At 70.8% G+C, this 56,387-nt stretch carries 57 protein-coding genes (2 of these 57 only partly in view); 16 read left to right on the forward strand and 41 right to left on the reverse strand.

Annotation, left to right across the window (positions count from 1 at the left end; genetic code table 11):
- Window positions 1–872: the 3' portion of a long-chain-fatty-acid--CoA ligase gene (locus CSIV_RS11815; RefSeq protein ID WP_077051603.1), read on the forward strand. It extends 817 nt beyond the left edge of the window; only the last 872 of its 1,689 coding nucleotides appear in the window; its start codon lies off the left edge, out of view; the stop codon is at window positions 870–872.
- A gap of 61 nt (window positions 873–933) precedes the next feature.
- Here CSIV_RS11815 and ligA read toward each other — a convergent pair whose 3' ends face one another.
- From ligA to CSIV_RS11830, 3 genes are all read right to left on the reverse strand, one after another.
- Complete coding sequence (gene ligA, locus CSIV_RS11820) at window positions 934–3,342, reverse strand: NAD-dependent DNA ligase LigA (RefSeq protein ID WP_077051604.1); 2,409 nt, start codon at window positions 3,340–3,342, stop codon at window positions 934–936.
- A gap of 156 nt (window positions 3,343–3,498) precedes the next feature.
- Complete coding sequence (gene mnmA, locus CSIV_RS11825; protein WP_077051605.1) at window positions 3,499–4,596, reverse strand: tRNA 2-thiouridine(34) synthase MnmA; 1,098 nt, start codon at window positions 4,594–4,596, stop codon at window positions 3,499–3,501.
- 9 nt (window positions 4,597–4,605) lie between these two features.
- Entirely contained in the window at window positions 4,606–5,790 is a 1,185-nt protein-coding gene (locus CSIV_RS11830) for a cysteine desulfurase family protein (protein ID WP_077051606.1), read from the reverse strand.
- 47 nt (window positions 5,791–5,837) lie between these two features.
- Here CSIV_RS11830 and glgX point away from each other — a divergent pair, with 47 nt between their 5' ends.
- The 3 genes from glgX to glgB all read left to right on the forward strand — a co-directional run bounded on the left by glgX (window position 5,838) and on the right by glgB (window position 12,232).
- Window positions 5,838–7,928, forward strand: coding sequence for a glycogen debranching protein GlgX (gene glgX / locus CSIV_RS11835; RefSeq protein WP_077051607.1), 2,091 nt, complete (start codon window positions 5,838–5,840; stop codon window positions 7,926–7,928).
- A gap of 84 nt (window positions 7,929–8,012) precedes the next feature.
- Entirely contained in the window at window positions 8,013–10,097 is a 2,085-nt protein-coding gene (locus tag CSIV_RS11840) for a maltotransferase domain-containing protein (protein ID WP_442922929.1), read from the forward strand.
- Window positions 10,094–12,232, forward strand: a complete 2,139-nt coding sequence (gene glgB, locus CSIV_RS11845; protein ID WP_077051608.1) for a 1,4-alpha-glucan branching protein GlgB — start codon at window positions 10,094–10,096, stop codon at window positions 12,230–12,232. Before CSIV_RS11840 ends, glgB begins: the two co-directional genes overlap by 4 nt.
- Before the next feature lie 54 nt (window positions 12,233–12,286).
- Here glgB and CSIV_RS11850 read toward each other — a convergent pair whose 3' ends face one another.
- Together CSIV_RS11850 and CSIV_RS11855 are read right to left on the reverse strand one after the other, a co-directional pair.
- On the reverse strand, window positions 12,287–13,237 hold the full coding sequence (locus CSIV_RS11850; RefSeq protein ID WP_077051609.1) for a tetratricopeptide repeat protein: 951 nt from the start codon (window positions 13,235–13,237) through the stop codon (window positions 12,287–12,289).
- Complete coding sequence (locus CSIV_RS11855; protein WP_238592371.1) at window positions 13,234–15,039, reverse strand: glycosyl transferase; 1,806 nt, start codon at window positions 15,037–15,039, stop codon at window positions 13,234–13,236. Before CSIV_RS11855 ends, CSIV_RS11850 begins: the two co-directional genes overlap by 4 nt.
- A 172-nt stretch (window positions 15,040–15,211) precedes the next feature.
- On the opposite strand from CSIV_RS11855, the gene CSIV_RS11860 reads away from it, so the two are divergent.
- Complete coding sequence (locus CSIV_RS11860) at window positions 15,212–16,285, forward strand: AI-2E family transporter (protein WP_077051611.1); 1,074 nt, start codon at window positions 15,212–15,214, stop codon at window positions 16,283–16,285.
- A 3-nt stretch (window positions 16,286–16,288) separates the two neighbouring features.
- Here the strand turns inward: CSIV_RS11860 and CSIV_RS11865 are convergent, their stop codons facing one another.
- The 9 genes from CSIV_RS11865 to rpsB all read right to left on the reverse strand — a co-directional run bounded on the left by CSIV_RS11865 (window position 16,289) and on the right by rpsB (window position 23,014).
- Complete coding sequence (locus tag CSIV_RS11865; protein ID WP_077051612.1) at window positions 16,289–17,011, reverse strand: alpha/beta hydrolase; 723 nt, start codon at window positions 17,009–17,011, stop codon at window positions 16,289–16,291.
- Entirely contained in the window at window positions 17,011–17,298 is a 288-nt protein-coding gene (locus tag CSIV_RS11870) for a hypothetical protein (protein WP_077051613.1), read from the reverse strand. The genes CSIV_RS11865 and CSIV_RS11870 overlap by 1 nt, the downstream gene beginning before the upstream one ends.
- A gap of 7 nt (window positions 17,299–17,305) precedes the next feature.
- A complete protein-coding gene (locus CSIV_RS11875; protein WP_238592372.1) occupies window positions 17,306–17,959 on the reverse strand; it encodes a transglycosylase SLT domain-containing protein in 654 nt (217 codons plus the stop codon).
- Between the two features lie 110 nt (window positions 17,960–18,069).
- Complete coding sequence (locus CSIV_RS11880; protein WP_077051615.1) at window positions 18,070–18,636, reverse strand: DivIVA domain-containing protein; 567 nt, start codon at window positions 18,634–18,636, stop codon at window positions 18,070–18,072.
- Window positions 18,633–19,682: a phosphatidate cytidylyltransferase gene (locus CSIV_RS11885; protein WP_077051616.1), complete on the reverse strand. Its 1,050-nt coding sequence runs from the start codon at window positions 19,680–19,682 to the stop codon at window positions 18,633–18,635. The genes CSIV_RS11880 and CSIV_RS11885 overlap by 4 nt, the downstream gene beginning before the upstream one ends.
- 3 nt (window positions 19,683–19,685) lie before the next feature.
- Window positions 19,686–20,240, reverse strand: a complete 555-nt coding sequence (gene frr / locus CSIV_RS11890) for a ribosome recycling factor (RefSeq protein ID WP_076490281.1) — start codon at window positions 20,238–20,240, stop codon at window positions 19,686–19,688.
- Between the two features lie 74 nt (window positions 20,241–20,314).
- Window positions 20,315–21,034, reverse strand: coding sequence for a UMP kinase (gene pyrH / locus CSIV_RS11895; protein WP_077051617.1), 720 nt, complete (start codon window positions 21,032–21,034; stop codon window positions 20,315–20,317).
- A 115-nt stretch (window positions 21,035–21,149) separates the two neighbouring features.
- Window positions 21,150–21,977: a translation elongation factor Ts gene (gene tsf / locus CSIV_RS11900; protein ID WP_077051618.1), complete on the reverse strand. Its 828-nt coding sequence runs from the start codon at window positions 21,975–21,977 to the stop codon at window positions 21,150–21,152.
- 131 nt (window positions 21,978–22,108) lie between these two features.
- Window positions 22,109–23,014: a 30S ribosomal protein S2 gene (gene rpsB, locus CSIV_RS11905; protein WP_077051619.1), complete on the reverse strand. Its 906-nt coding sequence runs from the start codon at window positions 23,012–23,014 to the stop codon at window positions 22,109–22,111.
- Between the two features lie 315 nt (window positions 23,015–23,329).
- Between rpsB and CSIV_RS11910 the strand changes: the two genes are divergently transcribed.
- Window positions 23,330–23,842 carry a M23 family metallopeptidase gene (locus CSIV_RS11910; RefSeq protein ID WP_077051620.1) on the forward strand — a complete coding sequence of 171 codons (513 nt, stop codon included), beginning with the start codon at window positions 23,330–23,332 and terminating at the stop codon, window positions 23,840–23,842.
- A gap of 35 nt (window positions 23,843–23,877) precedes the next feature.
- Here CSIV_RS11910 and CSIV_RS11915 read toward each other — a convergent pair whose 3' ends face one another.
- The 10 genes from CSIV_RS11915 to CSIV_RS11960 all read right to left on the reverse strand — a co-directional run bounded on the left by CSIV_RS11915 (window position 23,878) and on the right by CSIV_RS11960 (window position 31,675).
- Window positions 23,878–24,498, reverse strand: coding sequence for a DUF3060 domain-containing protein (locus CSIV_RS11915; protein ID WP_077051621.1), 621 nt, complete (start codon window positions 24,496–24,498; stop codon window positions 23,878–23,880).
- Window positions 24,499–24,559: 61 nt separating this feature from the next.
- A complete protein-coding gene (locus tag CSIV_RS11920; protein WP_077051622.1) occupies window positions 24,560–25,462 on the reverse strand; it encodes a tyrosine recombinase XerC in 903 nt (300 codons plus the stop codon).
- A 101-nt stretch (window positions 25,463–25,563) separates the two neighbouring features.
- Window positions 25,564–26,721, reverse strand: coding sequence for a DNA-processing protein DprA (gene dprA, locus CSIV_RS11925; RefSeq protein WP_338012020.1), 1,158 nt, complete (start codon window positions 26,719–26,721; stop codon window positions 25,564–25,566).
- Window positions 26,718–28,241 carry a YifB family Mg chelatase-like AAA ATPase gene (locus CSIV_RS11930; RefSeq protein WP_077051623.1) on the reverse strand — a complete coding sequence of 508 codons (1,524 nt, stop codon included), beginning with the start codon at window positions 28,239–28,241 and terminating at the stop codon, window positions 26,718–26,720. The genes dprA and CSIV_RS11930 overlap by 4 nt, the downstream gene beginning before the upstream one ends.
- Complete coding sequence (locus CSIV_RS11935; RefSeq protein WP_077051624.1) at window positions 28,238–28,600, reverse strand: YraN family protein; 363 nt, start codon at window positions 28,598–28,600, stop codon at window positions 28,238–28,240. The genes CSIV_RS11930 and CSIV_RS11935 overlap by 4 nt, the downstream gene beginning before the upstream one ends.
- A 93-nt stretch (window positions 28,601–28,693) precedes the next feature.
- Window positions 28,694–29,017: a DUF2469 family protein gene (locus CSIV_RS11940; RefSeq protein ID WP_022878868.1), complete on the reverse strand. Its 324-nt coding sequence runs from the start codon at window positions 29,015–29,017 to the stop codon at window positions 28,694–28,696.
- 73 nt (window positions 29,018–29,090) lie between these two features.
- Window positions 29,091–29,744, reverse strand: coding sequence for a ribonuclease HII (locus tag CSIV_RS11945; protein ID WP_077051625.1), 654 nt, complete (start codon window positions 29,742–29,744; stop codon window positions 29,091–29,093).
- A complete protein-coding gene (gene lepB, locus CSIV_RS11950; RefSeq protein ID WP_077051626.1) occupies window positions 29,741–30,484 on the reverse strand; it encodes a signal peptidase I in 744 nt (247 codons plus the stop codon). Before lepB ends, CSIV_RS11945 begins: the two co-directional genes overlap by 4 nt.
- Before the next feature lie 193 nt (window positions 30,485–30,677).
- Window positions 30,678–31,025: a 50S ribosomal protein L19 gene (gene rplS / locus CSIV_RS11955; RefSeq protein ID WP_076491715.1), complete on the reverse strand. Its 348-nt coding sequence runs from the start codon at window positions 31,023–31,025 to the stop codon at window positions 30,678–30,680.
- 158 nt (window positions 31,026–31,183) lie between these two features.
- Entirely contained in the window at window positions 31,184–31,675 is a 492-nt protein-coding gene (locus tag CSIV_RS11960; RefSeq protein WP_077051627.1) for an MFS transporter permease, read from the reverse strand.
- A 172-nt stretch (window positions 31,676–31,847) separates the two neighbouring features.
- Here CSIV_RS11960 and map point away from each other — a divergent pair, with 172 nt between their 5' ends.
- Window positions 31,848–32,630, forward strand: a complete 783-nt coding sequence (gene map, locus CSIV_RS11965) for a type I methionyl aminopeptidase (RefSeq protein WP_077051628.1) — start codon at window positions 31,848–31,850, stop codon at window positions 32,628–32,630.
- An 86-nt stretch (window positions 32,631–32,716) separates the two neighbouring features.
- Here the strand turns inward: map and trmD are convergent, their stop codons facing one another.
- The 4 genes from trmD to rpsP are packed head-to-tail and all read right to left on the reverse strand — an operon-like array spanning window position 32,717 to window position 34,707.
- Window positions 32,717–33,406 (reverse strand): tRNA (guanosine(37)-N1)-methyltransferase TrmD, encoded by a 690-nt coding sequence (trmD, locus tag CSIV_RS11970; RefSeq protein WP_077051629.1) that lies wholly within the window; start codon window positions 33,404–33,406, stop codon window positions 32,717–32,719.
- Between the two features lies 1 nt (window position 33,407).
- Window positions 33,408–34,055, reverse strand: coding sequence for a ribosome maturation factor RimM (gene rimM / locus CSIV_RS11975; protein ID WP_077051630.1), 648 nt, complete (start codon window positions 34,053–34,055; stop codon window positions 33,408–33,410).
- Complete coding sequence (locus CSIV_RS11980; RefSeq protein WP_077051631.1) at window positions 34,055–34,285, reverse strand: RNA-binding protein; 231 nt, start codon at window positions 34,283–34,285, stop codon at window positions 34,055–34,057. The genes rimM and CSIV_RS11980 overlap by 1 nt, the downstream gene beginning before the upstream one ends.
- A 5-nt stretch (window positions 34,286–34,290) precedes the next feature.
- The gene (rpsP, locus tag CSIV_RS11985; RefSeq protein WP_077051632.1) at window positions 34,291–34,707 is read right to left on the reverse strand and encodes a 30S ribosomal protein S16; all 417 of its coding nucleotides are present in this window, start codon (window positions 34,705–34,707) and stop codon (window positions 34,291–34,293) included.
- Window positions 34,708–34,896: 189 nt separating this feature from the next.
- Between rpsP and CSIV_RS11990 the strand changes: the two genes are divergently transcribed.
- Both CSIV_RS11990 and CSIV_RS11995 read left to right on the forward strand, forming a co-directional pair.
- Complete coding sequence (locus tag CSIV_RS11990) at window positions 34,897–36,060, forward strand: glutamate--cysteine ligase (protein WP_077051633.1); 1,164 nt, start codon at window positions 34,897–34,899, stop codon at window positions 36,058–36,060.
- Between the two features lie 49 nt (window positions 36,061–36,109).
- Entirely contained in the window at window positions 36,110–36,832 is a 723-nt protein-coding gene (locus CSIV_RS11995) for an SGNH/GDSL hydrolase family protein (protein WP_077051634.1), read from the forward strand.
- A gap of 25 nt (window positions 36,833–36,857) precedes the next feature.
- Here CSIV_RS11995 and ffh read toward each other — a convergent pair whose 3' ends face one another.
- Window positions 36,858–38,402 (reverse strand): signal recognition particle protein, encoded by a 1,545-nt coding sequence (ffh, locus tag CSIV_RS12000; protein WP_077051635.1) that lies wholly within the window; start codon window positions 38,400–38,402, stop codon window positions 36,858–36,860.
- Window positions 38,403–38,547: 145 nt separating this feature from the next.
- Entirely contained in the window at window positions 38,548–39,093 is a 546-nt protein-coding gene (locus CSIV_RS12005) for a TetR/AcrR family transcriptional regulator (protein WP_077051636.1), read from the reverse strand.
- Between the two features lie 64 nt (window positions 39,094–39,157).
- On the opposite strand from CSIV_RS12005, the gene lipB reads away from it, so the two are divergent.
- From lipB to CSIV_RS12025, 4 genes are all read left to right on the forward strand, one after another.
- Window positions 39,158–39,796, forward strand: a complete 639-nt coding sequence (gene lipB / locus CSIV_RS12010) for a lipoyl(octanoyl) transferase LipB (RefSeq protein ID WP_077051637.1) — start codon at window positions 39,158–39,160, stop codon at window positions 39,794–39,796.
- Window positions 39,793–40,827 (forward strand): lipoyl synthase, encoded by a 1,035-nt coding sequence (lipA, locus tag CSIV_RS12015; RefSeq protein ID WP_077051638.1) that lies wholly within the window; start codon window positions 39,793–39,795, stop codon window positions 40,825–40,827. Before lipB ends, lipA begins: the two co-directional genes overlap by 4 nt.
- Window positions 40,828–40,996: 169 nt before the next feature.
- Entirely contained in the window at window positions 40,997–42,172 is a 1,176-nt protein-coding gene (locus tag CSIV_RS12020) for an inorganic phosphate transporter (protein WP_077051639.1), read from the forward strand.
- Window positions 42,169–42,498 carry a hypothetical protein gene (locus tag CSIV_RS12025; protein WP_077051640.1) on the forward strand — a complete coding sequence of 110 codons (330 nt, stop codon included), beginning with the start codon at window positions 42,169–42,171 and terminating at the stop codon, window positions 42,496–42,498. The genes CSIV_RS12020 and CSIV_RS12025 overlap by 4 nt, the downstream gene beginning before the upstream one ends.
- A gap of 21 nt (window positions 42,499–42,519) precedes the next feature.
- Here CSIV_RS12025 and CSIV_RS12030 read toward each other — a convergent pair whose 3' ends face one another.
- From CSIV_RS12030 to smc, 3 genes are all read right to left on the reverse strand, one after another.
- On the reverse strand, window positions 42,520–43,020 hold the full coding sequence (locus tag CSIV_RS12030) for a DUF2004 domain-containing protein (protein ID WP_077051641.1): 501 nt from the start codon (window positions 43,018–43,020) through the stop codon (window positions 42,520–42,522).
- Between the two features lie 70 nt (window positions 43,021–43,090).
- A complete protein-coding gene (ftsY, locus tag CSIV_RS12035) occupies window positions 43,091–43,963 on the reverse strand; it encodes a signal recognition particle-docking protein FtsY (RefSeq protein WP_077051642.1) in 873 nt (290 codons plus the stop codon).
- A gap of 4 nt (window positions 43,964–43,967) precedes the next feature.
- The gene (gene smc / locus CSIV_RS12040) at window positions 43,968–47,495 is read right to left on the reverse strand and encodes a chromosome segregation protein SMC (protein ID WP_077051643.1); all 3,528 of its coding nucleotides are present in this window, start codon (window positions 47,493–47,495) and stop codon (window positions 43,968–43,970) included.
- Window positions 47,496–47,961: 466 nt separating this feature from the next.
- Between smc and CSIV_RS12045 the strand changes: the two genes are divergently transcribed.
- Window positions 47,962–48,231 carry a hypothetical protein gene (locus CSIV_RS12045; protein WP_077051644.1) on the forward strand — a complete coding sequence of 90 codons (270 nt, stop codon included), beginning with the start codon at window positions 47,962–47,964 and terminating at the stop codon, window positions 48,229–48,231.
- 61 nt (window positions 48,232–48,292) lie between these two features.
- Complete coding sequence (locus CSIV_RS12050) at window positions 48,293–49,375, forward strand: GNAT family N-acetyltransferase (RefSeq protein ID WP_077051645.1); 1,083 nt, start codon at window positions 48,293–48,295, stop codon at window positions 49,373–49,375.
- Window positions 49,376–49,490: 115 nt separating this feature from the next.
- Here the strand turns inward: CSIV_RS12050 and CSIV_RS12055 are convergent, their stop codons facing one another.
- The 8 genes from CSIV_RS12055 to CSIV_RS12090 all read right to left on the reverse strand — a co-directional run bounded on the left by CSIV_RS12055 (window position 49,491) and on the right by CSIV_RS12090 (window position 56,108).
- Window positions 49,491–50,486: an NAD-dependent epimerase/dehydratase family protein gene (locus tag CSIV_RS12055; protein WP_077051646.1), complete on the reverse strand. Its 996-nt coding sequence runs from the start codon at window positions 50,484–50,486 to the stop codon at window positions 49,491–49,493.
- Window positions 50,487–50,519: 33 nt separating this feature from the next.
- On the reverse strand, window positions 50,520–50,963 hold the full coding sequence (locus CSIV_RS12060) for a MerR family transcriptional regulator (protein ID WP_077051647.1): 444 nt from the start codon (window positions 50,961–50,963) through the stop codon (window positions 50,520–50,522).
- A 44-nt stretch (window positions 50,964–51,007) separates the two neighbouring features.
- Window positions 51,008–51,898, reverse strand: a complete 891-nt coding sequence (mutM, locus tag CSIV_RS12065) for a bifunctional DNA-formamidopyrimidine glycosylase/DNA-(apurinic or apyrimidinic site) lyase (protein WP_077051648.1) — start codon at window positions 51,896–51,898, stop codon at window positions 51,008–51,010.
- Window positions 51,891–52,571, reverse strand: a complete 681-nt coding sequence (gene rnc, locus CSIV_RS12070) for a ribonuclease III (RefSeq protein WP_077051649.1) — start codon at window positions 52,569–52,571, stop codon at window positions 51,891–51,893. Before rnc ends, mutM begins: the two co-directional genes overlap by 8 nt.
- A gap of 10 nt (window positions 52,572–52,581) precedes the next feature.
- The gene (gene rpmF, locus CSIV_RS12075; RefSeq protein WP_019179169.1) at window positions 52,582–52,791 is read right to left on the reverse strand and encodes a 50S ribosomal protein L32; all 210 of its coding nucleotides are present in this window, start codon (window positions 52,789–52,791) and stop codon (window positions 52,582–52,584) included.
- A 2-nt stretch (window positions 52,792–52,793) separates the two neighbouring features.
- A complete protein-coding gene (locus tag CSIV_RS12080) occupies window positions 52,794–53,288 on the reverse strand; it encodes a YceD family protein (RefSeq protein ID WP_077052639.1) in 495 nt (164 codons plus the stop codon).
- A 143-nt stretch (window positions 53,289–53,431) separates the two neighbouring features.
- Window positions 53,432–53,929, reverse strand: coding sequence for a pantetheine-phosphate adenylyltransferase (gene coaD, locus CSIV_RS12085; RefSeq protein ID WP_077051650.1), 498 nt, complete (start codon window positions 53,927–53,929; stop codon window positions 53,432–53,434).
- Between the two features lie 16 nt (window positions 53,930–53,945).
- Window positions 53,946–56,108: an ATP-dependent DNA helicase RecG gene (locus CSIV_RS12090; protein WP_077051651.1), complete on the reverse strand. Its 2,163-nt coding sequence runs from the start codon at window positions 56,106–56,108 to the stop codon at window positions 53,946–53,948.
- A gap of 49 nt (window positions 56,109–56,157) precedes the next feature.
- Here CSIV_RS12090 and rsmD point away from each other — a divergent pair, with 49 nt between their 5' ends.
- Window positions 56,158–56,387 carry the 5' end (the start) of a 16S rRNA (guanine(966)-N(2))-methyltransferase RsmD gene (rsmD, locus tag CSIV_RS12095; protein WP_077051652.1) on the forward strand. 343 nt of this gene lie beyond the right edge of the window, so only the first 230 of its 573 coding nucleotides appear in the window; the start codon lies at window positions 56,158–56,160; the stop codon falls past the right edge of the window.

Raw genomic sequence — 56,387 nt, forward strand, 5'->3', positions numbered from 1 at the left:
TGACGTTCGCGATGTCGATGGGCGCGCGACTCGTGCTGTTCCCCAAGTTCGACCCCGACCTCGTCCTCGCCGTCACCAAGCGGCATCCCGCGACCTTCCTGCCCCTCGTGCCGCCGATCGCCGAGCGCCTGCTCGCCGCCGCCGAGGCGAAAGGCGTGTCGCTGGCCGGCACCGATATCGCGATCTCGGGCGCGATGGCCCTCCCGCACGAGCTGGTGGTCCCGTTCGAGAAGGCCACCGGCGGGTACCTCGTCGAGGGGTACGGCCTGAGCGAGTGCTCCCCCGTGCTCATGGCCAACCCCGTGGCCGAGAACCGCGTGCCGGGAACCGTCGGGCTCCCGCTGCCGGGCACAGAGTGCCGCGTCGTCGACCCCGACGACCCGCACACCGACGTCGAGCCGTGTGGCCGCGGAGAGCTCGTGGTCCGCGGGCCACAGGTGTTCTCGGGCTACTACGGCAAGCCCGAGGCGACGGAGGAGGTCTTCGTCGACGGGTGGTTCCGCACGGGCGACATCGTCACGATCGACGAGGGCGGATTCGTCCGGATCGTCGACCGCATCAAGGAGCTCATCATCACGGGCGGCTTCAACGTCGCGCCGACCGAGGTCGAGAACGTCCTGCGACAGCATCCCTCGATCGCCGACGTCGCCGTGGTGGGGCTCCCGAGCGACCATTCGGGGGAAGACGTGGTCGCCGCCGTCGTCCCGTTCGCCGGGGCCGAGATCGACCCCGACGAGCTGCGCGACTTCGCCCGCGGCATCCTGACCCCGTACAAGGTGCCGCGCCGGATCGTGGTCGTCGACGAACTGCCGAAGTCGCTCATCGGCAAGGTCCTCCGGCGTCAGGTGAAGGAGCGGCTGCTCGCGGAGTGACCGAGTCCGCGGGCCTCTCCGCGGGGCTTCACCGACCGGAGCGGATGCCGGGCGCCTCGACTCAGTCCTCGGTCGCGGCGTCCGGAGCCGGAGGGAGCGCGTCCGGTCCCTGCTCGACGAGCACGCGGAACTGCGCGGCATCCAGAATCCGGATGCCGAGTTCCTCCGCCTTCGCCAGCTTCGACCCCGCGCCCGGCCCCGCGGCGACGAAGTCGGTCTTCTTCGACACGCTCGAAGCGGCCTTGCCTCCCGCGGCGATGATCGCCTCCTGCGCCCCCTCGCGGGAATAGCCCTCGAGCGATCCCGTCGCGACCACGGTGAGACCGGTCAGAACCCCGCCGGCGGCGGCCGCGGCCCCCGGGCCGGGGTGCCCGGGGATGGCGAAGCGGACACCCGCGGCCTCCCACCGATCGACGATGTCGCGGTGCCAGTCGACCTCGAACCAGTCGATGACGGCGTCGGCGATGATGCCGCCCACCCCCTCGACGGCGGCGAGTTCGTCGCGCGAGGCCGCGCGGATGGCATCCAACGACCCGAACCACTGCGCCAGGGCGCGCGCCGCCACCGGACCGACGTGCCGGATGTTCAACGAGACGAGAAGGCGCCAGAGGTCTTTCGACTTCGCCTTCTCGAGTTCGGCGACGAGCTTGACGGCCTGCTCCGAGGGGAGGACCTCGCGGTAGTCCTTGCGGATGCCGCGGCGCCGACGCTCCGCGGGATCGAGGTTCTCGGAACCGGGCGGATACGTGGCAGGTCCGAGCTTCTGGAACGGCGCGCGCCGCACCTCGTCGCCGGTCTTCTCGTCGATCTTGCGCTCCCCCGTCTCGGCGTCGCGCACGACGACCTCGATCGGGACGAGCTGCTCGAGCGTCAGGTCGAACAGACCCGCCTCGGTGTCGAGCGGCGGCTCGGCGGGGACATCGGGCTGCGTCAACGCCGCGGCCGTCACCTCGCCCAGCGCCTCGATGTCGAGCGCGCCCCGCGAACCGATGTGCTCCACGCGCCCGCGGACCTGCGCGGGGCACGACCGCGCGTTGGGGCAGCGGAGATCGATGTCGCCCTCTTTGGCGGGGCGCAGCGGCGTGCCGCACGCCGGGCAGTCGGCGGGCATGACGAACGCGCGCTCGCTGCCGTCGCGCAGCTCGACCACGGGTCCGAGGACCTCGGGGATCACGTCGCCGGCCTTGCGCAGCACCACGGTGTCGCCGATCAGGACGCCCTTGACCTTGACGACGTCCTGGTTGTGCAGGGTCGCCTGGCGCACGACGCTGCCCGCGACGCGCGCGGGTTCCATCACGGCGAAGGGCGTCGCGCGGCCGGTGCGCCCGACCGACACCACGATGTCGAGGAGCTTGGTGTTCACCTGCTCAGGCGGGTACTTGTAGGCGATCGCCCAGCGCGGGGCGCGGCTCGTGGCCCCGAGCTCGTCGTGCAGAGCGAGCTCGTCGACCTTCACGACGACGCCGTCGATCTCGTGCTCGACGTCGTGGCGGTGTTCGCCGTGATGCGCGACGAAGGCGAGCACGCCGTCGACGGTCGATTCGACGCGGCTGTAGGGCGACGTCGGAAGCCCCCACGACGCCAGGAGATCGTAGATCTCGCTCTGCGCGGCCACCGGCGGATCCGGCCACGCACCGATGCCGTGGACGTAGAGGGCGAGCGAGGCGATGCGGGCGAGTCCCGCCTCGAGCTCGAGCCCCGACTTCTTCTCGATCTGCTGGCGCAGGCCACCGCTGGCGGCGTTGCGCGGGTTCGCGAACGCCGGGAACCGCCGCGCCGCCGCCTGCTCGGCCTTCTCGAGATCGAACGCCTTCGCCCCGCCGCGGCGGGCGGCGGCGCGCTCCCGGGCCTCGGCCACGGCGCGCTCACGGTACTCGCCCTGCAGCCGGTTGAGGTTCTCGAAGGCCGCGACGGGGATGAAGACCTCACCCCGCACCTCGACCAGCGCGGGGTGGCCGTCGCCGGTGAGTTCGCGCGGGATCCCGGCGACCCGCAACGCGTTCTCGGTCACGATCTCGCCCACGCGCCCGTCGCCGCGGGTCGCGGCCGAGGTGAGCACCCCGTTCTCGTAGCGCAGGCTGATCGCCAGTCCGTCGATCTTGAGTTCCGTCAGCCAGTTCACCGGCCGCCCGGCGGAGGCCTCGGTCTTGACGGCCCACTCGCGCAGCTCTTCGGGTGAGAAGACGTTGTCGAGGCTCAGCATCCGCTCGGCGTGCTCGATCGTCACGAGGTCGGTGGCCTCGGCCGCCCCCACGGACAGGGTCGGGCTGTCCTGTCCCTGCAGCTCGGGGTACAGGCGCTCGATGGCCTCGAGCCGATGCATCCACCCGTCGTAGGTTGCGTCGTCGACGAGCTCGGCATCCCGCCCGTAATACGCGTCGCGCGCATGGACGATCCGCTCGGTCAGATCGGCCGCTTCGGTGCGCGCTTCGTCGAGGGTGAGGTCGGGAAGCTGGTCGTGCTCGGTCACCCGTCCAGCTTAGGCAGGGGCACCGACACCGCCCGGGGGTTGCGGGGGTTCCGCGCGCGACGGGAGGAGATTCCGCGAACGGAGGACGGATGCCACGATCCCGGCCCTCCCGGCCCCGAATCCCCTCCCGGGGCCGGAGTCGCCGGGAGCGAGGGCTCAGGCTCCGACGGGGACCGCCGACACCGTCCGGGCGATCGTGAACTGACCGATCACGCGGGTGCCGTCGTAGAGCACGGCCGTCTGCCCCGGTGCCACGCCGTCAAAGGGCTCCTCGGGGCGCACGGTCAGCGCCCCGCCCTCGAGCACGGCGGTGGCGGGCACGGGGTCCGCGTGGGCGCGGATCTGCACGTGGCACGCGAAGGTCGCCGCGGAGGGGGCGCGTCCCGCCCAGGAGAAGCGATCGCCCGAGATCTCGGCGCAGGCGAGGGCCTCTTTCGGTCCCACCACGACCGTGTTGTTCACGGGACGCACTTCGAGCACGAAGCGCGGCTTGCCGTCGGCGGCGGGGACTCCCAACTGCAGTCCGCGGCGCTGGCCGACGGTGAAGGCGTGCGCTCCCTCGTGCGTGCCGACGACCGCACCGGAGCGGTCGAGGATCTCGCCCTTCTCCGCGCCCACGCGGTCGGCGAGCCACCCTCGCGTGTCGCCGTCGGGGATGAAGCAGATGTCGTGGCTGTCGGGCTTCTGCGCGACGGACAGTCCGCGCTCCTCCGCCTCGGCGCGGACGACCGCCTTGGACGGCGTCGACCCGAGCGGGAAGTACGTGTGCGCGAGCTGCGCCTCCGTCAGGACGCCGAGGACGTACGACTGGTCCTTCGCGGCATCCGAGGCCCGGTGGAGCTCCCGCCCGTCGGGGGTGTCGACGAGCGTGGCGTAGTGGCCCGTGCACACCGCGTCGAAGCCGAGTTCGACGGCGCGCTCGAGGAGGGCGGCGAACTTGATCTTCTCGTTGCACCGCATGCAGGGGTTGGGCGTGCGGCCGGCGCGGTACTCCGACACGAAGTCCTCGATCACGTCGTCGCGGAAGCGCTCCGAGAAGTCCCACACGTAGAAGGGGATGCCGAGCTTGTCCGCCGCGCGACGGGCGTCCATGGCGTCCTCGATCGTGCAGCAGCCGCGGCTCCCGGCGCGGAGCGTCCCGCCCGCGCGCGACAGTGCCAGGTGCACACCGACGACGTCGTGCCCCGCCTCGACCGCGCGTGCCGCGGCCACCGCGGAGTCGACGCCACCGCTCATCGCCGCCAGAACTCGCATCGTCCCAGTCTACGAACCGCCCGCTGAACGGGCGCCGGATGCCACGGCCCGCTCGTACGCGGACGGCAGTGCCGCGAGCACGGCATCCACGTCGTCCTCGGTCGACGTGCGCCCGAGGGTCAGACGGAGGACCGACCGGGCGGCACGGTCGTCGAGCCCGAGGGCGAGCACGACGTGCGAGGGTTCGGCGACGCCCGCCTGGCATGCCGAGCCCGTGGACACCGAGATCCCGGCCATGTCGAGGAGGAACAGCAAGGTCTCCCCCGCCGCGCCCGGGAAGAGCACGTGCGCGTTGCCGGGGAGCCGGTCGTCGGGATCCCCGAGCAGGCGCGCGTTCGGGATCGCCCCGAGGATGCCGTGGACCAGGCGACGACGCAGGCCCTCGAGCCGCACGGTCTCCCGTTCGCGCTCGGTCTCGGCCGCGATCGCGGCGGCGGCGAAGGCGGCCGCCCCGGCGGCATCCTGCGTGCCGGCGCGCAGTCCGCGCTGCTGACCGCCGCCGTGCTGCAGCGGCGTCAGCCGGGCGTGCCGCGAGACCACCGCCGCGCCGACACCGACGGGTCCGCCGACCTTGTGCGCCGAGACGGACAGGGCGACCAGGCCACCGGGGCCGTCTCCGGCGCCGCGCCAGCCCGAGAAGTCGACGTCGACCTGGCCGAGCGCCGACACCGCGTCCAGATGCAGGGGAACGCCGGCCTCGGCGGAGGCGCGGGCGAGGCCGGCGGCATCCTGCACCGTTCCGACCTCGTTGTTGGCCACGAGCGCGGTGGCCAGGGCCGCGTGCGGAAGCTCCGCGGCGAACGCGGCGACGGGGATCCGGCCGAGCGCGTCGAGCCCCACGGGGCGCACCCGCGCCTCGGCGGAACGCGTCAACCACGCGACCGTGTCCAGCGTCGCGTGGTGTTCGCCGTCGGGGAGCACGATCGCGTCGGTCGACGGCTCCCGCGACCACCACTGACCCTTCAGGGCCAGGTTCGTCGCCTCGGTGCCGCCGGAGGTCAGCACGACCTCGATGGGCTGGCATCCCAGCACCTCGGCGAGGCGCTCGCGTGCGTCTTCGAGGAGGCGACGGGCGGCCTGGCCGGCGCCGTGGATCGACGACGGATTGCCCAGCACCTCGTGCGCGGCCAGCCACGCGTCGCGAGCCTCGGGCCGCAGCGGGGTGGTCGCGGCATGGTCGAGATAGACCGGCATTCACCCTCCCCGGTGTCTCGTGCGCGTCCTTCACTACCCTAGGACGCATGGTCCCACCCGAAGCGGCCCTGTCGCCGCGCCCTGCCCTCCTCGCCTCGTCCTTCGACGACCTCGGCGTGCGGCTGGGCCGCGACGGAGGAACACTGCGCGTCTGGTCGGGGAACGCCGACACGATGCACCTCGTCGTCTTCGACCATGTCGACCTCGACTGGGCCGTCGAGACACTGCCGATGACGGCGACGGGCGACGGCGTGTTCGAGGCGACGACGCCGCTTCTGCGGCCCGGCGCGCGCTACGCGGTGCGGGCCGGCGGACCCCACGGTCCCGGCAACACGTTCAACCCGGAGACGCTCCTCCTCGACCCGTACGCGCGAGGCCTCGTGTCGGGGGGCTACGGCGACTGGCGCGGCGTCGTCGTCGAGGGCGGGTTCGACTGGGGCGGTGTGGCCAAGCCCCGCGTCCCGATGGACCGCACCGTGATCTACGAGGGGCATGTCAAGGGGCTCACCAAGCGGCATCCGGTGGTTCCGCCCCCCCTGCACGGCACGTACGCGGGCCTGGCCCACCCGGCGATGATCGAGCACTTCCTCTCGCTCGGCATCACGAGCATCGAGCTGCTCCCCGTGCACGCCTTCGCCACCGAGCCGCGTCTGCTCCAGCTGGGCCTGACGAACTACTGGGGCTACAACTCGCTCAACTTCTTCTCCCCGCACTCCGCGTACGCCACCGCCGCCAGCCGCGCGGAAGGCCCCGAAGCCGTGCTGCGCGAGTTCAAGGGCATGGTGCGGCTGCTGCACGAGGCGGGCCTCGAGGTCCTCCTCGACGTCGTGTACAACCACACGTCGGAGGAGGGAATCGGCGGCCCGCGGACCAGCCTGCGCGGCCTCGACAACCGCTCGTACTACCGCCAGACCGACGAGGGCGTGTACATCGACGTGACCGGGTGCGGCAATGCGGTGAACACGTCGACGGATGCCGCGGCGCGCCTCGTCCTGGACTCGTTGCGCTACTGGGCCGAGGACGTGCAGATCGACGGGTTCCGGTTCGACCTGGCCGTCACGCTGGGGCGCGACGGGAACCACTCCTTCGATCCCGAACATCCGCTGCTGCGGGCGATCCGCGACGACGAGGTGCTCGCGGGCACCAAGCTCATCGCCGAGCCGTGGGACGTCGGCATGGGCGGGTGGCAGACCGGCAACTTCGGCGACGGCTGGCACGAGTGGAACGACCGCTACCGCGACCGCGTGCGCAATTTCTGGCTCAGCGACGTCGACTACGCCCGGCGCGCCAGTACGGCGCCGGTCGGCATCGGCGGCTTCGCGACCCGGCTGGCGGGATCCTCCAACACGTTCTCCCAGGAGCGCGGACCGCTCGCCAGCGTCAACTTCGTTACGGCGCACGACGGCTTCACCCTCCGCGACCTCGTCTCGTACGACGTCAAGCACAACCTCGGCAACGGCGAGCAGAACCGCGACGGCGCGGACACCAACCGCTCGTACAACCACGGGGCCGAGGGCAAGACCGACGACCCTCGCATCCTCGCCACCCGCCGGAAGGCCATGCGCAACCTCCTCGGCACCCTGCTGCTGTCGGCGGGTGTTCCGATGATCACCGCGGGCGATGAGATGGGGCGCACGCAGCGCGGCAACAACAACGCCTACTGCCATGACTCGCCGCTGACGTGGCTGTCGTGGAACCTCGCGCCCTGGCAGCAGGACCTCTTCGCGCACACTCAGCGCCTCCTGGCTCTCCGCCGCGAGAACCCGGCCCTGCGTCCGGTGCACTTCGCCCGCCTCGGCGAACGGATCCCCTCCGCGTCGCTCATGGACTGGTACGACGAGCACGGCGAGACGATGTCGAGCGACCGCTGGACCGACCCCTCGCACCGCACCCTGCAGTACCTCGCGACCTCCACGCCCGAGAACGAGGAGCTGAATCGCATCCTGCTCGTCGTGCACGGAAACGAGAGCCCCGTCGAGGTGACCCTGCCCGTCCTGACGGACGACGTGGAGTACGTGTCGCTGTGGTCGAGCGCCGACGAGACCCCGGCGGACGACATGCCGAGGATCGCTCCGGGTGAGGTCGTCCCGTTCGTCGGCACGTCGATGCGGCTGTTCCGCGTCGAGTCCCGGGGCTGACTCGGCGTCGAAGGATCGGGTCGGTCTGTCAAGGCCCGCGGCAAGCCCTGGGGGAACGTCGCCGGGCCACGGTAGGTTCGGACCGTGGCCACCACGACGACGACACTTTCGCCCGTTCACCCCTGGCGCAGCGCCGCCTCGATCCCCGTGCGACCGATCAAACCGACGCCCGCGAAGGGCGTGGTGACGCCGCGCATCCCGCTGGCGCTCCCCCATCCGCACGTTCCCGGCGGTCGCTTCCGACCTTCGGCCTTCGTGGGCGAGGCGGTGCCGTTCACCGTCACCGCCTTCCGCGAGGGTCACGATCGCATCGGCGTGCACGTCCGGCTCTTCTCGCCCTCCGGCGACGAGTCGCTGCACCGCCTGTCGCCGCTGAACGACGGGTTCGATCGCTGGTCCACCCTGATCGCCCCGCTCGAGCAGGGCGTCTGGCGGTTCCGGTTCGAGGCGTTCGCCGACGAGTTCGCCACGTGGGAGCACGCCGCCGAGGTGAAGATCGCCGCCGGCGTCGACTCCGCGCTCATGCGGGAGATGGGGGCGCAGCTCTTCGACCGCGCCCGGGGCGAGAAGAAGCGGCCCGGCAGCGACAAGGACGTGCTCTACGCCGCCGCGCGGACCCTCCGCGACCCCGAGACGCACGACGACGTCGCCCTCCAGGTCGTGCGCGATCCCGCGATCGCCGAGATCTTCGCGGTGCGCCCGGTCATGGGGCTCGCGTCGGCGGGCAAGGATGCCGAGCTGCTGGTCGAGCGCGAACGCGCCGGCGTCGGCGCATGGTACGAGTTCTTCCCGCGTTCCGAGGGCGCGACCCGGGCCGAGGACGGCTCCGTGATCAGCGGTACGTTCCGCACGGCCGTGGATCGCCTCCCCGGTGTGGCCGACATGGGCTTCGACGTGCTCTACCTGCCCCCCATCCACCCGATCGGCGAGCAGAACCGCAAGGGACCCAACAACACGCTCGTGACCTCCCCCGGCGACCCGGGCTCGCCCTGGGCGATCGGCGGGCCCGCCGGCGGGCACGACACGGTTCACCCGGATCTGGGCACGCTGGAGGACTTCCGCGCCTTCGTCGACGCCGCGCGCAGCAACGGGATCGAGGTGGCGCTCGACCTCGCGTTGCAGGCATCACCCGACCACCCGTGGGTCACCGAGCACCCCGAGTGGTTCACGACCCTCCCCGACGGCTCGATCGCGTACGCCGAGAATCCGCCCAAGAAGTACCAGGACATCTACCCCGTCAACTTCGACAACGACCCCGACGGCATCCGTGCCGAGGTCCTGCGGATCGTGCGGCACTGGATCGCCCAGGGCGTGCGCATCTTCCGCGTCGACAACCCCCACACGAAGCCCCTGCAGTTCTGGGAATGGTTGATCGCCACGGTCAGCGCCGAGGAGCCCGACGCGGTGTTCCTCGCCGAGGCCTTCACCCGACCGGCCCCGCTGCAGGGACTCGCGATGGCCGGCTTCCAGCAGAGCTACACGTACTTCACCTGGCGCAACACCAAGGAGGAGCTCGAGGAGTTCTTCGACGGACTCGCGCACGAGACGGCCGACTTCCTCCGGCCGAACCTCTTCGTGAACACCCCTGACATCCTCACCGAGTACCTGCAGTTCGGGGGCCGCCCGGCGTACAAGATCCGTGCGGCGCTGGCGGCCACGGCCGCCCCGACCTACGGCGTGTACGCGGGGTACGAACTGTACGAGAACGTCGCGCGTCCCGGTTCCGAAGAGAACATCGACAACGAGAAGTACGAGTACAAGTTCCGCGACTGGGCGGGCGCCGAGTCGGCGGGCGACTCGCTTGCCCCGTATCTGCGTCGGCTCAACGGCATCCGTCGTGATCACCCGGCTCTCGGGCAGCTGCGAAATCTCCACGTCCAGTGGAGCGACGACGACGCGATCCTCGTCTACGCGAAGCATCTCGATGCGGCTCTCTCGCCCACCGGAGTGTCCGACACGATCATCGTCGTCGCCAACGTCGACCCCCACTCCACGCGCGCGACGACGGTGCACCTCGACACGACGTTGTGGGGCGTCGAGCCCGGGACGCCCTACGAGGTCGAAGACCTCGTGACGGGCGCCGTCTGGACCTGGACGGACCACAACTTCGTCCGCTTGGACGCATTCGACGAACCCGTGCACATCCTGCACGTGAAGGAGTCCCGATGACCGCTCTTCCCTCAGAACTCCTGGATGCCGTGGCCCACGGCGCCCACCACGACCCGCACAGCATCCTCGGCTCCCACGAGACCGCCGACGGCTGGGTCATCCGCACCCGGCGTCCGCTCGCCCGCGAGGTGGTGGCCGAGCTCGAGGACGGCTCGACCGTCCAGCTGTCGCACACGCGCTCCGGCATCTGGGAGGGTCTGCACGCCACGGCTCCCGGTGCGTACCGCGTGCGCGCCTCGTACGACGGGAGCGCCGACCACATCGCGGACGACCCGTACCGTCACGTTCCCGCGGTGGGCGAGCTGGATCTGCACCTCATCTCGGAGGGCCGCCACGAGGAGCTGTGGCGGGTCCTGGGCGCGCACGTCCGCGAGCTCGACGGTTCCACCGGTACGGCGTTCACGGTGTGGGCGCCGGACGCCCGCGCGGTACGCGTGATCGGCGACTTCAACGGGTGGGACGGTACCGGGAGCGCGTTGCGCTCGATGGGCGGCAGCGGGGTATGGGAGCTGTTCGTGCCCGAGGTCGGCATCGGCGCCCGCTACAAGTTCGAGATCCTCACCCGGGCGGGTGCCTGGATCCAGAAGGCCGATCCCATGGCCCGCCTCGCCGAGACCCCGCCCGCGACGGCATCCGTCGTGACCTCGTCCGATTACCGCTGGAACGACGACGCGTGGCTGGAGGAGCGATCCCGCACCGCCCCCATCGACCGTCCGATGTCGATCTACGAGCTGCACCTCGGCTCGTGGCGTCCCGGACTGTCGTACCGGGATGCCGCCGACGAGATCATCGACTACGTCGGCGCCCAGGGCTTCACGCACGTCGAGTTCCTGCCCCTCTCCGAGCACCCGTTCGGCGGGTCGTGGGGCTACCAGGTCTCGGGCTACTACGCCCCGACGAGCCGCTTCGGCGACCCCGACGACCTTCGCTACCTCATCGACCGTCTGCACCAGGCGGGCATCGGCGTGATCATGGACTGGGTTCCCGGACACTTCCCCAAGGACGACTTCGCCCTGGCGAAGTTCGACGGCGAGGCCCTCTACGAGCACCCCGACCCCCGTCGCGGCGAGCACAAGGACTGGGGCACGCTGATCTTCGACTACGGCCGGAACGAGGTGCGCAACTTCCTCGTCGCCAACGCGCTGTACTGGTTCGAGGAGTTCCACGTCGACGGGCTCCGCGTGGATGCCGTGGCATCCATGTTGTACCTCGACTACTCCCGCAACGACGGCGAGTGGGCACCGAACCAGTTCGGCGGCCGCGAGAACCTCGAGGCGATCCGCTTCCTGCAGGAGGTGAACGCGACCGCCTACAAGCGCTACCCCGGGATCGCCATGATCGCGGAGGAGTCCACCAGCTTCCCCGGCGTCACGGCGCCCACGGCGCACGCCGGCCTCGGCTTCGGGTTCAAGTGGAACATGGGCTGGATGAACGACTCGCTCCAGTACATCGCCCGCGACCCGATGTACCGCTCGCACCACGAGGGCGAGCTGTCGTTCTCGTTCGTCTACGCGTTCAGCGAGAACTTCATCCTGCCGATCAGCCACGACGAGGTCGTCCACGGCAAGGGCAGTCTCTTCGGCCGCATGCCCGGTGACCACTGGCAGAAGCTCGCGAACATGCGCGCGTTCCTGGCGTACATGTGGGGTCACCCGGGCAAGCAGCTGCTGTTCATGGGTCAGGAGTTCGGGCAGATGTCCGAGTGGTCCGAGTCCCGCAGTCTCGACTGGTGGATGCTGGACCAGCCGTCGCACGCCCAGCTCCACTCCTTCGTCGCCGAGCTGAACCGCGTGTACCGCGAGCAGGCGCCACTGTGGTCGCGCGACCACGACGGTGCCGCCTTCTCGCGCCTCGGGGCGCCCGCATGGAATCCGAACGTGCTCGCGTTCGCGCGGCGCGACCACCATGGCAACACCGTGGCCGTCGTCTGCAACTTCTCGGGCGTCCCCCTCGGCGACTTCCCGCTCGACCTCCCCGAGGCCGGCACCTGGACCGAGGTGCTCAACAGCGACGCGGAGGCGTTCGGAGGCTCGGGCCAGGGGAACCTCGGCGCGATCACGACCGACGGTCGCGGCAGCGCCGTGCTGACGCTCCCCCCGCTCGGCGTCCTCTGGCTTCACCACCGCGCGGGCTGAGTCCCGACGACGAGAAAGGCCCCGTCCGCGGACGGGGCCTTTCTCGTGTCGTCGTCAGAACAGCAGGGATGCCAGTCGCGACCGCGCCCGGATCACGCGGGGGTCCTCGTCGCCGATCAGCCCGAAGAGCTCCAGGAGACGCTCCCGCACCGGGGCGCGCTCGTCGGAGGGCAGCGCACCGAAGAGATCGAGCAGACGCGCGAACGCGTCCTCGACGTGGCCACCGGCGATGTCGAGGTCGGCGACCGTGAACTGCGCCTCGATGTCAGTCGGAGCGGCCGCCGCCGCGGCGCGGGCCGCCTGCAGGTCAGCGCCCTGCACGCGATCGAGCAAGCGCACCTGACCGAGCCCGGCCCGTGCGTCGGCGTCGCGCGGGTTCTCCGCGAGAGCCTGTTCGTACGCGGCGATGGCGCGGGGGTAGTCGCCCTCTTCGATCGCGGCGAACGCCTCCGCATGCAACGGGGGCAACGGCTGCTCCACCGGCTCCTCGGACCCGGCCTCGGCGCCGTCGACGGGAACGGTGCCGGTCACGCCGTGCTGCGCGGCGAGCTGGAGGAGCTGCGCGAACACTTCCCGGACCTGCTGCTCGGGCACGGCTCCGGTGAACAGGGGCACGGGCTGACCCGCGACGAGGGCCACGACCATCGGGATCGACTGCGCGCGGAATCCCTGCGCGAGCTGCGGATTCGCGTCGACATCGACCTTCGCGAGCACGACCTTGCCGGCGAGCTCGGCCACGACCTTTTCGAGGATCGGGCTGAGCTGCTTGCACGGGCCGCACCACTCGGCCCAGAGGTCGACGACCACCGGCACGCTGCGCGACAGTTCGAGGACCTGACCGAACGACGCGTCGGTGACGTCGAACACGAGCGACGGCGCCGGCGCCCCGCCGGCCGCGGTCGGGGCGGACCCGTCGGCGGGCGCCGCGGGGGGCTGAGGACGGTTGCGCAGCGACGACAGATCGACGGCGCCGCGGAGGACGGAACCGGGGGTGGGAGTGCTCACGGTGACACCTTCGCTTCGAGGAGGCTGGAACGGTAGCCCAGGAGTCGGATCTGGTCGCTGGACCCCTGGCTGGGCACGTAGAAGAAGATCTGATCGGTGTACGTCGTGGTGAAGCCGGTCGCCGACTGGTCGACGCCGGTGAGGGCCTTCACCGCGGGGTTGTTGTCGAGCTTGATCACGGCATCCGCGTTGGTCGGCTTCGCCGTGTCGCTCTCGTAGACGTTGACCGCGACGATCGCGCCCGTGTCGAGTGTGGCGAGGGCGATGGGCGCCGCCGGGCCCGCGGACGCGGAGAAGCTGATCTCCGCCGTGCCCTGACCGGTCTGGTTGAGCTCGTCCGTGCGGTTCTTCTTGTTCTCCTCGATCGCGGGGAGCAGAAGGTCGTTGGCGGTGTCGAACGCGGCCCACGACGCGCTGTTCTGCCCGTTGTTGATGAGATCGGCGTACGCGGCCGCGACCTGGTCGGGCTGCATGACCAGGAACGAGGAGTCCGGCGGCACCTGCGTCGCGCCCACGTACGGAGCGGCGAGCTCCGGGAGGTTCGTGGATGCCTCGAGGTTGCCGATGTAGGACACGCGGTACTCCGACCACGGGTCGTCCTGCGTCATCATCATGATCGACGTCGACGGCGAGGTGGCATCCGCCGACTCGACCACCGTCATCACCGTGCGCGGCCACGTGCCCGTCGTCTGCGGGAGGGTGATCTGCACCGGCTCGGCGGGGATCGCCGGGAGAGCGGGGCGATCGGGCAGCGCCGCGCGCAGCGTGTAGTTGGTCTTGCGCTCGGCCAGTGCCGGGCCCGTCAGCCGGGTCTCGGCGGCGGTCGCGTCGAGGGCGGCGTCCGCCTGAGCCACGGTCGTGGCGATCCGCGAGACGATCTTCGCGGCCTGGTTCTCGGTGACGGCCGGGGGGAACTGCCCCTCGGGGACGATGACCGTGGGCGTCGGACTGGGGCTCTCGCTCGCCGCGAGCTGCGGCCACGCGTCGGCGGAGCAGCCCGCGAACAGCGCCGCGGAGAGCCCGAGCGCGGGAACGGCGATCAGCGCACGGCGCCCCGGGCCGAGGGCGCCGCGGGTGCGGCGCGACGGCGACGAGCTGATGACGCCCTTGTCGGCCGCATCGGCATCGGCGATCGAGATGGGCTCGGTGACCGGCAGCGGCAGACCCTTGCGCCGAGGCCGTCGGGAGCGGCGCACGTGGCGGATCCCCAGGAGATACAGCACGATGCCCGCCAGCAGGGCGATCGCTCCCCCGGCGATCAGCGGTCCCGCCCAAGGAGTGGAGTTGTCGATCGGCCAGGTCACGGAGACATCGGTCGGCGCCGGAGCCGTGCCGTCGCTCGCGACGAGCACGCTCATGTCGGACGGGAGCTGCAGCGTCGTGCTCAGCGACCCGGTCTGCTGGTACTCGTCGAGCCAGAGGTCGGATCCCGCGGGCGTGCGAGCGGTGGTCGTCGCATCCGATGCCGGCGGAGTCACCGAAGCCGGGACGAGTGCGGTCTGGACCGCGTTCTCCTGCCCGAGGGTGACCGCGGTGTACGGGACGTCGGCGAGCCAGGCCTGCATGTCGGACGTGCGGCCGTACGAGACGAAGACCTCCCCCTCGCCCGCGACCCGGAGCGACTGCGCCCCCGGGAGGCTGCCGAGAACGGCACCGTCGATCAAGGTGTAGGCCGTCGAGCCGTCGGTCTGGATCGACTCCGTCGCCTCCGAAGGACCTTGGAAGACGGTGCGCTGGGCGATGCCCGCGCCGATCATGACGGCGGCGATGACGAACGCCACCACGGCCCAGACGAATCTCACGCTACACACCATCCCCACCGGCGACTCGGGCGGCCACCGAAGAATCGACGTTTCAGACTAGCCGAGGCCGGCTGAAAGTTCGCGGCGAGGCCTGACGGTGCCGGGAGGACGCCCCGCTCAGTATCCTTTCGAGACGGGCACGCTCGCCCGCCGGAGGCAGGAGTCGCTGCGGATGAAGATCCACAATCCTTTCCGAGTCGCGATCCTCGCGACCCTCGGTGTCGGAGTCGGGCTCCTGGTGATCGTGAGCATCCAGAACCTCTCCACGATCCTCCTGTACGTGGGGACCGCGCTCTTCCTCTCGTTGGGACTCGACCCGGTGGTGTCGTTCCTCGAGCGGCGCGGACTGCCCCGCTGGGCGGCGGTGCTGCTCACGATCCTCGGGGTCCTCGGCGTCTTCGCCGGCATCATCTTCATGGTCGTCCCGATCATCGTGAGCCAGATCACGCAGCTGATCACGCAGATCGAGGGTCTGCTGCAGCCCGGCAAGTGGAACGAGATCGTCACCGGAGTCCAGGAATGGGTGACGGCCAACTTCCCGTGGCTCCGCATCGACGAGGTGTGGGCCGGGGTGCAGCACTGGTTCTCGACGCTCGACGTCGGGTCCATCTCCACGATGATCGGCAACAGCCTCCTGACGATCGGCGGCGCCGTCGCCGCCGGACTGGGCGGGGCCTTCATCGTCCTCATCCTGACGATCTACTTCACCGCCTCCACGCCGTCGCTGAAGTCGGCCGTGTACCAGCTGGTCCCGGCATCCAAGCGCGCGCGCTTCATCGAACTCTCCGAGAAGATCACCGACTCGGTCGGCTACTACGTGATGGGCCAGGTCAGCCTGGGTGTGATCAACGGAATCCTGAGCGCGATCTTCCTGAGCATCATCCAAGCGCCCTTCCCCGCGGTGCTCGCGGTGATCGCTTTCTTCTTCTCGTTGATCCCCCTCGTCGGGACGCTCACGGGCTCGACGATCATCGTCCTGACGTGCCTGATCCCGGGTCTCGGGTCTCCGACGACGGCCATCGTGGCCGCGATCTACTACCTCGTCTACATGCAGATCGAGGCGTACGTGATCTCTCCGCGCATCATGAACCGGGCGGTATCGGTGCCCGGCTCGGTCGTCGTCATCTCCGCGCTGGCGGGAGGCGCGCTGCTGAACCTGCTGGGTGCGCTGATCGCGATCCCTGTGGCGGCGAGCATCCTCATCATCTACCGCGAGGTCATCATCCCTCGGCAGAACGAGCGCTGAGACTCAGTCGCCGACGGGACCGTCCCACTCCACCGGGAGCGGGAGCGCATCGGGATTCACCGCGGCGACGATCTCCGTCAGGACGCGGCGCGTCTGCGTCTCTCCGACCCAGAGGTGCTTGCCGCCGTCGACGGCGATGAGGTCGGCGTGCGGAACCGCGGCGAACCGCTCGCGCGCCTCGGCGGGCCGGAGGTAGTCGTCGAACTCGGGCACGAGGACCACCATGCGGCGCTCGTCGCCCGCCCATGCGGCCACCTCGTCGGCCGTCGCCCGGTGCAGGGGCGGGGAGAGCAGGATGACGCCCTCGATGTCGTGATCGCGACCGTACTTCAGCGCGAGCTCCGTGCCGAACGACCATCCCAGAAGCCACGGCCGCGGCAGCCCGCGCTCGCGGACGAAGTCCATCGCCGCCGCGACGTCGAAGACCTCGGACGCGCCGCCGTCGAACGTGCCCTCGCTCGTGCCCCGCGGCGAGGTCGTGCCGCGGGTGTTGAAACGGAGCACGGCGAGGTCGGCGAGGGCCGGGAGGCGGCCCGCCGCCTTGCGCAGGATGTGCGAGTCCATGAACCCGCCGGCCGTCGGCAGCGGATGCAGCGTCACGAGGGTGGCGACGGGCTCACGGGCTTCGGGACGAGCCAGCTCGCCGACCAGCGTCAGGTCATCGACGGTGGTGAGCTCGATGTTTTCCCGGCGGGCGGGAAGCAGCACGGGTCCGCGTATCTCCATCAGGCGATCCTCCAACAGGGCGTGTGCCAATGGCGTCGAGCGGCGAGATCCGCCGAGTCGCCCAGGACTCCATCCGCGCGCCACACGACGACGTGAGCCACACCGACCTCGACGGTCCGCCCGCATCCCGGGCAGATGTACGGCTTCTGCGCCTGCGCCGCCGACAGCGGCTGGACCGTCCATTCGACGCCGCGCTTGACCTCGGTGCGCTTCCAGCCGGCGATCAACCGGTCGAGTGACGCGTCGGATCGGTCGCTCGACGGCCGACGCTTGCGAGAGCGGGGCACGCTCCCGTCACCACCAGTGGTTGCTGGTCCAGAACGCGTACGCGCTCGCCCAGCTCCCGTACCGACCGGTGGCGTAGCCGGTGGCCCACCGCAGGTTGTCGACGGGGTCGTACCCGTTTCCGGGGACCTTGCTGCACGGGAGAGCCTGGACCAGCCCGCAGGCCCCGGACGAGCGGTTCGTGGCGTTCGGGTTCCAGCCGCTCTCGCGGCTGACGATGTAGTCGACGTAGCCCATGTCGGCGTCGGAGATCCCGGCGGCCGCCATCCATTCCGCGGGCGCACCTCCACCCGTGTAGTAGAGGGGGCCGCTGCTCCCCCCGCTCGAGGCGTCCGATCCCGTCGACGACTTCGTGGCCGTCGGCGTCGGAGTGGGCGTGGGCTTCGGCTTCACGTACACGTTGTAGCTCGACCGGTCGAGCGTCGGCGCCTGCTTCTCGCCCCCCGTGGAGACCTGCTGCGCGTCGTCGAGGCCCTCGGCGTAGAGGGTCACGGTCTTCGGCTCGTCGGCCTGGGCGCGCAGGATCGCCCCGCCCATCGGGCCCACGTAGGCGCCGGTGAACGCGAGCGCCGCGCAGGCGGCGAAGACCGTCACGACGCCGCGGCGACGCGACCAGTGCGGTCCGCGACGCCCGGACGGGGCCGGGTGCACGACGTCTGCCACGGCGTGGCCACGACGGGCCACACGCCGCGAAGAGGCACGCGTGAGATCGGATCCGGAAGTCACAGTGCGCTCGAGTCTACCGATCGGTTCGGCTGCAGGCTACGCGAGGGTCAGCCCACCGCGAGCATGACCTCGACGACGGCGTCCAGGACGGCGTCGACCTGCGTCTCGCGGTAGCCTCCGCGCTGCACACGGAACGCGACGGAACGGACCTGCTCGGCCGTGATGGCGTCGCCCGTGGCGAGGTAACGCGCGATGCGGTCGGACACGATGTCGACCTCGCGGACGCTGTAGCCGTAGCGGAACACGCCGACGCGGTCGAACCGGCCCCCGCGCGGGCGGGAGAGGCGGTCGAGCACGACCTGCGCGGTGTCGCGGGTCTCGGCGACCCAGGCGCGCGCACCGAGCCGTGAGAGGGCGTACTCGCGCTCTCGGGCGGCGAAGGCGTCCTCGACCCGTCCGAGGGCGGCATCCACCGGTCCGATCGCGTAGCCGCCCCGCACGAGCGGGAAGGATGCCGAGCGCACCTCGGTCGAGCGGAGGGCTCCGGGCTCATCGGCCTCGAACGCGTCGCGCGCCTTCTCGAGGAAGGTGTCGACGGCCCGCTTCTCGTAGCCCTTCTTGCGTCCGGGGGCGTCGGGGAAGGGCGTCGAGCGGTCGGTGCGGGTATCTGTCATGACGCTCCCAGGGGCGAGAGGAGGTAGTACATCGCCAGCGCTGCCGTCGCGGACGGGAGGATCGAGTCCAGGCGGTCGAGGACTCCGCCATGCCCCGGCAGCCACGAACTCATGTCCTTGATGCCGAGGTCGCGCTTGAGCATCGACTCGCCGAGGTCGCCCACCGTAGCGGTGGCGAGCACGACCGCGCCGAAGATGAGTCCGGTCCACCACGGCACCTGCAGCATGAACACGGCGAGGAGCACGCCCGCCGCGAGTGCGGCGACGCACGCGCCGGCGAAGCCCTCCCACGTCTTCTTCGGGCTGATCCGCGGGGCCATCGGATGCCGCCCGCCCCGACCGAACGTGAGGCCCGAGACGTACGCGCCCGTGTCGGCCACGACCGCGAGCACCAGGAACGCCAGGACCCACCATTCACCGCCGTCCTGCGCGAGCAGGACCAGCGCCATGCTCGTCAGGAACGGGACGTAGAGCTGCACGAACGCCGCGACGAGAACGTCGGCGAGCACCTCGGTGCGCGCTCTGCCGTCATTCGCGTGCAGTTGGGCGGTGAGGCGCCACACGATGACGAAGGCGACCGCGACGAGCACGGCCACCCAATGCAGCCACAGGCCCGCGAGGAAGCCACTCGCCAGCAGGAGCACGCCCGCCGTCAGCTGGGGAACCACGTCGACCCGGCGTCCCGACACCTGGAGTGCGCGCGAGAACTCGAGGACGGCCAGCACCATCGCGCCGAGCGCGAAGAAGGCGAACAGCCACTTGACGAAGATGAGCGAGGCGATGACGACGACGCCGATCGCGACGCCGATCAGGCTGGCCACGATCAGGTCGCGGCCCGTGCGCTGCTTGATGCGCTCGTTGGCCTGGTCGAACTCCGCGCGCGCGTGAGCGATGTGCTGCTCGGCATCCGTCCGCATGGCGCGCAACTGCGACTCGATCGCGGTCACGGTCTCACCGGTGGGAGGCGTGCGCCGCGCGGCGTCGCTCCTCCGTCCGGAGGGCGACTCGGCGGGCGCCGTCACATCGTCGTCGGGGGCCTGGGGCATGGGTCAGACCTCGAGCAGCTCGGCCTCTTTGCGCTTGAGCGCCTCGTCGATGGCGTCGACGTGCGCACGGGTCACACCGTCGAGCTCCTTCTCGGCGCGCACCAGCTCGTCTTCTCCGACGTCGCTCTTGAGCGCATCGAGGTCGTCCTTCGCCTTGCGGCGGAGGTTGCGCACCTGCACCTTCGCGTCCTCGCCCTTGCCGCGCACGATCTTGACGTACTCCTTGCGACGATCCTCCGTCAGCTCGGGCATCGTCACGCGGACGATGTTGCCGTCGTTCGTGGGGTTGACGCCGAGGTTCGGCATGTCGCGGATGGCCTGCTCGATGGCCTTGAGCGCCGACTTGTCGTAGGGGTTCACCACGAGCGTGCGGGCCTCGGGGTTGTTGAGGGAGGCGAGCTGAGCGAGGGGCGTCGGAGAGCCGTAGTAGTCGACCAGGACCTTCTGGAACATCTGGGGGTTCGCGCGCCCGGTGCGGACGGTCGCGAAGTCCTCCTTGGCGGCCTCGACGGCGCGATCCATGCGCGCTCCGGCATCGGCGAGGACATCGGCGATCACGGTGACTCCATTCGTTGAAACTGAGGTCCCAGTCTAGTCGCGCGCGGGCCCGGAACCCGGGCCCGCGCCGCGCGTCACGAAGTGACGAGCGTACCGATGGTCTCGCCGAGCAGGGCGCGGGTGACGTTGCCGGCGGGCTCCATGCCGAACACCCGCATGTCCATCCCGTTGTCCATGCAGAGGCTGAACGCGGTCGAGTCCACGACCTTCAGACCCTTCTGCAGCGCGTCGCCGTAGGTGAGGTGGTCGAGCTTCGTCGCGGACGGGTCTACGCGCGGGTCGGCCGTGTAGACGCCGTCGACGCCGTTCTTGGCCACGAGCACCTCGGACGCACCGATCTCGAGCGCACGCTGCGCGGCGACGGTGTCGGTCGAGAAGTACGGCAGGCCGGCACCCGCGCCGAAGATCACGACGCGACCCTTCTCCATGTGCCGCTGGGCGCGGCGGGGGATGTAGGGCTCGGCGACCTGGGTCATCGAGATCGCGGACTGCACGCGCGTGGCGGCCCCCGCCTGCTCGAGGAAGTCCTGCAGGGCGAGGGCGTTCATCACGGTGCCGAGCATGCCCATGTAGTCGGCGCGGCCGCGGTCCATGCCGCGCTGGCTGAGTTCGGCGCCCCGGAAGAAGTTGCCACCGCCCACGACGATCGCGATCTCCACGCGATCCACCGCCTCGGCGATCTCCCGGGCGATCTGGCTGACGACGTCGGGGTTGACCCCGAGCTGTCCCCCACCGAAAGCCTCACCGGACAGTTTGAGCAGAACGCGGCGGCGCCGGGTCGCTTCATCGATCACGTGTCATGTCCTCTCGTCGGGTTCAAACTATCTCCCCCGCCGACGCGACCGATACGCCACGCGCGCAGGGAAAAGGCCCGGGATGCCATGGCATCCCGGGCCTTGTCATCGGTGCTTACGCGCCGACCTTGAAGCGGGCGAAGTCGGTCAGGGTGAGACCGGCGTCGGACGCGACCTTCGCGACGGACAGCTTGTTGTCCTTCGCGTAGTCCTGGTCGAGCAGCGCGACCTGCTTGAAGAACGCGTTCACGCGGCCCTCGACGATCTTCGGCAGCGCGGCCTCGGGCTTGCCCTCGTTGCGGGAGATCTCGGTGACGATCTCGCGCTCCTTCTCGACGTCGGCCTCGGGCACGTCGTCACGGGTGAGGAACGAGGGGTTGGCGAAGGAGATGTGCTGCGCGATCGAGCGAGCCGTCTCCGCGTCGTCGCCGGTGTAGGCGAGGACGACGCCGACCTGCGGCGGGAGGTCCTTGCTGGTCTTGTGCAGGTAGACCTCGAACTTGTCGCCGCGGATGGTGCGGACGCGACGGAGCTCGACCTTCTCGCCGATGATCGCGGCCTCGTCCGAGATGAGCTGCTCGACGGTCTGGCCGTCGGCGTCGGCGGCGAGGGCGGCCTCGACCGAGTCGGCACCGGCGGCGGCGGCCGCGGCGACGACCTTGTCGGCCAGCGCGATGAAGCGGTCGTTCTTGGCGACGAAGTCGGTCTCGCAGGCGAGCTCGAGCAGCGTCACGGCGCCCTCGGTCTCGCGGGCGGTGACGAGACCCTCGCTCGTGGAGCGGTCGGCGCGCTTGGCGTTACCCTTCGCGCCCTTGAGGCGCAGGATCTCGACGGCCTTCTCGACGTCGCCGTCGGCCTCTTCGAGCGCCTTCTTGGTGTCGACCATGCCGGTGCCGAGCTGCTCGCGCAGGGCCTTGATGTCGGCGATCGTGAAGTTTGCCATGGTGTGGCGTCTCCTAAGTCGTTGGTGGTTCTGATGTGAGCTCGGCGGGGCCGCGCGCACCCCTGGGGGCGCGTACGACCCCGCCGGATCGTAGCCTGTGCGGGTGACGCCGCGGTGTCGCGGCGGCGCGCTTACTTGCTGTCGGTGGCCTCGGCGTCGGCGACCTCGGCGGTCTCCTCGCCGGACTCGGCGGCGACGGCCTCGTCGTGGGCCTCGGCGCCTGCGGCGTCGTCAGCGGACTCGGTCGCGGCCTCGACGGCCTCTGCACCGGTCTCGGCGGGGGTCTCGAGCAGCTCGCGCTCCCACTCGGCGAGGGGCTCGGCGGCCTCGTCCTCACCGGCGGGCTGGTGGCGCTGGATGAGGCCCTCGGCGGCGGCGTCGGCGATGATGCGGGTGAGCAGGCTCACCGAGCGGATCGCGTCGTCGTTGCCGGGGATCGGGTACTGGAACTCGTCGGGGTCGGCGTTGGTGTCGAGGATGCCGATCACGGGGATGCCGAGCTTCTTGGCCTCGTCGATGGCGAGGTGCTCGCGCTTGGCGTCGACGACCCAGATCGCCGAGGGGGTCTTCTGCAGGTTGCGGATACCACCGAGCGACTTGTGCAGCTTGTCGAGCTCGCGCTTCTTGAGCAGGAGCTCCTTCTTGGTGAAGCCGCTCTCGGCCGGGTTCTCGTAGTCGAGCTCCTCGAGCTCCTTCATGCGAGCGAGGCGCTTGGAGACGGTCGAGAAGTTGGTGAGGAGGCCACCGAGCCAGCGCTGGTTCACGTAGGGCTGGCCCACACGGGTCGCCTGCTCGGCGAGGACTTCCTGCGCCTGCTTCTTGGTGCCGACGAAGAGGATGGTGCCGCCGTGCGCGACGGTCTCCTTGACGAACTCGTAGGCCTTGTCGATGTACGACAGCGACTGCTGGAGGTCGATGATGTGGATGCCGGAGCGCTCGGTGAGGATGAAGCGCTTGACCTTCGGGTTCCACCGACGGGTCTGGTGTCCGAAGTGAACGCCGCTGTCGAGCAGCTGGCGGATGGTGACGACGGCCATGGTCGTACTCCTGTTCTGAGGCGCTCTCGCGCCGTGGTTGCGGTTGTTTCGCGCCGATCGAGGGACCGGCGAGCCTGGTGCCCGGCGCACACCCGCCTTCCGCCGGAGCGGAGGACCGTGGGGTGTGGATGCCGCGCGGTGCGCTGACCCGGGGGCCAGTGCGGTGCGCTGTGGGCACGCGGAGTCATCCCGATGTACGAGATGCGTCCTCCAGCATACAGGACACCTCCTCCCCACGAGGTCCGATCCGCGCCCCGCCCACCGAACGGGGGATGCCGCGTACCGGCTCGTCGTCGCGCCGGGCACGCTGCACTCATGAGGACTCGTTTCACCGGTCGGCTGTCGCGGATGTCGGCATCCATCGCGGTCCTGCTGCTCGCCCTGGGCACCACCGCGGCGGATGCCGCCGAGCGCGACCCGCTCGCGGACCGGGGCTGGGCGTGGCCGGTCGCGGTGGTGCGGGTGGTGCGTCCGTTCGAGGCGCCCCCGGGCCCGTACGCCGCGGGCCATCGCGGCGTGGACCTCGGCGACGTCGAGCGCGTCCGCTCCCCCGCTCCCGGACGGGTGGCGTTCACGGGAGAGGTGGCCGGGCGCCCCGTCGTCACGATCGACCACGGCGACGGCCTCGTGACGACGTTCGAGCCCGTCACGACGGTGCTCGGCGTGGGAGATCCCGTCGCGCGCGGCGACCCGATCGGCGAGGTAGCGGCGGGCGGCCACGTCGCGGGTGGTGCGGTGCACTTCGGTGTGCGGTGGAACGGCGAGTACGTCAACCCGCTGCGGTTGCTGGGCGGGGTGCCCCGCGCCGTGCTGCTGCCGTGCTGCTGAACGTCGGTCCCTGCCGTGATCCGCGGCGGATGGGATCAGCCGACGCTGTTGCCGCGCCCCTCGACCGTGCTGGTGCCGATCCCACCGCCGGCCGTGACGACGCTGTCCTGCCCACGGAGGACGAGGGTGCCGAGTGCTCCCCCGGTCGAGATCGTCGCGCGGTCGCCGCTGAGGTCGAGGCGGCCGAGTGTCCCACTCACGGTGAGCGACGTGTCGTTGCCCTGCACGGTGGCGTCGTCGACGGCAGAGGCCGTGACGCGAAGGCGATCCCCCGACATCGTCAGCGTGGCGATGGTGGCGGCGCTCGCGTCGACGGTGATCGCAGAGCCCGACACGGTGAGCTGGGTGCAGGTGCCGTCGACGCGGACGGAACGCTCGGATCCGGTCACCGTCGCGGCGCCCCCGTCCCCGCACGCGGTGACCGACGCGTCCCCCGGTGCGACGGATGCGGTCGTCCCGGGGGCAGGAGTCGTGGGCGTCGCGTCGGTGGGCGTGCCGCTCGGAGTCGGGTTCGCGCTCGGGGCGGCGGAGGTTCCGGATGCCGCCGGCGGAAGCCGGGTCACGACCGGCTGGGGTGTGAGACCGCAACCGGCGAGCAGCGTCAGCGAGAGGAGGACCCCTCCCGTCGCCCAGACGAGTCGAGCACGATGCGCCACGGCTCTACGCTACGACCGCCGCCCGTCGCGCGCCACGACGGCGTGCGGCGTGTGCGACATGTCAGGCACGGGGGTGCGCGAGCCGGTAGGCCTCGCGGAGTCGCTCCGAGGAGACGTGGGTGTAGATCTGGGTGGTGCCGAGGCTGGCGTGCCCGAGGATCTCCTGCACCGATCTCAGATCGGCCCCGCCGTCGAGCAGATGGGTCGCGGCCGAGTGACGGAGGGCGTGGGGGCCGAGGGATTCCGCCCCCACCGCCGGCCCGACGACGCGGGAGACCAGGGCATGCACGGTGCGGGGTCCGAGGCGGCTGCCTCTGGCGCCGACGAACACGGCCGCGTCGGCATCCTCCGCGCGCGCCCGGAGGGCGGGCCGACCCCGAACGAGGTAGGCGTCGAGGGCCCGTGCGGCCGGGGCGCCGTACGGGACGACGCGCTCCTTGTCGCCCTTGCCCCGCAGGCGCAGTGTGCGCCGTTCGTGGTCGACGTCGTCGAGGTCGAGGCCGCAGATCTCCGATACGCGCGCGCCGGTGCCGTACAGCAGCTCCAGGAGCGCGTGATCGCGCAGGGCCACCGGGTCGCCCGTCTGCGCGGCCGCCTCCATTCGCGAGAGCAGTCCCTCCAGCGCGGGCGCGGTCGCGACGGACGGGAGTGTGCGCCCGCGTTTGGGAGCCACGAGACGTTGGGCGGGATCGGCGTCGATCACGCCTTCCTCGCGTGCCCACGCCAGGAACCCCTTCACCGTGGAGGTCCTCCGCGCGGCCGTGGCCTTGCTGAGGCCCGAGGTGGTGGCATCCCACTGCCACTCGCGGAGCGTCTCGACGTCGATGTCGCGCATCTCGGGATCGTCCGAGGCGCGCGTGAGGTCCGCCAGATCGGAGCGGTAGGCGCGCACCGTTGCCGGTGAGAGCCGCCGCACGCTGCCGAGGTGGGAGAGGTACCCCTCGACCGCTTCCGAGATCCGCATGCGTCAAGACTGCCCCCGACGCCGACGGGCGGTGCGCAGGACGCGCGCGCCGCCACCGACCTGCCCGCCCCGGGCGGCGGGCTGCCCGCCGAGCTCGATTCTCACCGGCTCGGCCGCGACGATCGCCACAGGCCGTCCTCCGACCGCGCGGCGCGCCCGTCGAGCTCCGCGAGTCCGAGCAGGGCTCGAGTATCCGACTCCGAGAAGCCCGCGCGCCGGGCGATCTCGTCGACGCTGCGGCCGGTGCGCGGCGACAGCGCGTCGATCAATCGGCTGCTCTCGTCGGTGCGGCCTTCCGCGTTCTGACGAGGTGGGACGGCCGCGCCGAGCATCTCCCGCACATCCTCGGCGGAGGTGACGCACACGCCGCCGAACTCCCGCAGAACGCGATGGCTGCCGGCCGAGGCCGCGCTGGTCACGGGACCGGGCACGGCACCGAGCGCGCGCCCGAGCTGGGCGGCATGCGCCGCCGTGTTCAGGGAGCCGCTCCGATGGCCCGCCTCCACCACGACCACCGCATCGGCCGACGCGGCGATCAACCGGTTCCGGGAGAGGAAACGCCATTTGGTCGGAGCCGCGCCGCAGGGCGTCTCGCTCACGACGCAGCCGGTTGCAGCGATGCGCGAGAGCAGACCCTCGTGTCCCCGCGGGTACGACCGGTCGACACCGCCCGCGAGGAACGCGATCGTCGTCCCGTCGGCCGACAGAGCCGCACGATGGGCCGCGCCGTCGACGCCATAAGCGGCCCCGGACACGATGGCCACCCCGGCCGCGGCGAGATCGGCGGCGAGGTCGGCCGCCACGGCCTCCCCGTACGGAGTCGCCGCGCGCGCACCGACGATCGCCACCGTCGAAGCATCGATGAGCCGCCCGGGGTCGCCTTTGACCCACAGGCCGTGCGGCGCATGGACGCCGAGGTCGTCGAACCGTTGGGGCCAGCGGGGGTCGGACGGAACGAGGAACGCAGCCCCCGTCCGGCGCCCCGCCTCCAGCGCACCGCGAACGGCAGCGCGGTCGGCCCGCGGACGCCATCGCGCTCGGCCCGCACTCCACTCGTCATCGTCGTCGGCGTGCGCGATCCGGAGAGCGGCCTCCGCGCCAAACCTCGCGATGAGGTCTCCCGCCACCCCGTCGCCGGGTTCGGCCAGGACCGTCCAGCACGCTCGCGCGTACGCCTCCGCCCTGTCGACGTCACTCGCCAAGCCCAGCCCGGCCATCGCGGCATCTGCTGCGGCCCGTCCCATATCGCCGCCGTTCACGCGACGCTCCCCTGCCGGAGGAAGAGCGCGCGCCCCACGTCCTCTGCCCGGAGCCGGTCGTGGCCCGCGATGTCGGCGACGGTCCAGGCCACGCGCAGAAGACGGTCGTACCCGCGCAGGGTGAGGGAGCCGCGCCGGAGGGCGGTGTCGATTGGACGCAGCACCGCCGGATCAGGGGCGGCCGCGCCCCGCAGCCACGTTCCCGGGACGTCGGCGTTGCGACGCCACGGAGTCGCGGCCCACCGGTGCGCGGCGCGTTCGCGCGCCGACGCCACGATCGCGCGGGCGTCTCGCGTGGTCACGGCCGGCGCCGCATCCGACCGCCGCGCGTCCGACACGCGCTGCAGACGCAGATCGAGGTCGATGCGGTCCAGCAGCGGTCCGGAGAGCCGTCGCGTGTACCGACGGATCGCCTGCGGCGCGCACTCGCACACTCCTCCCGGCACGCCGTGCTGCCCGCACGGGCACGGGTTCGTTGCGACGACCAGTTGAAACCGCGCGGGGAACGTCGCCGACACCCCGGAACGGTGCAGCTGGATCACCCCGCTCTCGAGCGGCTGACGCAGAGCGTCCAACACGGAAGCCGGGAACTCGCCGCCTTCGTCGAGGAAGAGCACACCCTCGCTGGCCCGGGCGATGGCGCCGGGCCGCACGACCCCCGAGCCTCCCCCGATCAGCGCCGCCGCGCTGGCACCGTGATGCGGGCTCTCGAACGGCGGTGTCCGACTCAGACGCGTCACGACCTCTCCCGAGAGAGAACGCACGGACGCGACCGACAGCGCCGCCTCGTCGTCGAGATCGGGCAGGATGCCGGGAAGCCGACGCGCCAGCATGGTCTTCCCCGCGCCCGGCGGCCCGCTCATCAGCAGGTGGTGGCCGCCGGCGGCCGCGACGACCAAGGCGTCCACGGCATCCGGTTGTCCGAGGATGTCGGCCAGATCGAGGGACTCCTCGCGGTCGAGGGGAGGCTCCTCCGCGAGCACCGGGAGCAGATCGGGCGCCTCGCTGAGACCGCCGTGCCAGCGCACGACCTCCGCCAGGCAGGTCGCGGCGCGCACCTCGATGCCCTCGACGAGCTGAGCCTCGGTCGCATTCGCCGCGGGCACGACCACGCGCGATCGCCCGGCACGGTGCGCCGCGAGGACCGCCGGCAGCACCCCCGGGACGGGCCGCAGACGTCCATCCAGACCGAGCTCGCCGATGTGCACGGTGTCGGCGACGCGGGCGGCATCCATCATCCCCGTCGTCGCCAGAGCGGACACCGCGATCGCGACGTCGAACGCCGACCCGCGCTTCGGAAGGCTCGCGGGCGACAGGTTGACCGTCAATCGGCGCTTGGGCAGTTCCAGACCCCGGTTGGTGCAGGCGTTCCGCACTCTCCGGACCGCCTCGCCGAGCGCCTTGTCCGGCAGCCCGATGATGGCGAACTCCGGTGTCTGGGGCGACAGGTCGGCCTCGACCTCGACGAGATCGCCCCGCACCCCGGTCAACGCCACCGCCCACGTACGCGCGACGGTCACAGCGCATCCTCGAGGTGCTCGAGTCGCGCGGTTCGCGGGTCGGCGCCGATGAGGGCGATCGCGTCGATGCGCAGACTCCGTCGCCGGGCCTCCGCCGGATGCACGGCGATCCACGCCATGGCCAGCCGCCACAGACGCTCGGCCTTGCGCTTGTCGATCGCCTCGAACGGGTGCCCGAACGCCTCACTCGTCCGGCTCTTCACCTCGACCACGACGAGCGTTCCCGCGGTCTCGGCGACGATGTCGATCTCGCCCTGCGGGCACCGCCAATTGCGGTCGAGGATGCGGAAACCGTTCGCGGTCAGGTGGCGGGCGGCCCGTTCTTCACCGGCTCGCCCGAAGTCGTCTTTCGCTGCCATGCCCGAGAGCGTGGCATCCGGGGTCCATACCCTGACGGGCCGGAACCGCTATCCGGGGAGGGCCCTGCGAATCGGGCTCCTGGGGAGGAACCGTCAGCTGTCGAGCGAGAGCTCTTCGGGCAGCTGGAAGTCGCGACGCGAGAGCTCCTCGACGTTGACGTCCTTGAACGTCAGCACGCGCACCGACTTCACGAAGCGGTCGGCACGGTAGATGTCCCACACCCACACGTCGGTCATCGAGATCTCGAAGTAGAAATCGTGCTCGGTGTCGCGGCGGACGACATTCACGTCGTTGGCGAGATAGAACCGGCGTTCGGTCTCGATCACGTACTGGAACTGCGAGACCACATCGCGGTACTCGCGGTACAGGGCCAGTTCGAGTTCGCGGTCGTAGTCCTCGAAGACGTCGTCATCCATGGTCCTCCCATCCTAGGCGCGTTGCGCGCCGGCGCCGACCGTGCGACGGCCGGGCGACCACCACCCGCGCGTGTCAGAACAACGTCGGCGCCGGGGCGATCGCCCATGAACGCCGGTGGTGCACGCTCATGCCGTGCAGGCCGATCGCCTCGCGATGGTCCAGGCTCGCGTAGCCCTTGTTGCGCGCCCACCCGTACGCCGGCAGCTCGTCGTGCAGGCCGACCATCACGGAGTCGCGCGCGACCTTCGCGATGACGGATGCCGCCGCGGCGCTCGCGCAGTCCCGGTCGGCCTTGATGATCGGCTTCACGCGGAGGCCGCTCTCCCCCGCCGGAGTGATGTAGTCGTGGTTGCCGTCGAGGATCACCAGCGCATCCTCGGGGATGACACCGTGCGCGCGGAGATCAGCGATCGCCCGCACCGCCGCGAGACCGAGGGCACGGATGATGCCGATCTCGTCGATTTCCTCGGAGCTGGCCCAGCCCACCGCGCTGTGCTGCACGAAAGCCGCCGCGCGGGCGGCCACATCGGGACGGCGCGCCTCGGGAACCAGCTTGGAGTCGCGGAGCCCCGCGGGGACGCGCTTCCGGGACCGCGAAGGATCGATGACCGCCGCTCCCACCGCGACGGGACCCGCGAGGGCACCGCGACCGACCTCGTCGCACGCGATGATCAGCGCGTGCTCCTTCAGCAGACGCCGCTCCAGGGTGAGGGTCGGCTCGATCACGGCGCGGACTCCGGCGCCGGCACCCCCGCGAACACGTCGTGGTGGAAATCGATCGTGCCGAACCGGTTGAACGGCCAGGTGATGAGGAACGCACGGCCCACCACGTTGTCGATCGGCACGAAACCCTTCCCGGGCTGGTCCTGGTTGAAGCGGGAGTCCTTCGAGCTGTTGCGGTTGTCACCGAGCACCCACAGCGAGCCCGCGGGCACGGTGATGTCGTACGGAACCGGCGACGGGGCCGCCGCGCCCGGCGCGAGCTTCACGTACGGCTCGACCAACGGCACGCCGTTGACCTCGGTCTGCCCGAGGGCGTTGCAGCACACCACGTGATCGCCGGGGGTTCCGATGACGCGCTTGATCAGGTGGTCATCGCTGTCGGGTGCCGACAGGCCCACGAGCGACAGCACCCAGTCCGTGGCCTCGACGAGGGGCGGGCGTTGCTCCTTGACCGTCGCCGGCAGCCACCCGCCCGGGTCGCGGAACACCACGACGTCGCCGCGGGCGTAGTCGCCGAAGTGGGGCGTCAGCTCGTCGACGAGGATCCGGTCGTTCACGAGCAGCGTGTCGTTCATCGACGCGGAGGGGATGAAGAACGACCTCACGACGAACGTCTTCACGAGGAAGGAGACCACCAGCGCGATCAGCAGGATCACCACGACGTCGCGCAAGAAGGTCAGCGCCCCGCGGCGTCGACGCGCGGTCGTGGCCGGGGCCGGAGGGGATGCGGTCTCGTCGCTCATGTTGATCCTTCGCCGGGCTCACCGCACACCGGAAGACCGCCCGACAAGCCTCGCACATTACGTCGCCCCCGCCGAACGGCACACGGCAACGAACCGGTATGAATGCGTGACCGTCGCGGCATCCGGATGCCGTCACCGCCGCGGAAACGGCGAACGCCCCGCGACGGATCGCGGGGCGTTCGAAGAGGCGGACTCAGCGGTCGCGCTTCTCCTTGATCTTGGCCTTCTTGCCACGCAGGTTGCGCAGGTAGTAGAGCTTCGCGCGGCGCACGTCACCACGGGTGACGACCTCGATGTGGTCGATCACGGGGCTGTGCACGGGGAAGGTGCGCTCGACACCGACCTGGAAGCTGACCTTGCGGACGCAGAAGGTCTCGCGCACGCCGTCGCCCGAGCGGCCGATGACGACGCCCTGGAAGACCTGGATACGCGAGCGGTTGCCCTCGGTGATGTTGACGTGCACCTTGACGGTGTCGCCGGGGCCGAAGACGGGGATGTCGGAGCGCAGCGAAGCCGCGTCGACGGAGTCGAGGATCTGCATGATCATCACTTCCTGCGACCGCCACAGGTCGATCGCACGATAAAGGGGAAAAGGTGAGGCGTGCCCGAGGCCGCGGATGCGGCGGACTCCCCTGAGGCAGAGTCTGTCAGGGCACAAACGCCTATTCTGCCACGGACGGACACGCCGACCAAACCGGCTCAGGACGCGGCGGGCTTCTCCGTGATGACGATGACGTCACCCTCGACGCGGGGACGCGGCTGTTCGCGCGTCGGCGGGATGTAGCCGGTGCCGTCGGTCGTGTGCAGGAGGGCGACCCCCGCCCGCGCCTCGTTCCACATCTGGGCCAGCGACGACCACAGCAGGACGAACGCCCCGACCACGCTCAGGACGAGCAGGGGGAAGAAGATCCGCGAATCGTAGAGCCCGAGCGCGATGACGACCACCTGCCACAGCCCGATGCCGACGACGTCGCGCCACGACGCGGCGCGCTCCAGGCGGACCGTGCCACGGCCGCGGACGAGGAGCGCCACGAGGGTCTGCGTCACGAAGACCGCGGGGGCCGCGATGAAGAGCCACAGCAGAGCCCACCCGCTGCCGCCGCCGAACACGATCCACCCGACGAACAGCCACAGGGGCAACAGGAAGGCGGCCGGGAAGAGCCAGCGGAGGAAGAAGCGGCGCAGCACCATGGACCGATGCTACGGGTGTGAGTTGTGCGGCTGCTTTGAACCGCGACGCGCCCGCTCGCCGTGGGTCGCGGCGGGGCTCGGACCGTCCGGGAATCGCGGCTGCAGCCGCACGGCGCGAGCGGCGGACGGTCGCGATCGGAGAGAATGAAGGTTCGAGGAAAGGGAACCACCGATGATCGAACTGCGCACCCCGGCCGAGATCGACGCCATGCGCCCGGCCGGCAGATTCGTCGCGGAGGTTCTGGCGACGTTGCGCGACGAGACGAAGGTCGGCACGAACCTCCTGCACCTCGACCGTCGCGCGCACGACATGATCCGCGCCGCCGGAGCGGAGTCCTGCTACATCGACTACCACCCGTCGTTCGGGGCCAGCCCGTTCGGCAAGGTGCTCTGCACCTCGATCAACGACGCGGTGCTGCACGGTCTCCCCCACGACTACGCGCTGCGCGACGGCGACCTGGTCTCTCTCGACTTCGCCGCCTCCGTCGACGGGTGGGTCGCCGACTCGGCCGTCTCGTTCGTCGTCGGCACCCCGCGCGACGAGGACCTGGCGCTCATCGACACCACCCAGCGCGCCCTGGCCGCCGCGATCGACGCCGCGACCGTCGATCACAAGATCGGCGACATCTCCGCCGCCGTCGCCGCGGTCGCGCGCGCCGAGGGACTCCGCATCAACACGGACTTCGGCGGGCACGGAGTCGGGCGCACCATGCACGGCGACCCGCATGTCGCCAACGACGGTAAGGCCGGCCGAGGCTACCCCCTGCGCGCCGGTCTCGTGCTCGCCCTCGAGCCGTGGTTCCTTCAGACCACCGACGAGCTGGTCACCGACCCCGACGGGTGGACCCTTCGCAGCGCGGACGGCTCGCGCGGCTCGCACTCCGAGCACACGGTCGCGATCACCGCGGACGGCCCCATCGTGCTCACCGACCGGTCGTTCCTCGGCGTCGACTGAGTGCCGGTTCGTGGCATCCCGATCCGGATGCCACGGGCCCCCGCCAGCCGCGCAACCCACCGCGCAGGGCAGGCCGACGGCGACGCTCAGTCGGCGAGGAGGTCGGGACGACGCTCGCGCGTGCGCTCGAGCTGCTGCTCGCGACGCCACGTCGCGACGGCGCCGTGGTTGCCGCTCAGCAGCACCGGCGGAACCTCGCGGCCGCGCCAGGACGCGGGTTTCGTGAAGGACGGGTACTCGAGCAGTCCGTCCTCGTGCGACTCCTCGATGAGGCTCTCAGGGTTGCCGACGACGCCGGGGATCAGACGCCCGATCGCCTCGACCATCGCCATGACGGCCACCTCGCCGCCGTTGAGGACGTAATCGCCCAGGCTGAGCAGCCGGACGCGCCCGAGGTCGGCGGCGTAGTCGAACACGCGCTCGTCGATGCCCTCGTACCGGCCGCATCCGAAGACCAGATGCTGCTCCGTCGAGAGCTCCCGGGCGATCTTCTGCGTGAAGCGCTCCCCCGCCGGCGACGGGAAGACGATCACCGGTGCCACCTCGGCATCCCGCGCGACGTCGTCGAGAGCCTCGCCCCACGGCTCGGGCTTCATGACCATTCCGGCGCCGCCGCCGTACGGGGTGTCGTCCACCGTGCGGTGACGGTCGTGCGTGTAGTCGCGGAGATCGTGGACGCGGACGTCGAGCAGCCCGCTCTGCCGAGCCTTGCCCAGCAGAGACACCTCGAGCGCGTCGAAGATCGTCGGGAAGATCGAGACGACGTCGATGCGCACGTCAGCCCTCGTGGGAGTCGGCGGCCTCGTCGGAGTCGTCCGGCGCGGACTCCTCCCGTGGGGCCTCGTCGTCTCCGGGGAGCTCTTCGAAGAGCCCGGCGGGGGGCGTGACGACCACGCGACCGCCGTCGACGTCGACCTCGGGAACGATCGCGCTGACGAACGGCACCAGGACGTCGGCGTCCTCGCCGCGCCCGGTGGGACGCACGATCAGAAGGTCTTGCGCCGGGAAGTGGTCGACGCGCACGACGCGACCGATGACGTCACCGTCGCGCACCACGTCGAGCCCCACCAGCTGGTGGTCGTACCAGGCATCATCCTCGGCCGGAGCCGTCTCGGTGTCCTGGTCGATCCACAGGATCGCCTTGACGAGCTCTTCCGCCGCCGTCCGATCGTCGACACCCTCGAAGAAGGCGACCGGGTGGGAGTTCATCCAGCGGAACTCGCGGACCGTCAGCTCGCGGCCGTGCCACGGCGAGGACTCGGGAACCTGCAGCGTGAAGGTCTTCCCGGGCACGAAGCGACCCTCGGGGTCGTCCGTGTACAGCTCGATCTTGAAGGCGCCCTTGAGGCCGTGGGCCTTGACCAGGCGGCCCACACGGAGCTGGGTCTTGGCGGGCTCGGCGCCCGCGGTGTCGCCGGCCGACATCAGTCGTCGGCGACGTCGACGCGGACGCGCTGTCCGTCGGCGAGAGCCGTGATGAGGGTGCGCAGCGCTCTGGCGGTGCGACCGCCGCGCCCGATCACGCGACCCCGGTCATCGGGGTGCACGCGAACCTCCAGCACCTCGCCGCGGGGCGAGGAGGCGGAACGGATGGTGACGGCGTCCGGGTGATCGACGATCCCCTTGACGACGTGCTCGAGCGCGGCGGACAGCACGGGACTTACTCTGCCGAGGTCTCGGCGGCGGCTTCGGGCGCCTCGTCGGCGGCCGGGGCCTCGGCCTTCTTCTCGGCCTTGGGCTTGACGACCGACTTCTTCGCGGCGTCGGCCTCGAAGGCGGCCTTCGGCTCGCGGACCTTGACGGTGGACTTCGCGTCCTTCTCGCCCTTGAAGGTGCCCCAGTCGCCCGTGAGCTTGAGGATGGCGCGCACCTGCTCGGTCGGCTGAGCGCCGACACCGAGCCAGTACTGGGCGCGCTCCGAGTCGACCTCGATGAACGAGGGCTCCTCGGTCGGGTGGTACTTGCCGATCTCCTCGATCACACGACCGTCGCGCTTGGTGCGCGAGTCGGCGACGACGATGCGGTAGTAGGGCGCACGGATCTTGCCGAGACGCTTGAGACGGATCTTGACAGCCACGATTTCTCCTGTGGTGGGAAATGAACGAACCGGTCGCCTGGAGCGTGGGGTGCACACCCGGCGGAAGCTCAAAGAGGAGGACCGGCGCTGGATAGAGGGTCGAGCACCTGGTCCGACCCTCTATTCTGCCAGATGACACGGCGGGTCGCGAACCCACCGGCGGCCGTGTCGTCATGTCAGACTGACCGGATGACGCTCCCGTTCGCCCCGTCCACGCGTTCCTCGGTCGGACTCGAATGGGAACTCATGCTCGCCGACCGCGAGACCGGCGACCTCGTCGGCCGTGCCCCCGAGATCCTCGACCTCGTCGAGGACGCCACGGCGCTCGAGCGCTTCACCGTCACCGGCGAACTGCTGACCAACACGGTGGAGGTCACGAGCGGCGTCGGCCACACCGTCGCCGAGGCCGTGGATGACATCGCGGATGCCATCGGTGCGCTGCGCGCACAGACCGAGCCGCGCGGCATCGAGTTGCTGTGCGCCGGCAGCCATCCCTTCGCCCAGTGGTTCGAGCAGCACGTCACCGACAAGACGAGGTACCACACGCTGATCGAGCGGACCCAGTGGTGGGGCCGGAACATGATGATCTGGGGCATCCACGTCCACGTGGGCGTCGATGACGTGGACAAGGTCATCCCGATCGTCAACGCGCTGACGGTGTACCTGCCGCATCTGCAGGCGCTGTCGGCATCCAGCCCGTTCTGGGCGGGTGAGCGCACCGGCTATGCGAGCAATCGAGCGCTCGTGTTCCAGCAGCTGCCCACCGCGGGCCTCCCCTGGCAGCTGAAGGACTGGGCCGAATTCGAGAGTTACCTCGACGACATGGTGCGGACGGGGGTGATGGCGGATGCCAGCGAGGTGCGCTGGGACATCCGTCCCGCGCCGCGCTGGGGCACCGTCGAGATCCGCGCGTGCGACGGGATGTCGACCCTCCCGGAGCTCGCCGCGGTCGCCGCCCTGGCGCAGACGCTCGTCGAGCACTTCTCGCGCCTGCTCGACGAGGGCAGGGAACTCCCCGGCATCCCGCCGTGGTTCGCCCGCGAGAACAAGTGGCGCGCCGCGCGGTACGGGTTGGACGCGCGGGTCATCGTGGATCGCCGCGGCACCCAGCGACACGTCGTCGAGCATCTGCGCGAGACCATGGACGAGATCGTCGACATCGCCGCGGAGCTCAAGTGCGCACGGGAGTTCGCGGGCCTCGAGACGATCCTGGCGACCGGCGGGAGCTCCGCCCGGCAGATCGCCGTGGCCGAGGCGGCGGACGGTGATCTGCGCGAAGTCGTGCAGCATCTCGTCCGCGAGTTCCGCGGAGGCCCGACTCTGCGCGAGCACCTCGCCGCGCTGCGGGTGTGACGGCACTCGCGAAGGCGAACACATAGGTTCGCGCCCGTAGGATCACGCCATGATCCCTCGGCGCCGTGTCGCGTTGCCCCTGGTGGCCGCCGTGGCCGCCGGGGGGATCGTCGTCCTCGCCGGCTGCGCGCCCGAGCGGACCGATCCCGACCAGGCGCTGACTTTCCCGGCCCCGACGCCGGCAGCGGTCGCAGCGCCGAGCGCATCGCTCGCGCCGCTCCGCGTGGTCACCCTCGGCGACTCCCTCATGTCGGGTGCGGGACTGCCGCTGGGCGAGGCGTGGCCCGCCCTCCTCGCCCAGCGCGAAGACGTGTCGCTGACGAACCTGGCCTGCGGCGGCATGGGCTTCGTCGTCACGGGCGAATGCGGCACCGCGTACGCGGGCTTCTCCCCCGCGATCGCCGCCCTGCAACCCGACCTCATCATCGTTCAGTCCTCGAGCAACGACTTCTGGGAGGATGCCGACGAGATCCGCGCCGACACGGACGACACCATCGTGCAACTGCACGACGCCGCCCCCGGAGCCCGCATCGTCGGCCTCAGCACCATCTGGAACGACGATCCCGACGTACCGGATGACACCGCCACCACCTCGGACGCGCTCCGGGACGCGGTCGACTCCGTCGGCGGAGCCTTCGTCGACGTGGGTCAACCGCTGGTCGGCCACCCGGAGTGGCTCCAGGACGACGACATCCATCCGACGGCGCGCGGACAGAAAGCCATCGAGCAGACCGTCGTGTCGGCGCTCCAGGACGCGGGCGTCCTCCCCTGAGGCAGGCCCGTCCGCCCCGCGGGGGTCAGCCCCGACCGAGCAGCTTCTGCAGTTCGGCGAGGTCTTCCTCGCTCGGCGCCTTCTGACCGCCCAGCCCGAAACCGGACCCCGTCGCGGGGGCGGCCGCGGCGATGCCGGCGTTCTCGGCGGCGCGCTTCGCGGGGTTGCCCGACCGCGAACCCTTCGCCTTCTGCTGCTTCCCGCGCTTCGAGGACGCGCCGGGCTTGCCCCCGATGGGACCCATGCCGGGGATGTTGGGCACCCCGCCGCGCGCGACCGTCTTCATCATCTTCGCGGCCTGCTCGAAGCGCTGCACGAGCTGGTTGACGTCGGTGACGGTCATGCCCGAACCGCGCGCGATGCGCAGGCGGCGCGAGCCGTTGAGCAGCTTGGGATTCCGGCGCTCGGCGACGGTCATGGAACGGATGATCGCCTCGGTGCGGTCGATCTCGCGCTCGTCGAAGTCCTCCAGCTGCTGCTTCATGGAGCCCATGCCCGGGAGCATCCCGAGCATCTTCTTCATGGAGCCCATCTTCTTCATCTGCTGCATCTGCTCGAGGAAGTCCTCGAGGGTGAAGGTCTCGGTCGCGAGCTTCTCGGCGACCTTCATCGCCTCGGCCTCGTCGAAGGCCGACTGCGCCTGCTCGATCAGGGTGAGGATGTCACCGAGGTCGAGGATGCGGGATGCCATGCGGTCGGGGTGGAAGGGCTCGACGTCGTCGAGACCCTCGCCGGTCGACGCGAAGATGATCGGGCGCCCGGTGACCGACGCGACGGACAGCGCGGCACCACCGCGCGCGTCACCGTCGAGCTTCGACAGCACGACGCCGGTGAAATCGACGCCGTCCTGGAACGCCTTCGCCGTGTTCACGGCATCCTGACCGATCATCGCGTCGATGACGAAGAGCACCTCGTCGGGCTGGGTCGCCGTGCGGATGTCGGCGGCCTGCTTCATCAGCTCGGCGTCGACACCGAGGCGGCCCGCGGTGTCGATGATGACGATGTCGTGCTGCTGGCGCGTCGCGTAGGCGACGCCGTCGCGGGCCACCTTCACGGGATCGCCCACGCCGTTGCCGGGTTCGGGTGCGTAGATCGCGGCACCCGCGCGCTCGGCGACGACCTGCAGCTGATTCACGGCGTTGGGGCGCTGGAGGTCGCACGCCACCAGGAGGGGCGTGTGGCCGTCCTTCTCGAGCATCTTCGCGAGCTTGCCCGCGAACGTCGTCTTACCCGATCCCTGCAGGCCTGCGAGCATGATCACGGTCGGCGGGTTCTTGGCGAACTGCAGGCGGCGCTGCTGGCCGCCCAGGATGCCGATGAGCTCGTCGTTGACGATCTGCACGACCTGCTGCGCGGGGTTCAGCGCACGGTTGACCTCGTCGCCGAGGGCGCGCTCGCGCACCGCCGCGGTGAACTCCTTGACGACGGGCAGCGCCACGTCGGCGTCGAGCAGGGCGCGCCGGATCTCGCGGACCGTCCCGTCGACGTCGGCAGGGGTGAGCTGCCCCTTCTTGCGCAGATTGCGGAAGGTCTCTGTGAGCCGGTCGGAGAGGGTGCCGAAAGTCGCCATGATGGGACGAGTTTACGCGGCCCCGCCGCAGACCGCCGCCGCGCGCCGGCACATCGTCAGCGATCCGCGCAACCTCAGTCCTCAACCGGCGCGTACGACTGACCTTGCGCGCATCACGGACGATACGACCGCGGATGCCGTGCCCTCACGCCGCGTCGAGCGCCTCGGACAGCGTCTCGGTGAGCGAGCGGTCCGCCGTGTGATCCGCCCACGCCCAGACCGCCGCGAGCACGGCCGCCGACAGCGCCCCCGCTCCGACCTGTGCCGCGAGCGGCGACGCGCCCTCGCGCACCAGCCGCGCGGCCGCCTCGCGCTGCAGACGGAACTGGCGGATCGCGCGATCGCGGTCGAGTTCGGCGCCGATGCCCATGGCATCCGCGTTCACGATCGCCAACGCCAGCGCGTCGGGCGCGAGGCCGTCTCCGATGGCGAGGAACACCTCCCGGACGGAACCGCCCTCGCGGAGATCGCCGACCGCAGCGTCGACCCGCGCGTCGAAACCCGACCAGAGGACGTCGCTCTTCGCCGAGAAGTAATTGAAGAAGCTCGAGCGGCTCACGCCGGCACGGCGCGTGATGTCCGAGACCGACGTCGCGTCGTACCCCTTCTCGAGGAAGAGTTCGCACGCCGCTTCCGACAGCACCTCGCGCGACGAGGCGCGAGGGCGACCGGTGCGGGATTCGGTGGCCATGCCGTCAGCCTAGAGCGCGGGGGGTCATGTATTCTTGGACTCAATCCATAAACAGGGAGCGCTGATGCTCGACATCCTTCGCGCGGGGCTCGCCCCCGACTACGTGCCCTACCTCGACGGCTGGGCGCTCCAGCGCGCGGTGCACACCGACGTGCTCGCGGGCGTCCGCCCCGACACGCTCCTGCTTCTGGAACACGAATCCGTGTACACCGCGGGCAAGCGGACGGAAGCCCACGAGCGCCCCACCGACGGGACCCCGGTGATCGACGTCGATCGCGGCGGCAAGATCACCTGGCACGGCCCCGGGCAGCTCGTCGGCTACCCCATCGTCCGTCTCCCCGAGCCGCTCGACGTCGTCGCCCACGTCCGCCGGCTCGAGGGCCTGCTCATCTCGGCGCTCGCCACGCACGGCGTCGAGGGTTTCCGCGTCGAGGGCCGCAGCGGCGTGTGGGTGCGCCGCCCGCTCGGCGTCGACAAGGTCGCAGCAATCGGCGTACGCGTCGAGAAAGGTGTCACCATGCACGGGTTCGCGGTCAACTGCGACAACACCCTCTCCGGATTCCGGGGCATCGTGCCCTGCGGGATCACGGATGCCGGCGTCACGACGGTGAGCGAGGTCCTCGGGGCCGACGTCTCCCCCGCCGTCATCGTCGACAGCGTCGAGACCGCCTTCCGCGCCGAGTACGCGGCGGTGGCCGCGTGAGCGCCTGCGGGACCGGCAGCGCCGGGGGCGCGGCATCCACCGCCCCGAACGGACGGAAGCTCCTGCGCCTCGAGGTGCGCAACGCGCAGACGCCGATCGAGCGGAAGCCCGAGTGGATCAAGACCAAGGCGCGCCTCGGGCCCGAATACACGGCCCTCCAGAACCTCGTGAAGACCGAGGACCTGCACACCGTGTGCCAGGAGGCCGGCTGCCCCAACATCTTCGAGTGCTGGGAGGACCGCGAGGCGACGTTCCTCATCGGCGGCTCGCAGTGCACGCGCCGCTGCGACTTCTGCCAGATCGACACCGGCAAGCCCGCCGACTACGACACCGACGAACCGCGCCGCGTCGCGGAGAGCGTGACGCGCATGCAGCTGCGCTACGCAACGGTCACCGGCGTCGCCCGCGACGACCTCCCCGACGAGGGCGCGTGGCTGCACGCCGAGACCGTGCGCCGCATCCACGCCGAGAATCCGGGCACCGGCGTCGAGATCCTCGCGACCGACTTCTCGGGCAACCCCGCGTTGCTCGAGGAGGTCTTCTCCTCACGGCCCGAGGTCTTCGCGCACAACGTCGAGACGGTGCCGCGCATCTTCAAGCGCATCCGTCCCGCGTTCCGGTACGAGCGGTCGCTCGGCGTGCTCACCGCCGCTCGCGACGCCGGGCTCATCACGAAGTCGAACCTCATCCTCGGCATGGGCGAGGAGCCCGAGGAGGTCGTCCAGGCCCTCCAGGACCTGCACGACGCCGGGACCGACATCATCACGATCACGCAGTACCTGCGGCCGACCCCACGGCACCTTCCCGTGCAGCGCTGGGTGAAGCCCGCGGAGTTCGTCGAGTTCAAGGAGGAGGCCGAGCGCATCGGGTTCCTCGGCGTTCTCGCCGGCCCCCTCGTGCGCTCCTCCTACCGCGCGGGACGCCTGTGGGCGCAGTCCATGGTGTCGAAGGGCCGCGAGATCCCGCCGCACCTCGCACACCTCGCGAAGGACATCGCGGCGGCGGACGCGGGCTTCGCGCAGGCCGTGTGAGACGAATCACGCAGGCGGTCTGAGACGCTGCGCGCACGCGACGTGACGACGCAGAGTAGACCTCTGCGCACCCGGGAGGGAAGCACGCTTTCCGTTCGTTTCCGAGGCCTATCCTGACGCGCGGTCATCCGACCGCACGTGGGAAACACCCTCTCGAACGGAGCCCCCGGTGGACCTCGTCGTCCTCATCCCCGTCCTTCTCGTCGTCGCACTGTCGTTCTTCTTCGACTTCACCAACGGCTTCCACGACACCGCGAACGCGATGGCGACCTCCGTCGCCACGGGCGCGCTGAAACCCAAGGTCGCCGTCCTCATCTCCGCGGTGCTGAACCTCGTCGGAGCATTCCTGTCGACGGCGGTCGCCAAGACCGTGTCCGAGGGCATCCTGGCCCAGGACTCCCAGGGTCTGCCCGACATCACAGTCCCCATGATCTTCGCCGGGCTGATGGGTGCGGTGCTCTGGAACCTCCTCACCTGGTGGCTCGGCCTCCCCTCGAGTTCCACGCACGCGCTGTTCGGCGGCCTCATCGGCGCCGCCGTCATCGGCGCGGGTTTCGGTGCCGTCGAGTGGGGCGGCGTCGTCTCCAAGATCGTGCTGCCGGCGCTCCTGTCGCCGTTCATCGCGGGGTCGGTCGCGCTCGTCGCGACGTATCTCGTCTACCGCGTCACGCGGATGGCGACGGTCGCCGGTTCCACCACCGCCTTCCGACACGGGCAGACGGTGTCGGCATCCCTGGTCTCGCTCGCCCACGGAACCAACGACGCGCAGAAGACGATGGGCGTCATCACGCTCACCCTCATCGTGGCGGGGTACCAGGAGACGGGGACCGGTCCGCAGTTCTGGGTCATCCTCGGCGCGGGTCTCGCGATCGCCCTCGGCACCTATCTCGGCGGGTGGCGGATCATGCGGACGGTGGGCAAGCGCATCACCGACGTGAAACCTCCCCAGGGCTTCGCGGCCGAGACGAGTGCGGCATCCACGATCCTCATCTCCTCCACGCTCGGATTCCCGCTCTCGACCACGCAGGTGACCTCGGGCGCGGTGGTCGGATCGGGGCTCGGAAAGAGACTGGCGTCCGTGCACTGGAACGTCGTCGCGCGCATCGCTTTCGCGTGGATCATCACGCTGCCCGCCGCCGCGCTGGTCGGAGGACTCGCGGCCTGGGCCGCCACCGCGGGGACGATCGGTCTGGTCGCCGTCCTGGTCGGAGGCCTCGGTGCGTGCGTCGGACTGTTCCTGCTCGCCCGCCGGAAGCCGGTCTCGGCCGAGAACGTCAACGACGAATCCCTGGATGCCGACCGCGTCGGCCGCGAGGGCACGAACACGCAGGAGGCACGCGCATGAACGGCATTCGGCACACCGCGTCGGCGTCGGCCGGATGGCTCGGCGTGGACTGGGGATCGATCGGACTCGTGTTCGTCGTCGGTCTCGTCGCGACCCTGCTGATCGTGGGGCTCTACACCGCCGGCATCCGGTTGCTGGCGGTGGGGGCGCCCGACATCCGCGTGGGGGCGGACGGCGACCCGGAGGGCCGCGACGCCGTCACGGCCGCGAGGGTCGCGCCGCGCCCCGTGGCGGCCACGATCGGCGGCTACGCGTGCTTCGCCGGTTTCGCGGCCGCGGTGCTCGTGGGGGTCTACCTCGTCATCCCGGCGTTCCACGGGCACTGACGCGGCCGGGGCCCGCGGATCTCAGTCGGCGCTGGTCACCGACTGAACCTGCCCGTCGGAGGCGAGGTTCACCAGCAGGACGTCGTCCGTCGAGTCCGGGTCGAGCGCGTACTCGAGGACCGCGAACGGGTCCGTCCCCCCGTGCTCGTCGGCCAGGATCGTCATGCTCATGAGCTGGAGCGACTTGATGACGTCGATGTGCGTGTCGCCGGACGGGTCGGAGAGCAGGTCGTCGAGCTCGTCGCCCAGGCTCGCCTGCTGCTGCAGGATGTACTCGGTCACCTCGCTCGTGCGGTCGTCGAGCTCGTTGACCATGGCGTTGCGGGCGGCGAGGTCGATCGTCTCGAGCGACGAGATCATGGCCGCGGCGACGTCGAGGGCGTCGATAGACACGTCGTCCTGATCCGGTGCGGTCAGATCGACGGTGACGCTCTGGTCACCGAACTCTACGTTCTCCGACCAGAAGATCGACCCGTCGGGGCCCGACTCGAGAAGTCCGAAGAAGTCGTGCTCGATCGCCATCCCCCCATGAAACCAGCCCGACCCCCCTCGCGAAAGGCGACCCGCCAGAGCGACGAGGTGCGGTAGAGGATCAGTCGACGAGCGAGGCGGCGAAAACGTGGGGCGTGAAGCCCGTGAGATCGTTGATCCCCTCGCCCTGGCCGAGGAGCTTCACCGGGATGCCGGTGCGCTCCTGCACCGCCAGGACGAACCCGCCCTTCGCCGACCCGTCGAGCTTCGTCAGGACGAGGCCGGTCACCCCGGCGCTGTCGAGGAAGGCCTGGGCCTGCATGAGCCCGTTCTGTCCCGTGGTGGCATCCAGGACCAGGAGCACCTCGCTGATCGGAGCCTGCTTCTCGATGACGCGCTTGATCTTCCCGAGCTCGTCCATCAGGCCCCCCTTGGTGTGGAGGCGGCCGGCGGTGTCGACGAGCACGATCTCGGTGCCCGTCTCCTTCGCGTGCGCCACGGTCTGGAAGGCGACGGATGCCGGATCCTGACCCTCGTGCTGGGGGCGCACGATCGTGGCTCCCCCGCGCTCGGCCCACGTCGCCAACTGATCGACGGCCGCGGCGCGGAAGGTGTCGGCCGCGCCGACGACGACCGTCCGCCCGTAGCGCTGCAGGAACTTCGCGAACTTGCCGATCGTCGTGGTCTTGCCGACGCCGTTGACGCCCACCACGAGCACCACGGCGGGGCGTTCGGTGAGGCGCAGCGTGGTGTCGAACTTCGCGAAGTGCTCCTCGAGTGTCTCGCGAAGCATGCGCTGCAGGTCGCGCGGATCCGTCGTGCGGTAGCGGTCGACCTTCTCGCGCAGCTCGTCGATGAGCCGCTCGGTCACGTCGGGACCGAAGTCGGCGGTCAGAAGAGCCGTCTCGAGGTCGTCCCACGTGGTCTCGTCGATCGTGGGTTTGACGAACAGCCCGCGCAGCGCGCGGCCGAGCGACCAGGAGTTCTCAGCCATTCCTTCAGCTTACGGGGGCGGGTTCCGCCGCCGCGCGGGCGCGGTCGCCGACGCGCTGACCGACGACGGCCGACACGCCGTCCTGGCGCATCGACACGCCGTACAGCGCGTCCGCGATCTCCATCGTGCGCTTCTGGTGCGTGATGACGATGAGCTGGCTGCTCTCGCGCAGCTTCTCGAACACACCGAGGAGGCGACCGAGGTTGGCGTCGTCGAGCGCCGCCTCGACCTCGTCCAGGATGTAGAACGGGCTCGGGCGCGCCGTGAAGATCGCCGTGAGGAACGCCACAGCCGCGAGCGACCGCTCCCCACCGGACAGGAGCGAGAGTCGCTCGATCTTCTTGCCCACCGGACGCACGGCCACCTCGATGCCGGTCGTCAGGGGGTTGTCCGGATCCGTGAGCGAGATGCTGCCCGCTCCGCCGGGGAAGAGGATCGGGAAGATCTCCCCGAATGCGGCGCGGGTGTCCTCGAACGCGGCGACGAAGATCGTCTGCATCCGCTCGTCGAGGTCGCCGATGATCGTCTGCAGATCGGCCCGGGTCTGCTGCAGGTCGGCGAGCTGCTCGGTGAGGAACGCGTGGCGCTGCTCGAGCGCAGCGAACTCCTCGAGCGCGAGGGGGTTCACGCGGCCGAGCTGAGCGAGCTTGCGCTCGGCATCCTGCAGCCGGCGCTTCTGCGAACCGCGTTCGAACGGCTCGGTCGCCTCGCCCTCTCCGGTGGGGACGGGCTGATCCGGGCCGTATTCCGAAACGAGAATGTCTTCCTCGAGCGACAGCTCCGAGTGCACGCGTTCGAGGAGGCTCGTGACATGGAGCCGCTTCTCGTGCATCTGCAGCTCGAGTCCGTGCACGCTCTCGGTGAGTCGCGCGAGTCGCTCGCGGACCGCGGTGTCTTCGGCCCGGGCGCGGGCGAGATCGGCGGTGACGGCCGAGCGCGCGGACTCCGCGGCGGCGAGGTCGACGCGCGCCTGGCTGACCGATCGATCGACCGAGTCGAGGAGCGCCGGCAGCGCTCCGGCCACCTCCGCCGCAATCTCGCGCTGCGCGCGACGGATGACGGCGCGTCGCGCGGCAGCGGCAGCCGCGGCACGTTCGCGTTCGCGCTGCTGCTCGAGCTGCACGATGCGCGCCTCCCCCGCCCGTACGCGTTCGCGCAGCGTCTCGATGTCGAGCCGCGCCCGCATCTCGCCCTCGCGGGCCGTCTCGAGGTCGGCGAGCATCCCCTCACGGGCGGACGCATCGAGGAGCGGGCGCGGCGCTTCGAGCGCGCGGGCGAGCGTCTCGTCGGCGACGCGGGCCTTCTCCTCGGCGTCGGCGACCGCTGCCTGGGCCTGCGCGAGCCCGGCCTCGAGACGCTCGCATTCCGCGACGGCGGCCTCGTGCCGCACCGTGACGCGGTTCAGCTTCTCGGCGTGCGCCGCGAGGGCGGCATCGTGCGCGCGGAGGGTCGTGAGCGCCTCTTTCGTTCGCGCCCTGACGTCGGTCAGCTTCTGCTGCGCCTCGGCGAGGGCCTCGCGGAGCGAGTCGGCGATCACGGTGATCTCGGTGAGGCGATCTGCGGCCGCGTCGCGCTCCGCCGCCAGCTCGAGGCGCGAACGCCCGCCGCCGGACCCCGCCCGCAGCGTCCGCGCGGTCATCACGGCCCCGTCGCGCGTCACGACGACGGTGCCCGCCGGTGCGGACTCGAGGTCGGCGCGTGCGGACTCCGCGGCCGCGAGATCGTCGACGATGACGACGCCGGACAGGATGCCGCGCACCCCCGCCGGCGCGGAGACGACGTCGATGGCGCGCACGCCCCCGCGGATCGTCGCGCCGTCACCCGCATCCGGGGCGTCCGCGATCGCGATCTCGACGACGCCCAGGTCGCCCTCGCGCGCGGCGCGGGCCGCCGCGAAAGCAGCCGCGCCGTCATCGACGAGAAGGCCCTCGGCGAGGGAGCCGAGCGCCGCGGCGATGGCGGCTTCGTAGCCCGCGGTGACCTTGACGGAATCACCGACGAGTCCGCGGATGCCGGCGGCTCCGCTCGCGACGAGATCCGCCGCCGCGTTCCGCACGTCCAGCGCACGGCCGAGCGCCGTGGTCTGGGCCGTGAGGGCATCCCGCTCGCGCTCGGCGGCGTGCAGGCGTTCGCGCAGGCCCGCGACCTCCGACTCGGTATCGTTCGTCTCGCGCTGGGCTCGCTCGTACGCCGCGGCGTGCTCGGCGCTGGACTCCTCGGGCGTCACGTCAGAATCGAGCCCCGCCCGCGCCTCCTCAGCCTCGGCGAGGCGCTCGCGCGCGGCATCCAGCGCGCGCTGCTGCCGCTCGACGGCTCCCCGCACCGCGGCGAGGCCGGACGCCGCGGCATCGGCGGAGCCGCGCAACGCGGCGATCTTCATATCGTGCTCGGAGACCAGCGCGCTCTGCGCCGCGATGTCGGCGTCGAGGGCGTCGAGTTCCGCGCGCGCCCGTGCGACACCGCGGGCCGCCTCGGCAGCGGCATCCTGAGCATCTCCGAGGCCACCGGCGATCTCATCGATATCGCTGCGCAAGTCGTCGATCATCGACTGCGTCACCGTGGGCACCGCCGCGGAGGCGTCCCCCTCGTCGTCGGCGAGCAGCGTCAGGCGCTGCCCGGCGAGCGTGTAGAGCCCGCGCAGGCGTTCCTGCACCTGCTCGAGCGAGAAGGCGATGCGTCGGGCCCGGTCGACCGCCTCGGAGCGCTGCTCCTCCTCGAGCCGCTCGACTTTCAGCCGGATGCCGTCCGCCTGGTCCTGCAGCATGAGCCGCTCGGTGTGGCGCTCGCTCTCGGCCGCCGCCGCGTCGGCGAGCTGGCGGCGCAGCTGCACGAGCTCGTCCGCGAAGAGGCGCGCCTTGGCATCACGGACGACGGCGGCGATGGTCGCCGCCTCGCGTGCGATCTCGGCCTGCTTGCCCAGCGGCTTCAGCTGCCGCCGCAACTCCCCCGCGAGGTCGCTCAGCCGGGTGAGGTTGGTCTCCATCGCCTCGAGCTTGCGGACCGTCTTCTCTTTGCGGCGCCGGTGCTTGAGGATCCCGGCGGCCTCCTCGATGAAGCCGCGCCGTTCCTCGGCCGAGGCCTGCAGGACGGTGTCCAGGCGCCCCTGCCCGATGATCACGTGCATCTCGCGCCCGAGACCGGAGTCGCTCAGCAGCTCCTGCACGTCCAGCAGGCGACACGTCTGTCCGTTGATCGCATACTCGCTGGCGCCGTTGCGGAACAGCGTGCGGCTGATCGTCACCTCGCTGTACTCGATCGGCAGAGCGCCGTCGGCGTTGTCGATCGTCAACTGCACCTCGGCACGTCCGAGCGGTCCGCGCGTGGAGGTGCCGGCGAAGATGACGTCCTCCATCTTCCCGCCGCGGAGGGTCTTGGCGCCCTGCTCCCCCATGACCCAGGCGAGGGCGTCCACGACGTTGGACTTGCCCGACCCGTTCGGACCCACGATGCAGGTGACACCGGGTTCCAGCGCGAACGTCGTCGACTGCGCGAAGGACTTGAAGCCCTTGAGCGTGACGCTCTTGAGGTGCATGCGGATGCGCCTTCCCGACCGGTGAACTTCCGCCTCACGCTACCCGACGACCCGCGGAATCCTGCGGTGGCTGGCCGATCGACCCCTCTCCCGACGCGCCCGGACGGCCACCGTTTCTGAGTCTTCGCTTGACATCGGCTGAGCGTCCCGGCTAGCGTCGGGGGTCGCAACCGACTGAGAAAGGAGGTCACTCCCATGATTCGCAACACCACCGGCTTCTTCGCCACCGGCTTCACCGCCGCTCCCGTGCTTTCCGCACCGCTGCGCGGAGCGACCACCGCTGTCGGCATGCCTGTTCGTCAGGCGTAGCCGCGCCGCGTCGAGACGACTCTTCGTCTCCGCTCCCGCCGCACCCCCGTCCGATCTTCGGATGCCGTGCGCCCGGGTCGTCCGCGACCCTCCCGCCACCTGCCGCCTTCCGTCGGCCGTGGCCCCTTCGCTCTCCCTTCCTCATCGGAGCCTCCGCATGAACACCTCGCTCACGCGCGCGCCGCAGCACACGGCATCCGCGTTGTCCCTTCCCGTCGTCGAGACCACGGCCCAGCACCGCCTCGGATTCCTCGACCGTCTCTCCCTCCGCCTCGGCCTGTGGCTGCTGACGCGCGCCGCGGCACGCGCCGCACCGCTCGCGCACCGCACGGAGCGCGGCGACCTCGCGCACCGCGCCGCACTCGAGCGGGGCCGGCGCGAGACCCACTGGCAGCGGCAGGCGCTTCTCTCGCGTCCGCCGCTGTGATCCGGCGGGGCCGGTACCCCCGGCCCCGCCCCTTCCCTCTCCTCCCACCGAAAGTTCCGACATGAGCACCCTCCCGGCCGGCCTCGAGCTGCGCCCCCTCCGCATCCCGGCATCCATCGACTCCCCTGACGCCGCCGACTTCCGCGAGATGTCGCGCGTGCGCAATCTCGTCTACCGCGAGATCGCGGGCCACGACGACCACGCCATGCCCGCCGACGAGCTTCTGCCCGTCTACCGTCCGACCGCTGCGCAGATCCGGCTCGCCTGGATCGCGCTGTGGGACGGCGAGGTGGTGGGCCGTGTCGGACTCGACCTCCCCCAGGAGGACGGCGCGCGCACCGGCTTCTGGCTCATCGAGCTGCGACGCGGCGCGTGGGGTCGCGGCATCGGGCGCGCCGCGCACGACCTCATCGAGCGCACGGCGCGGGAGCACGGACGGACCATCCTGCAGTCCTGGGCCGAGCACCCGGCCACGGACGGTCCGCACCTGGACGCGCCGACCGGGTTCGGTCGGATCCCCCTCGACCGTGCCGCGCAGTTCTACCTCGACGCGGGATACACCCTCGAGCAGATCGTGCGGCAGAGCCGTCTCGACCTCGCCGGCGCGGAGCCGCACCTGCGGGCACTCCTGACGGAGGCGGAGGCGGCGGCCTCGGGGTACCGCGTGATCCAGTGGACGCTTCCGACTCCCCCCGAGTTCGTGGACGCCTTCGCGTACATGAAGTCGCGCATGATCACGGACGCGCCCGCCGCCGGTCTCGACTACGACGAGGAGATCTGGGATGCCGCCCGGGTGGCCGAGTGGGAGCGCACCTACTCCGACGCCGACCGGCACCTCCTCGTCACCGTCGCACAGCACGTCGATTCGGGGGAACTCGCCGCCTTCAACGAGCTCGTCGTCGGCAAGGACCGCACCGCGGTGACCCACCAGGAGGACACCCTGGTCGTGGCATCCCACCGGGGACACCGTCTCGGGATGCTCGTGAAGTGCGCCGGCCTCCTCGCCTGGCGCGAGGCCGTCCCGGAGTCGCCCCGCGTGATGACGTACAACGCGGAAGAGAACCGCCCCATGCTCTCGATCAACGAGACGATCGGGTTCGCCCCGATCGCCTACGAGGGCGCGTGGCAGAAGGTGCTCGGCTGACCCGGCCGCGGGCCCCGGAGCGCCGAGACCGCATCCGCCTGACCTCTCCCCCGCAGCGTGCAGTGGGTTCGTCAGGCGGATGCGGTCTCGCGGCGGGGAGCGGGCGCGACGCGGGTCAGCCCCGGCGGAGCATTCCGCGATCGCGCATGTCGTCCAGCGTCTCGAAGATGGTGGTCTCCGCCGGGCGCGGGGTGAAGCCGAGTTCCGCCTTCGCGCGTTCGTTGTGAATCACGAGCGGCGGCAGCTCGTCGCCCGGCACCTCCTCCGTCGGCGCGGCCGCGGCCAGATCTCCCAGGTGCTCCCGGAGCAGGGATGCCACGCCCAACCACGAGATCGTCGGCCCGTCAGCGAGCAGGAGGTACCGCTTGCCTGCCGCGTCCGGCGTGCCCATCGCGGCCAGGTGCGCCGCCGAGACGTCCCGGACGTCCGCGATACCGAACCGCTGCCGCGGCGCGAGCGGCATGTGCCCGTCGAGCATCGCGAGGAACGCCTGCAGCGACGAACGCGGGTCTGCGGTCAGAGTCGGTCCGGCGATCCACGTCGGGTTGAGCACGACGAGCTCGAGCCCCTTCCCCTCTCGTTCGATGAAGTCCCACGCGGCACGCTCGGCGAGGGTCTTCGATCGCGGGTAGTCCGGCAAGCCGGCCGCGTCCGGGTCGGTCCAGTCGTCCTCGTCGTACTCCCGCTCGCCCTCGGCGTTCAACGGCTTCGGCGAGTACCCGACGGCCGCGAACGATGAGGTCAGCACGACCCGTCGGATTCCGGCATCCCGAGCGGCGCGAACCACTCGCAGCGCGCCGTCGCGCGCGGGAGCCAGGAGGTTCGCGTCCTCCGTGGCGAGGGTCATCGGGGATGCCAGGTGGTAGATGCCCGCGACCCCGGAGACCGCGGCATCCCATCCGGCATCCTCCGTCAAGGTGGCGAGGGAGAGTTCGAGGCCCGCGTCGTCTGCCCCGGCGCGGCGGACGGCCGCGCGGAGCGCCGGCTCCGCGTCGAGGGAGCGGACGACGGCGCGCACGCGCGTGCCCCGCTGGAGGAGGTCGGCGACGACGCGGGTTCCGAGGTATCCGGAAGCGCCGGTCACCAGGACGGTGTCAGAAGAAGTGTTCATGAGCCGAGTCGAACAGCCCTCCAGCGCTGGAGGTCAAGCCCGGATCAGCATCTCGATCTCGGGGTAGATCTCGTGGACGCGCGCCTGGGCCTCCGCTTCCGCGGTGGCATCGCCGCGGTCGCGGGCGTCCCACAGGTCCGCCTTGCGACGCAGGTAATCGAGGTGCACGCGCAGAGTCGCCCTCTCGATCTCCACTCGCTCGGCATGGCGCAGGAGGATGTCGCGCTGCTCGGCCGCGGCGGCGTTCCCCCGCGCGCGATTCGCCTGGTACGCGCGCATGTCCTCGATCCCGACGCCCATCGCTCGAAGACACGCGAGCACCTGGAGGTCGTCGAGGTCGCGCTCGCGATACCGCCGGTGACCGCTGCTCGCATCGCGCGCGATCGGGCCGATGAGCCCGACGTCCTCGTAATACCGGAGCGTGGGCACGCTGAGCCCGGACCGACGTGCGGTCTGCTGAATGGTGAGCATCGACATGTCGCCAGCTCAGCACACCTCAGGCACTTGAGGTCAAGCAGTGCTCAGCGCACGCGCTGGCACCGCGGGCAGAAGTGGCTCGAGCGGTTCATGAAGCTCACCCGCACGATCGGGCGACCGCAGCGCGGGCACGGCTGACCGGTGCGACCGTACGCGTTGAGCGAGTGGGCGAAATACCCCGCTTGACCGTTGACGTTGACGTACTGCGCGTCGAAGCTCGTGCCGCCCTCGGCGAGAGCCTTCTCGAGCACCGCGCGTACTTCGGCCAGCAGCCGATTTACCGAGCGGGTCGGCAGATCGGATGCCACGGACTCGGGGTGGATGCGCGCGGCCCATAGCGATTCGTCGGCGTAGATGTTGCCGATGCCGCTCGCCACGGTCTGATCGAGGAGCACGCGCTTGATCCCCGACGACGTGCGCCCGAGACGCGCGCGGAACCGCGCGTCGGAGAACGCCGGGTCGAGGGGGTCGCGGGCGATGTGGGCGACCTGCGTGGGGACGCGCGGCAGTGCCGAGCCGCGGCCGCCGGCTGCGGCATCCGGCGTGTCGACCAGCTCGTCGAGCGCGAGCGAGCCGAACGTGCGCTGATCAGCGAAGACGACCGACAGCGCCCCGTGCACGGGGTGCTCGAGCTCGATGCGGATGCGTTCGTGCCGTTCTTCCGGCGCACCGGGCACCCGAAGCAGCATCTGGCCGCTCATGCCGAGGTGCGTCACGATCGCCTCGTCGTCGCCGACCGGCATCCACAGGAACTTGCCCCGCCGGACGGCGCCCACGATATGGCGACCGGTGAGCTCGGCCTCGAAGTGCTCGGGCGAACCGGAGTGACGGGTGAGGGCGCGGGCGTCCCGCACGTCGACCGAGGCGATGAGCGCCCCCGTCACCGCGGGCTCGAGGCCGGCGCGGACGACCTCGACCTCGGGCAGCTCAGGCACGGGCGTCGAGCTCGCGCCACGCCGCAAGGGCCGCTGCCATCTCGGCCTGCTTCTTGCTCGACCCATGGCCCTGGGTGGCGACGTCGCCGACCGTCACCGTGGCGGTGAAGCGCCGATCGTGGTCGGGACCGGCCGCCTCCACGGAGTAGACCGGGGCGGACAGCGACTGGCGCGCGGCGATCTCCTGCAGGCTCGTCTTCGGATCCATCGCGGCGCCGTACCGATCCGGGTCGGCGAGCAGCGGCTCGACCAGACGCAGCACGAGCTCGGTCGCCGCATCCGGGCCGGCGGAGAGGTACGTCGCGCCGATGACCGCCTCCATCGTGTCGGCCAGGATCGAATCCTTGTCACGGCCGCCCGTGAGGATCTCGCCCCGGCCGAGCCGCACATGATCGCCGAGGCCGATGGCGCGCGCCACCTCCGCCAGGGCAACGGTCGACACGACGCTCGCGCGACGCTTGGCGAGGCTGCCCTCGTCGAGGTCGGGATGCCGCGTGTACAGGCGGACCGTCACGGCCTGCCCGAGGACGGAGTCGCCGAGGAACTCGAGGCGCTCGTTGTGCGGGATGGCGCCGTTCTCGTACGCGAACGAGCGATGGGTCAGCGCAAGAGAAAGAAGCTCGGGGTCGATGTCGACCCCGAGCTTCTCGATGAGCGCAGATGTACGCGTCACCGGACGTTGATCAGACGTCGGCGACCTTGCGGCCCTTGTACTCGAGGAAGAGCTCGGTGCCCTGCGAGTCGGTGACGACCTTCGCCTGGTGGGGGCGGCTGTAGACGACCTTGCCGTTCTCGATGGTCTTGACCAGCGTGGGGGCTTCGGCCTTCCACTGCGCGCGGCGCGAGCGGGTGTTGGAGCGGGAGACCTTCCGCTTCGGGGGGTTACCTGCCATGACTAGCTCTTCTCTGTCTTGGGGGCGGCGCGGAGCGCATCGCCGTCGTCTGGGGTGTACTGCTGGAGCGCCGCCCACCGGGAATCGACGGGCGTCTGCTCCGTGTCGCCGGCGCTCTCCGTCAGCTTCTCACCCGTGACCGGGTCGAGCCCGAGGCAATCCGGCTGACACACCGGCTGGAACGGAAGCGACAGGACGATGGCATCCCGGACCAGATTTTCAAGATCCACGTGGTCGTCTTGAACTTCGAAGTCGTTCGCTTCATCCCCAGGATACGCGAAAAGTTCCTGGAACTCGACTTCGACAGGCTCGGTGATGTCGGTGAGGCAGCGTCCGCAGACACCGGAGGCCGTGGCGTAGACGGTTCCGGAGACCAGGATGCCCTCGTGGACGGACTCCAGACGCACGTCGATCTCCAGCGGCTCGGCCGCGGGGACGGCGACGAGACCTTCTCCCCACTTCTCGGGGGCGGGGATCTCGAGCTCGTGCTCGCGCATCTCGCCCGGGTGGCGCACGATGTCGCGCACGGGGAGCTGGAAGGGTCCGGGGCGGTGGGTTCTCACGGTCGTCCATGCTACCCGGGCGCCCCTGGGCGGGGGCCGCACGGCATCGCGGACGCCTCACCCCGCGTCCGTGGGCGTCAGAGCCCGCGCGCGCCCGTGTCCAGGAAGCGGGCGACGGACGCCGGGACGTACGGCGAGACGTCGCCACCGAGCGCCGCCACCTGCCGCACCAGCGAGCTCGACACGAGCGCGTGGGAGGGGTCGGGCAGAAGGAACACGGTCTCGACGTGGGCGAGGTCGCGGTTCACGATCGCCATCGGCGTCTCGTAGGCGACGTCGACCTGCGACCGAATTCCCTTGACCAGCACCTGTGCGCCCACATCGGTGGCGTAGTCGACGAGGAGCCCCATGCTCCACGCGGCGACGATGACATCGCCCTCGATGCCCTCCTCCTGGATGGACTGCTCGAGCAGGGCCTGCCGCTGAGCGATGGGCAGCATCGCCTCTTTGCCCGGGTTGTGGACGACGAGCACGTGCAGCTGATCGAACAGGCCGGCCGCGCGGCGGATCACGTCGAGGTGCCCCCGCGTCGGGGGGTCGAAGGAACCGGGTACGACGGCGATCCGCGGACTCATGTCGCCAGCCTACCGATCACGACTTGGCCAGGGCCGCGCGTTCCTCGACGCCGACGCGTCGTTCCAGAGCCGCCGCGAGCCCCGGGTGCCGGACCAGGGCCGGGTCGTCGGCGAGCACCGTCTCGGCGACCGCACGCGCTTCCACGATCAGCTCGGCGTCGGTGACGACGCGCAGGAGACGCAGCGATGAGCGGACGCCCGACTGCGCTCCGCCGAGCACGTCTCCCTCTCCGCGCAGCTCGAGATCGACCTCGGCGAGTTCGAAGCCGTCGAGGGTGCGAGCGACCGCTTCGACGCGCGACCGCGACGACGTGCCCGGCGCCGCCTCCGTCACGAGCAGGCACAGTCCTGGCAGACCACCACGGCCGACGCGTCCACGCAACTGGTGCAGCTGCGAGACGCCGAAGCGATCCGCTTCGAGGATGACCATCGTCGACGCGTTGGGCACGTCGACCCCGACCTCGATGACGGTGGTCGCGACCAGGACGTCGATGTCACCGCGCGCGAACGCCTGCATCACGGCATCCTTCTCGTCGGCGTGCATCTTGCCGTGCAGGATCTCGACCCGGATGTCGGCGAACGCCGGGAGCGTGTCGAGCAGCGCTCGAACCTGTACGACGCCCCAGCGTGTTCGCGTGTCGGCGGGCCCCTCGGCCGGTTCGTCGCCGACCTCGTCGGAGGTGAGCTTCTCGGCGTCGATCGCGGCGCACACGACGAACACCTGGTGCGTCTTCGCCACCTCTTCGGCGACGCGGTCCCACACCCGCGCGAACCAGCCCGGCTTCTCGGCGAGGGGCGCGACGAAGGTCTGGATGCCGGCGCGCCCGGCCGGCATGGTGCGGATCGTGGAGACGTCCAGGTCGCCGAACACCGTCATTGCCACGGTCCGCGGAATGGGGGTCGCCGTCAGCACGAGCGTGTGCGGGGAATCGCCCTTGGCTCGGAGCGCTTCGCGCTGGTCGACCCCGAAGCGATGCTGCTCGTCGACCACGACGAATCCGAGATCGGCGAACGTCGTCGTGGAACTGAGCAGGGCATGGGTGCCGACCACGATCCGGGCCTGACCGGATGCCACCCGCAGGGCGGCCCGACGACGCTCGGCCGCCGGCAGCTGACCCGTGAGCAGTGTCGGCATCAGCTCGGGCGCGAGGTGCGGGCCGAGCATCTTCGCGATCGAGCGGACGTGCTGGGCGGCGAGCACCTCGGTCGGGGCGATGAGCGCCGATTGGCCGCCGGATTCGGCCACCTGCAGCATCGCCCGGAGGGCCACGAGCGTCTTTCCCGAACCGACCTCGCCCTGGACCAGCCGGTTCATCGGCCAGTCGCCCACGAGGTCGTCGGCGATCCGGGCCCCGACCGTCTCCTGATCGGGCGTGAGCGCGAAGGGCAGGGACGCGTCGAAGCGTTCGAGCAGCCCACCCGGGGACGCGGGACGCTTCGTCGCCGACAGGGCACGGACGAACTGACGCTGCTGCAGCAGAGCGGTCTGGAGGACGAAAGCCTCCTGCATGCGCAAAGTCTCCACCGCCGGCGGGATCTCGTCGTCGTGGTACGGCCGGTGGATGTGTTCGAGCGCGGTCCGCGCGCCGACGAGGCCGCGGCGCTCGCGCAGATCGTCGGGCAGGGGATCGTCGACGGCGCCGAGGCCGTCGAGCACGAGGGCGATCGTCTTCTGCACGAGCGGGCTCGGCACCGTGCTGGTGGCGGGATAGATCGGGATCGGGCGCTTGGCGTTCACCTCGGCCTCGGCGCGGGCCTCCTCGAGGTCGTCGAAGAGCGAGTAGTCGGGGTGGGTCAACTGCGTCTGGCGGCGGTACTCCCCCACCTTCCCCGAGAAGATGCCGCGCCGACCCGGCGTCAGGTCTTTCAGACGCCACGACTGGTTGAAGAACGTGAGCGACAGGCGGCCGTCGCCGTCGCTGATGATGACCTCCAGCAGCGATCCCCGGCGGTTCTGCATCCGCCGTTCGGTCGCGCTGACGACTTCGGCCACGATCGTGACCGGCTCGCCGAGCGGGAGCGACGCGATCGGAGTGAGCTCTCCGCGCCGCGCGTAGCGTCGCGGATAGTGCTCGAGGAGTTCGCCGACGGTCTTCATGCCGAACGCGCGCTCGAACGCCGCGGCGGTCTTGCCGCCCACGGCGCCGTCGAGTCGGGACGACAGCGAGAGACCGGGCATGCACCGAGTCTAGGCACGGCCCCGGACACGCGGTTTGTAGGCTGAGAGGGTGACCCGCATCATCTCCGGCCGCGCGGGCGGCACGGTCCTCGACGTCCCGCCCAAGGGCACGCGGCCCACGAGCGACCGTGTCCGCGAGTCGCTCTTCGGCGCCCTCGATTCCGCGGACCTCGTCGACGGTGCGCGCGTGCTCGACCTCTACGCGGGCTCGGGCGCGCTGGGGCTCGAGAGCCTCAGCCGCGGTGCCGTCTCCGCAGATCTCGTCGAACTCTCCGCTCC

The organism is Microbacterium sp. CSI-V, from assembly GCF_001984105.1.
Classification (GTDB): domain Bacteria; phylum Actinomycetota; class Actinomycetes; order Actinomycetales; family Microbacteriaceae; genus Microbacterium.

Bases quoted from the DNA above. Each gene is read 5' to 3' on its own strand.
- CSIV_RS12005 (WP_077051636.1), bottom strand. From the start codon at position 39,093: ATGGCCACCGAATCCCGCACCGGTCGCCCTCGCGCCTCGTCGCGCGAG.
- CSIV_RS12055 (WP_077051646.1), bottom strand. From the start codon at position 50,486: ATGAACACTTCTTCTGACACCGTCCTGGTGACCGGCGCTTCCGGATAC.
- CSIV_RS11885 (WP_077051616.1), bottom strand. From the start codon at position 19,682: ATGCCCCAGGCCCCCGACGACGATGTGACGGCGCCCGCCGAGTCGCCC.
- rimM (WP_077051630.1), bottom strand. From the start codon at position 34,055: ATGTCGGCCGGCGACACCGCGGGCGCCGAGCCCGCCAAGACCCAGCTC.
- tsf (WP_077051618.1), bottom strand. From the start codon at position 21,977: ATGGCAAACTTCACGATCGCCGACATCAAGGCCCTGCGCGAGCAGCTC.
- rpmF (WP_019179169.1), bottom strand. From the start codon at position 52,791: ATGGCAGGTAACCCCCCGAAGCGGAAGGTCTCCCGCTCCAACACCCGC.
- CSIV_RS12050 (WP_077051645.1), top strand. From the start codon at position 48,293: ATGAGCACCCTCCCGGCCGGCCTCGAGCTGCGCCCCCTCCGCATCCCG.
- CSIV_RS11960 (WP_077051627.1), bottom strand. From the start codon at position 31,675: ATGGTGCTGCGCCGCTTCTTCCTCCGCTGGCTCTTCCCGGCCGCCTTC.
- CSIV_RS12080 (WP_077052639.1), bottom strand. From the start codon at position 53,288: ATGCGCGAGCACGAGCTCGAGATCCCCGCCCCCGAGAAGTGGGGAGAA.
- CSIV_RS12030 (WP_077051641.1), bottom strand. From the start codon at position 43,020: ATGGCGATCGAGCACGACTTCTTCGGACTTCTCGAGTCGGGCCCCGAC.
- glgB (WP_077051608.1), top strand. From the start codon at position 10,094: ATGACCGCTCTTCCCTCAGAACTCCTGGATGCCGTGGCCCACGGCGCC.
- CSIV_RS12090 (WP_077051651.1), bottom strand. From the start codon at position 56,108: ATGCCCGGTCTCTCGCTGTCGTCCCGACTCGACGGCGCCGTGGGCGGC.
- CSIV_RS12060 (WP_077051647.1), bottom strand. From the start codon at position 50,963: ATGTCGATGCTCACCATTCAGCAGACCGCACGTCGGTCCGGGCTCAGC.
- CSIV_RS11995 (WP_077051634.1), top strand. From the start codon at position 36,110: ATGATCCCTCGGCGCCGTGTCGCGTTGCCCCTGGTGGCCGCCGTGGCC.
- CSIV_RS11860 (WP_077051611.1), top strand. From the start codon at position 15,212: ATGAAGATCCACAATCCTTTCCGAGTCGCGATCCTCGCGACCCTCGGT.
- smc (WP_077051643.1), bottom strand. From the start codon at position 47,495: ATGCACCTCAAGAGCGTCACGCTCAAGGGCTTCAAGTCCTTCGCGCAG.
- CSIV_RS11830 (WP_077051606.1), bottom strand. From the start codon at position 5,790: ATGCCGGTCTATCTCGACCATGCCGCGACCACCCCGCTGCGGCCCGAG.
- CSIV_RS11920 (WP_077051622.1), bottom strand. From the start codon at position 25,462: ATGCGGATCTCGGAAGCGGTCGAGGGGTACCTCTCCCACCTCGGCAGC.
- glgX (WP_077051607.1), top strand. From the start codon at position 5,838: ATGGTCCCACCCGAAGCGGCCCTGTCGCCGCGCCCTGCCCTCCTCGCC.
- CSIV_RS11940 (WP_022878868.1), bottom strand. From the start codon at position 29,017: ATGGATGACGACGTCTTCGAGGACTACGACCGCGAACTCGAACTGGCC.
- ftsY (WP_077051642.1), bottom strand. From the start codon at position 43,963: ATGGCTGAGAACTCCTGGTCGCTCGGCCGCGCGCTGCGCGGGCTGTTC.
- lipB (WP_077051637.1), top strand. From the start codon at position 39,158: ATGCTCGACATCCTTCGCGCGGGGCTCGCCCCCGACTACGTGCCCTAC.
- CSIV_RS11880 (WP_077051615.1), bottom strand. From the start codon at position 18,636: ATGACAGATACCCGCACCGACCGCTCGACGCCCTTCCCCGACGCCCCC.
- CSIV_RS11990 (WP_077051633.1), top strand. From the start codon at position 34,897: ATGACGCTCCCGTTCGCCCCGTCCACGCGTTCCTCGGTCGGACTCGAA.
- rplS (WP_076491715.1), bottom strand. From the start codon at position 31,025: ATGCAGATCCTCGACTCCGTCGACGCGGCTTCGCTGCGCTCCGACATC.
- CSIV_RS11935 (WP_077051624.1), bottom strand. From the start codon at position 28,600: ATGGCAGCGAAAGACGACTTCGGGCGAGCCGGTGAAGAACGGGCCGCC.
- coaD (WP_077051650.1), bottom strand. From the start codon at position 53,929: ATGAGTCCGCGGATCGCCGTCGTACCCGGTTCCTTCGACCCCCCGACG.
- CSIV_RS11910 (WP_077051620.1), top strand. From the start codon at position 23,330: ATGAGGACTCGTTTCACCGGTCGGCTGTCGCGGATGTCGGCATCCATC.
- map (WP_077051628.1), top strand. From the start codon at position 31,848: ATGATCGAACTGCGCACCCCGGCCGAGATCGACGCCATGCGCCCGGCC.
- ffh (WP_077051635.1), bottom strand. From the start codon at position 38,402: ATGGCGACTTTCGGCACCCTCTCCGACCGGCTCACAGAGACCTTCCGC.
- CSIV_RS12045 (WP_077051644.1), top strand. From the start codon at position 47,962: ATGAACACCTCGCTCACGCGCGCGCCGCAGCACACGGCATCCGCGTTG.
- rpsB (WP_077051619.1), bottom strand. From the start codon at position 23,014: ATGGCCGTCGTCACCATCCGCCAGCTGCTCGACAGCGGCGTTCACTTC.
- mnmA (WP_077051605.1), bottom strand. From the start codon at position 4,596: ATGCGAGTTCTGGCGGCGATGAGCGGTGGCGTCGACTCCGCGGTGGCC.
- lepB (WP_077051626.1), bottom strand. From the start codon at position 30,484: ATGAGCGACGAGACCGCATCCCCTCCGGCCCCGGCCACGACCGCGCGT.
- CSIV_RS12025 (WP_077051640.1), top strand. From the start codon at position 42,169: ATGAACGGCATTCGGCACACCGCGTCGGCGTCGGCCGGATGGCTCGGC.
- CSIV_RS11865 (WP_077051612.1), bottom strand. From the start codon at position 17,011: ATGGAGATACGCGGACCCGTGCTGCTTCCCGCCCGCCGGGAAAACATC.